Origin of the sequence: Pseudomonas sp. 8AS (assembly GCF_902506505.1) — a bacterium.
In the GTDB taxonomy this organism is placed as follows: Bacteria; Pseudomonadota; Gammaproteobacteria; order Pseudomonadales; family Pseudomonadaceae; genus Aquipseudomonas.
Genome location: NZ_LR733406.1, coordinates 3,067,211 through 3,117,665, shown reverse-complemented (window position 1 = coordinate 3,117,665; position 50,455 = coordinate 3,067,211). Strand labels below are relative to the sequence as shown.

Sequence of the window (50,455 nt, the reverse complement as noted above, 5' to 3'; positions counted from 1 at the left end):
CAGTACCACGTTGTTGCCGTTGATGGCGTAGTAGCCGGCGTCATTGCTGCCGGGCGTGAAGTCGACCGCAGGAACACCGTCTTCTTCGTCGGTGGCGGTGAAGGTGGCCACGGTATTGCCTTCGGCCGCGCTGTTTTCCTGGAGCGCCGGAGCGGCGGTGACGACGATGACCGGCGCATCGTTCTGCGGATTTACCGTGCCGTTAATAGCGGCTGTGCTGCTCAATACGCCATCGCTGATGGTGTAGGAAAAACTAACTGGGCCGTTGTAATTGGCGTCGGGGGTGAATACCAATTGGCCGTTGGTCAGTGTGATGCTGCCATTAGTGATGGTGACGGAGTTGCCTTCGCTAATGGCTTGCCCGTTGACTTGGGTGATGCTCAGGCTGTCACCGTCGAGGTCGCTGTCGTTACCTAATACGTTGATGCTAATGCTGTCATCTTCATTAACGGTGAACTCGTCTGCGAGTGCTGTTGGAGCCCTGTTAGCTTGCTGGTCAACTATGCCTGTGATGGTGTCGCCATCATCTGCCCCACCTAGCTCCTCATCCAGACCCTCGCCTACAAACCCAAGGCCTGCAGTTTCAAACCCAACAGTCGCCTCAAGTTGCTGGCCGGTGGCGTCGAGGATGACGAAGCTGTGCCCGCCACCAGCCGCGCCGCCCGTGCCGCCGCCGGCTGCCGCGCCCGCTGCGGTTTCTTCCAGTCCGGTGGTCGGGTCGAAGCCTTCGGCCAGGGCCTGCTCCAGCTCGGAGACGGGTTCGTCGTCATTGCCTGCCTCTGCCTCCGCCTGCGGATTGCCGGCCTGCCAGGCGGCGCTTGCCCCCAGCTGGACGACCTCGCCGCTGGCCAGTTGCATGGTGGCACTGCCTCCGGCATCGGTGAGGAGCTGCTCCCCCGCGAACAGCTGATCGCCTTCGAATACCTGGCGCTTCAAGCCATCGATCGAAACGGCAAAAACCTGACCGATGATGCTTTTGATAACGGCGACGATGCTGCTCATGGATCCGCTCCTGCTAAAGCGCACTGGGAAGGTTGTGCACGCAGATGAATTGAAGTTGTAGGCGTTGGAGTAGCGTGGCAATGGTCAAAGTATTGGCGACAATAAGTTGTCTTATGTCTATTTGGAATTGATGCGCGACAAAGTATTGACCCTCTTTCGGCGATCATAAACAATTGGCTATCGTGATGTCACTTTGATATCGATAAGATTAATCTGTGAGCCGCGTCACTTTAATGCAGTGACTTAATCGACGTCGTTGATCCGGCGTTTTCAGCGATCCAGCGTTGTGCAGATCCGCCTTGCCCTGTTCAAAGGATTTCCCCTCCCCATGCGCTTCTCCGTCGTTCTGCCGTTCCTCTTCACCTGCTCGGTTTCCGCCCAGGCACAGACCCTCAGCGAGGCGCTGCAGAGCGCGCTCGACCATCATCCGGAAGTCCAGGCAGGGGTGAATGCCCGCCTGTCCGTGGAAGAACAGATGAAGGCGGCCAAGGGCGGCTATCTGCCGCGGGTCGACCTGCTGGCCGGCTACGGGCGCGAGGGCACCGACGATCCGGGCGTGCGCAATAGCAGCGGCGAGCACGACTATGAAACCCTGACCCGCGGCGAATCCAGCGTGCGTCTGCAGCAGATGCTGTTCGACGGTTTCGCCACCCGCAGCGAAGTGGCCCGCCAGCGCGCTACCGTGAATGCGCGGGCCTATGAACTGATGGGCACCTCCGAACGTACCGGCCTGGACGTGGTGCGTGCCTATCTCGATGTGCTCAGCCGCCAGGAGATGGTGCGCCTGGCCCAGGACAACCTGCGCAGCCATGAGCGCATCTACGACCAGATCACCCTGCGCAGCGAGCGCGGGGTAGGGCGCATGGCCGATCTCGATCAGGCGGAAGCGCGCCTGGCCCAGGCCCGCAACAACCTGATCACCGAGCAGACCAACCTGGCCGATGCGCGGGTCAACTACTTCAGCGTGGTGGGCAGCGACCCCGCCGAACTGAGCCGCCCGGCCGGCCTGGCCGGCCAGCTGCCGGCGGACTTGCCGGCGGCGCGGGTGGAGATGCTGGCGAGCAACCCGCTGCTGCGCTCGGCCGAGGCCGATGTGCAGGCCACCGAGCAGCAGTACGAGGCGGCCAAGTCGCCCTTCTACCCGCGCTTCGATGCCGAGCTGGAGCACGGCGCCAACAACAACCTGGACGGCACCGAGGGCCATGTCAACGAGTGGCAGGCCATGGTGCGCATGCGCTACAACCTGTTCGCCGGCGGCAGCAACAAGGCCGACCTGCAATCCAAGGCGCACCTGACCAATCAGGCGATGGACGTGCGCAACAACGCGCTGCGGGTGCTCAACGAGGAGCTGGGCCTGGCCTGGAACGCGCTGGAAAACGCGCGTCAGCAGGTGCCGATCGCCGAGCAGTATGTCGACTACAGCAGCCGCGTGCGCGACTCCTATCAGAAGCAGTTCACCCTCGGCGACCGCACCCTGCTCGACCTGCTGGACAGCGAGAACGAACTGTTCACCGCCTCCCGGCGACTCGAGGAAGTGCGCTTTCTGGAGCTGTTTACTCAGTACCGGATCAAGGCCACCATGGGCGCGCTGCTCAAGAGCCAGGGGGTGGTCGCACCGATGGCCTCCGCGCCGCTGGACGAAGTCCAGAGCGAAGCCCAGCTGCCCGGCCTGAACTGAACCCCGGGCCGCTCGACCCGCGGCGAGGCGGGTCGGCTGCAGGGCACGCCACGGCGTGACTGCCCGGCAATAGTGCGATGACCGTGCCTGGCGATGAGTCGGCTTTCTTCGGCGCAAGAGTGACCCCGAGTGGCAGTAGATATCAGTCAGACCCAGACCCGTAGCGATCCGCGTGATCGCCATGACGATCCGCTGTTGGACAGCCTGCTGTCGCTGTGCCTTCTGCATCAGAAGTCGGTCAGCCGCGCCATGCTGACGGCGGGGCTGCCCCTGCCGGAACAGCGGCTGAGCGCCGAGCTGCTGCCACGCGCCGCGGCGCGGGCCGGCTTGCAGGGGCGCTGGTTGCGTCGCGAGCTGCAGCAGATCCCGGCCATCGCCATGCCGGCGCTGCTGTTGTTGCGCGACGGGCGCAGTGCCCTGCTGCTGGGCTGGGATGAGCAGCAGCGCGCGCGCGTCATGCCGTGCGAAAGCGAGGGCGGCGAGGTGCTGGTCGACCTCGAGGTCCTGCGCGAGGACTACAGCGGCCAGGCGTTCTTCGCCCAGCCCCTGCACAAGTTCGACTTCAACCGGGGCGAGCTGATCCCGCGGGCCACATCCTGGTTCCGCGACACCCTCAAGCGTTCCCGCTGGCTGTATGTCGATGCCATTGCCGCCAGCCTGCTGATCAACCTGATCGGCCTGGCCACGCCGCTGTTCGTGATGAACGTGTACGACCGGGTGGTGCCCAACCAGGCCGAGGCCACCCTGTGGGTGCTGGCCATCGGCATCACCGGGGTGTTCTTCTTCGACCTGCTGCTCAAGACCCTGCGCGGCTTGTGCCTGGACCTGGCCGGCAAGAAGACCGACCTGATCATCTCGGCCACCCTGTTCGAGCGCATCGTCGGCATGGCCATGAAGTTCCGCCCCGCGCGGGTCGGCAGCTTTGCGCAGAACATCCACGAGTTCCAGAGCCTGCGCGATTTCCTCGCCTCGCTGACCCTGGCCAGCGTCATCGACCTGCCGTTCACCCTGCTGATCCTGGCGGTGATCGCCATGATCGGCGGGCATCTGGTGTGGATTCCAATACTCGCCTTCCCCCTGGTGGCGCTGATCGGCTGGGCCCTGCAGCGGCCCCTGGCCGAGACCATGCAGCGCACCATGGCCCTGGCCGCCGAGCGCCAGTCCAGCCTGATCGAGAGCCTGGCCGGGCTGGACGCGGTCAAGGTCAACAATGCCGAGAGCGAGCGGCAATACATCTGGGAGCAGACCATCGGCACGCTCAGCCGCCTGGAGCTGCGCGCGCGCATGCTGTCCAGCCTGGCGATGAACTCGACCATGCTGCTGCAGCAGATGGCCGGCGTGGTGGTGGTGGTGCTGGGGGTCTACCAGATCATCGCCGGCAACCTGAGCATGGGCGGGCTGATCGCCTGCTACATGCTCAGCGGCCGCGCCCTGGGCCCGCTGACGCAGATGTCCGGCCTGCTGACCCGTTACCAGCAGGCCAGGGTGACCCTGGACTCGGTCAACCAGATGATGGAATTGCCGCAGGAGCGCCAGGACAACGAGCGCCCGCTCAAGCGCCAGTCGCTGCAGGGCGCGGTGGAGTTCCGCCAGGTCGACTTCCACTATCCGGAACAGCAGCAGGCGGCCTTGCACAAGATCAACCTGGTGATCCGTCCGGGGGAGAAGATCGGCATCATCGGCCGCAGCGGCTCGGGCAAGAGTTCCCTGGCCAAGCTGATCGTCGGCCTGTACCAGGCCGATAGCGGCAACCTGCTGGTCGACGGCATCGATGTGCGCCAGCTGGACGTCAGCGACCTGCGCTACAACATCGGCTACGTGCCCCAGGACATCCAGCTGTTTTCCGGCAGCCTGCGCGACAACCTGGTGGCCGGCGCGCGTTACGTGGAGGACGAACTGGTGCTGCAGGCCGCCGAACTGGCCGGCGTGCACGAGTTCGCCCGCCTGCACCCGAAGGGCTACGAGCTGCAGGTCGGCGAGCGCGGGCAGAACCTCTCCGGCGGCCAGCGGCAGAACGTCGCCCTGGCCCGCGCGCTGTTGCTCGATCCGCCGATCCTGCTGCTGGACGAACCGACCAGCGCCATGGACAACACCGGCGAGGAGCGCCTCAAGCAGCGCCTGGCGGCGATGATCGCCAACAAGACCCTGCTGCTGGTCACCCACCGCGCCTCGATGCTCAGCCTGGTGGATCGCCTGGTGATCGTCGACCGTGGCCAGATCATTGCCGACGGGCCCAAGGGGAGTGTGATGGAAGCGCTGAAGAAGGGGCAGGTCAGTGTCAGCTAAAGCAACCGGCAAGCGTCTGCGCCAGGCCCTGGGCGCCTATTTCGGCGGCCGCGACGCGATGGGCAGCGAGCCCCTGCCCGAGGTCAGCAAGGCGCTGATCGAGGATGCGCCGCGGGTGATCCGCCTGACCATCTGGGCGCTGGTGGCCTTTGTCGCCTTCTGCCTGCTGTGGGCCAATTTCGCCGTGGTCGATGAAGTGACCCGTGGCGACGGCAAGGCCATCCCTTCCTCGCGCCTGCAGAAGATCCAGAACCTGGAGGGCGGCATAGTCGCCGAGCTGTTCGTGCGCGAAGGGCAGATAGTCGAGATCGGCGATCCCCTGCTGCGCCTGGACGACACCCGTTTCGCCTCCAACGTCGGCGAGACCGAAGCCGACCGCCTGGCCCTGCTGCTGCGCGTGGAGCGCCTGAGTGCCGAGGTGCAGGATCGTGAGCTGGTGGTGGCGGCGGAAGTGCGGGAGAAGGCCCCGGGCCTGGCCGACAACGAGATCGAACTGTTCAACAGCCGCAAGCAGCAGTTGCTCGACGAGGTGGCCGGCCTGGAAGAGCAGCTGACTCAGCGTCGCCAGGAGCTGCGCGAGTACGCCTCCAAGCAGGGGCAGTCGCGCAACAGCCTCAACCTGCTGCGCCAGGAAATCCAGATGTCCGAGCCGCTGGTCGCCGAAGGCGCGATCTCCCAGGTGGAAGTGCTGCGCCTCAAGCGTGCCGAGGTGGAGGCGCGCGGTCAGCTGGAAGCCACCACCCTGGCCATCCCGCGGGCCGAGGCGGCGATCAAGGAAGTGGAGCGCAAGATCGACGAGACCCGCGGGCGCTTTCGCAGCGAGGCCCTGACCCAGCTGAACGAGGCGCGCACCGAACTGAGCAAGATCCAGTCGACCGGCAAGGCCCTGGAAGACCGGGTCAACCGTACCCTGGTCACTTCGCCGGTGCGCGGCATCGTCAAGCAGCTGCTGGTCAACACCATCGGCGGAGTGATCCAGCCGGGCAGCGATATCGTCGAGATCGTGCCGCTGGGCGAGAGCCTGCTGGTGGAGGCGCGCATCCGTCCGCAGGACATCGCCTTCCTCCATCCGGGGCAGGAGGCCATGGTCAAGTTCAGCGCCTACGACTACACCATCTACGGCGGGCTGCGCGCCGAGCTGGAGCAGATCGGCGCCGACACCGTCACCGACGAGGAAGGCAACAGCTTCTACCTGATCCAGTTGCGCACCGACAAGAGCCACCTGGGCAGCGCGGCCAAGCCGCTGCTGATCATTCCCGGCATGGTCGCCTCGGTGGACATCATCACCGGCAAGAAGAGCGTGCTGAGCTACCTGCTCAAGCCGATCATCCGCGCCCGGGCCGAGGCGTTGCGCGAGCGCTGACAGGCTCCGCCCGCCAAGCAAAACGCCGCATTCACTGCGGCGTTTTGGTTTTTCAGGGATCACTCAGCAGTGAGGCCACCCGCGCGTAGGCTGCGCCGTGCGCACCAGCGGTTCGAGGCGTCTGGTGCGTTGCCGGCGCCGGGCCGTCACTCGACGAACAGCTTCTGCACCGCCGAGAAGTCCAGCTTGCCGTCACCCCGCTTGAGCAGCAGGCGATACAGCTGCAGGGCCAGGGCGCCCATCGGCGTGCTGCTGGCCGTGGCCTGCGCCGCCTCTTGGGCCAGGCCCAGGTCCTTGGCCATCAGCTCGGCCATAAAGCCGCCGCTATAGCCTTTGCTGGCCGGCACGTTTTCCATCACCCCCGGCCAGGGGTTGTACTTCTCCAGGCTCCAGTTGCCGCCCGAGCTCTGGCGCATGATCTCGGCCAGCACGGCCGGGTCCAGGCCGCTGGCCACGCCCAGGGCCATGGCCTCGGCGGTGCCGATCATGTGCACGGCGAGCAGCTGGTTGTTGCACACCTTGGCCACCTGGCCGGCGCCGTCGGGGCCGGCGTGGAAGATGTTCTTGCCCATGGCGGCGAGGATCGGCCGGGCCTTTTCCAGCGCCTCGGCATCACCGCCGACCATGAAGGTCAGGGTGCCGGCCGCGGCGCCGGCGGTGCCGCCGGACACCGGCGCATCAAGCATGGCGAGGCCGCGGGCGGCGGCCGCCGCGTGCACCTTGCGCGCCGAGTCCGGGGCGATGGTCGAGCATTCCAGCACCAGGCCGCCTGCGGCGATCCGCGTCAGCAGGCCGGCATCGCCCAGGTACAGGCTTTCCACATGGCGGCTGGCCGGCAGCATGCTGATCACCACCGTGGCGCCGCGGACCGCATCGGCGGCGCTGGCCGCGGCCTTGCCGCCGTCGCCGACCAGGCTGGCGACAGCTTCCGGGACCAGGTCGAAGGCGGTCACGGCGAAGCCGGCCTTGAGCAGGTTGCGGGCCATGGGCAGGCCCATGTGGCCGAGGCCGATAAAGGCAATCTGGGTCATTGTTATTGTTCTCCTCGCTGACGGTGTTCAGGGTTGTGGCGTGAACAGGGCGTTGATCCGGGCAAACGGCTCCGCCTGTTCGGCGAAGGTGAAGCTGCCCTGCGTGCGGACTTCCTCGGCGGCGCGCAGGAAGGCGCCGAAGGCCGCGCGGGCCAGCGACGAGCCGAGGCTGATGCGCTTGACGCCCAGCTCGGCCAGTTCGCTGACGGTGAAGCTGGCCGCGCCCAGCCCCATCACCACGTTGAGCGGTTTCGGCGCCACGGCGCGCACCACCGCGGCGATCTCTTCGCGGCTGCGCAGGCCCGGCGCGTAGAGCACGTCGGCCCCGGCCTCGGCATAGGCCTGCAGGCGGCGAATGGTGTCGGCCAGGTCGGGGCGCCCGTGCAGAAAATTCTCCGCCCGGGCGCAGAGGGTGAACGGAAAGGGCAGGGCACGGGCCGCGGCGACTGCCGCCTGGATGCGCTCCACGGCCAGTTCTAAGGGGTAGATAGGCAGATCGGCCCGGCCGCTGGCGTCCTCGATGGAGCCGCCGACCAGGCCGGCCCGGGCTGCCAGCTGGATGGTCTGTGCGCACGCCTGCGGGCTAGTGCCGAAACCGTTCTCCAGGTCGGCGGCGACGGGTAGCCCGGTCGCGTCGACGATCGCCCGCGCGTTGACCAGGGTTTCCTCGCGGCTGATCAAGCCTGCGCCATCGGCGCGGCCCAGGCTGAAGGCCAGGCCGGCGCTGGTAGTGGCCAGCGCCTCGAAACCGAGGGCGGCCAGTGCCTTGGCCGAGCCGGCATCCCAGGGGTTGGGGATGACGAAGCAGCCGGGGCGTTGGTGCAGGGCCTGGAAGGCCAGGGCCCGCTGCATCTGGCTGGGCACTGGCGGGCTCGCGCTCACAGATCCGCCAGCGGATGCGCGCCTTCCCATACCGGGGCGAAGTGCGCTTCGATCACCGCCGGTGGGATGGCCGCCACGTCCGGCCAGTGCCACTTCGGCGCCTGGTCCTTGTCGAGCAGGCGGGCGCGCACGCCTTCGGGGAATTCCGGGTGGCGGCAGCAGTTCAGGCTCATGGCGTATTCCATGCGGAACACTTCGGCCAGCGACAGGTGACGGGCGCGCTGGATCTGCTGCCAGACCAGGTGGGCGGTGAGCGGGCAGCCCTCGCTCAGGGTCTTGGCGGCGCGGGCCAGGAGCAGGTCGCTGTCGCCCTGCAGGGTGCTGAGGGCGCGCCAGGCGGCGGGCAGGTCGGCCACGTCGAGCAGGGTGTCGAGGCGTTCGCGGCGCGGCAGCCACTGGGCCTGCGGCAGTGCACTGCGGGCCTCGTGCTCCAGGGCGCGCAGCAGGCTGTTGAGCTGCTGGGCGGCCTGCTCCTGCCAGTTGAGCTGGCTCAGGCCGTGGAGCAGGGCGTCCTGCTGGTCGTCACGCAGGAAACGGTCGGCCAGGTTCAGGTCCAGGGCGTCGCGGGCGTTGATGCCGCTGGCGGTGAGGCCGAGAAACAGGCCGAGCCTGCCCGGCAGGCGGGCGAGGAACCAGCTACCGCCGACATCCGGGTACAGGCCGATGTTGATCTCCGGCATCCCTAAGCGGCTGCTCGGGGTGACGATGCGGATCGCCGCGCCCTGCATCAGGCCCATGCCGCCGCCCAGCACATGGCCGTGGGCCCAGCACAGCAGCGGTTTGGGGTAGGTGTGAATGCGGTGGTCGAGGCGGTATTCGTCGGCGAAGAAGCGCCGCGCCAGGGGCGGCACCTCGCCGGGGTGCTCGCGGCACTGCTGCACCAGCTGCACCACGTCGCCGCCGGCGCAGAAGGCCTTGGGCCCGTTGCCGCGTAGCAGCACGCAGGCGATGGCCGGGTCGTCCGCCCACTGCTTGAGCCGGGCATCCAGCGCCTCGATCATCGGCAGGGTCAGGGCATTCAGGCTCTTCTCCGCATCCAGGCTGGCGATGCCGATGCGGTAGCCGTGCTGGGCATGGCGTTCTTCGAAATGCACGTTCATCTTCGGGGTTCCTGGTGCGCGCGGCGCACCCTGTGGGCGAGTGGGCGCCGATTATTTATTGCGCCACTGCGCGTCGCGTTTCTCGAGGAAGGCGTTGACCCCTTCGCGGGTGTCGTCGGCGTCGAACAGGTCGACGAAACGCTCGCGCTCCTCGGGCAGCCAGGTATTGGCTCCGCGTTCGCGCGCGCCCTGGATCAGCGGCTTGATGGTGCGCACCGCCACCGGGCTCTGCCGCGCGACCTTGGCCGCCAGCAGCAGGGCATGGCCGCGGGCCTCGCCGCTGTCCACCACCTGCTCGACCAGGCCGATGCGCAGGGCGGTCTCGGCGTCGATGCGCTCGCCGCAGAGGATCATGCGCTTAGCCCAGCCTTCGCCGACCAGCCAGGGCAGTGCCTGGGTGCCGCCGGCGCAGGGCAGCAGTCCGACGCTGGCTTCCGGCAGGGCCAGTTGCGCCTGGCGTTCGGCGATGCGGATGTCGCAGGCCAGGGCGCATTCCAGGCCGCCGCCCATGGCGTAGCCGTTGATCGCCGCGATCGACACGCCGCGGAAGTCGCGCAGCGCCTCGAAGGCCTCGCCGAAGCGCCGCGCCATCTCGCGGGCGCGGGCCTTGTCGCCGTCGGCGAACAGGTTGAGGTCGGCCCCGGCGCTGAAGAACTTGCCGCCCTGGCCGGTCACCACCAGGGCGTAGATGTCGTCGTCGCGGTTGAGGTGCTCGACCAGCTGCTTGAGGCCGATCAGCGAGTCGCGGTCCCAGGTGTTGGCCGGCGGGTGGTTGAGGGTGATCAGCGCGGTGTGGCCGTGTTTCTCCACGGTGATCTTGTGGGTCAGGTCGAAGAGCCCGGGCTTGTAGGCTTCGATGGCGTTGCTCATAAGTGTCCTCGTCAGTTCCGATGGTGCCCACGCTCTGCGTGGGCACCTGGCCTGGGACGCTCTGCGTCCCGCTTGTCTCGTGCCCGGACGCGGAGCGTCCGGGGCGGCGTTCCCACGCGGAGCGTGGGAACGATCAACCAAGGCTACAACAGGCGATCGAGCATGCCGCCCTGGTCCAGCAGGCGCCGGGCGATGATCACCCGCATGATCTCGTTGGTGCCCTCCAGGATCTGGTGCACGCGGCTGTCACGCACCCAGCGCTCCAGCGGGTAGTCGTTGAGGTAACCATAGCCGCCGTGCAGCTGCAGGGCCTCGTTGCACAGGCTGAAGCAGTGGTCGGTGGCGAAGCGCTTGGCCATGGCGCAGTACAGGCTGGCCTCGCCGTGGCCGTTGTCCAGCTTGTGCGCGGCCAGGCGCACCATCTGCCGGCTGGCGGTGAGGTCGGTGAGCATGTCGGCCAGCTTGAACTGCAGGGCCTGGAATTCGCTGAGCGCCTTGCCGAACTGCTTGCGCTCCTCGACGTAGCGCAGGCTCTGCTCCAGCGCCGCCTGGGCCGCGCCCAGCGAGCAGCTGGCGATGTTGATGCGGCCGCCGTCCAGGCCCTTCATGGCATAGACGAAGCCCTGGCCTTCCGGGCCGATGCGGTTGCCGGCGGGAATGCGCACGCCCTCGAAGCTGATCGAGCGGGTCGGCTGGGCGCGCCAGCCCATCTTCAGTTCGTTGCGCCCGTACTTCACCCCCGGCGCGTCGCCCGGCACCAGGAAGCAGGACACGCCCTTGGCGCCGTCCTCGCCGGTGCGCGCCATGACGATCAATACATCCGTACTGCCGGCGCCGGAGATAAAGCACTTGCTGCCGTCGATCACGTAGTCGTCGCCGTCGCGCCTGGCGCGGGTGCGCAGGCGGGCGGCGTCGGAACCGGCATCCGGCTCGGTCAGGCAATAGGAGGCCAGCAGCTCGCCGCTGGTCAGGCGCGGCAGCCAGGCGTCCTTCAACGCCTGGTCGGCGAAGCTGGCGAGCATCCAGCTGGCCATGTTGTGGATGGTGAGGAACGCCGTGGTGGCGATACAGCCGGCGGACAACTGCTCGAAGATCAACGAACTGGACAGGCGCGACAGCCCCAGGCCGCCGTCTTCCTCCTTGATGTACAGGGCCAGGTAGCCCTGCTCGGCGGCGCGCTTGATCACCTCGACCGGGAAATGGTGGTCGCGGTCCCAGTCTGCTGCATACGGGGCCAGTTCCCGCGCGGCGAAGGCGCGGGCGCTATGTACCAGCAGGCGTTGTTCATCGCTCAGTTCAAAGTCCATGGGCTCTCACTGCAAGGTCGGGGGTTGTTTGGCGGCCTGCCGCTCGGCCTGCCATTCGGCCAGGCTGGGCGCGGCCTGCTCGCCGTCCAGTTGATGCACGATCTCGAAATAATCCTGCTTGAAGCGGTCCTTCATCACCTCGGCGCGCGGCTTGACCCGCACGGCATACACCGTCTGCACGTTCTGGTGGTCGAAGGCGCGCCACTGCTGCTGGCCCTTGAGCAGGCTGTAGCTGTGGCCTTCCAGGGCCTGGATCAGCGCCTCGCTGTCGAGGCTCTTGGCCCGCTTGGCGGCGTCGGCCCACTGCTGGACGATGCTGTAGGCCGAGGCGGCGGAGCTGGACGGGTAGACCTCGTAGCGCTCGCTGAACGCCTTGACGAAGGCCATGCCGCGTTCCGAGCCTTCGCGCTTGGGCACCTGCCAGGTCCAGGGCTCGGTGCCGAGCACGCCTTCCATCAGGCTCGGGCCGGCCTGCTCGACGATGCTCTGGGTCAGGTTGGGCGCGACGATCTGCATGCGCTTGTTCAGGCCGAGGTCTTCGACGATGCGCATGGCGCGCACCAGGTCTTCGCCGAACAGCACCAGCACCAGCACCTCGCTGCTGCTGGCCGCGGCCTGGGTCAGGGCGTTCTGGTAGTCGGCGATGCGCGCGCCGGGGAAGGGCACCTTGAGGCCCGGGTTCTGCCCGGCGTCCTGGGTGCCGGTGGTCTCGCGCAGCGAGCTTTCCGTGGTGTTGCCCCAGGTGTAGTCGGCGGTCACGTAGAAATAGCGCTTGCCCGGCAGGGTCTTGGCCAGGTGCTGGCCGAGCACGCGGGCGCTCATCCAGGCGTTGTTGCACTCGCGGAACAGGTAGCGCTGGCCATCCTTGCCGGTGGTGTCGTTGGAGTAGGTGAGGGTGCCGAAGTACAGCAGGCCGCGTTCGCGGGCGCGCTTGCCGGCGGCGATGGCCACCGCGCTGGAGGCACCGCCGAAGAGCATGGCCGCGCCTTCGTCGGCCAGCTTGTCGACGTTCTTCACCGCCTTTTCCGGGCGCGAGGCGCTGTCCTTGCTGGACAGGCGCAAGGGCCGGCCGAGTACGCCGCCCTGGGCGTTCAGCTCGTCGATGGCCAGCAGGGCGCCGCGCATCTGTGCCAATCCTTCTTCCTTATAGGGGCCGGTGCGCGGGTAGTTGAGACCGAGGGTGATCGGCTCGGCAGCCTGCGCGCAGGCGGTGATCCCGGCCCAGAGGGCCAGGGTGGCAGTCAGTCGTTTCATTGCATCCTCCATGTTCTTGTTGTGCCGGGGCCGACTGTGAGGCCCCGGCGAGCAGGGAGGCATTCTCTTTTGGTCGTATGTGCAGCGTATTGCAGTGGGTCAATGTTCACTTCAGTTGGATGGTCATGTTCGGCCCGCTGACGGGCGTGTCATCGAACCAGCGGCTGGTGACGGTCTTGGTCTCGGTGTAGAAACGCACCGCCTGCTTGCCGTAGGCGTGCAGGTCGCCATAGAAGGAACCCTTCCAGCCGGTGAAGGAGAAGAACGGCAGCGGCACCGGAATCGGCACGTTGATGCCCACCTGGCCGACTTCCACCGCATGCTGGTAGTGCCGCGCGGCGCCGCCGGAGCGGGTGAAGATCGAGGTGCCGTTGCCGAACGGGCTGGCGTTGACCAGCTCGATGGCCTGCTCCAGGGTGTCGACCTCCATGCACACCAGCACCGGGCCGAAGATCTCCTCGCGGTACAGGCCCATCTTCGTCGTCACCCCGCGGAACAGGGTCGGGCCCAGCCAGTTGCCATCGGGGTAGCCCGGCACCGTGCAGTGCGAGCCGTCGACCAGGCACTCGGCGCCCTCGGCCTTGCCCTCGGCGATCAGGCGCTGCACGCGCTGCTTGGCCTGCTGGCTGATCAGCGGGCCGTAGGCGGCGCTCGGGTCGTTCCAGTAGCCGGGTTTCAACTCGGCGATTTGCGCCGCCAGCTCGTCGATCCAGGCCTTCGACTCGCCGACGAACACCGCCACGCTGATCGCCATGCAGCGCTGGCCGGCGGCGCCGCAGCTGGCGCCGAGCAGGTTGCTGATGACCTGGTCCTTGGGCGCGTCGGGCATGATCACCATGTGGTTCTTCGCCCCGGCGAAGGCCTGCACGCGCTTCAGGTGCTGGGTGCCGGTGCGGTAGATGTGCTGGCCCACCGGCACCGAGCCGACGAAGGAGATGGCGCGCACGTCCTCGTGCACCAGCAGGGCGTCGACCACTTCGCGGCCGCCATGCAGCACCTGCAGCACGCCTTTCGGCGCGCCGGCCTGGATGAACAGTTCCGCGAGGCGGTTGGGGGTCAGCGGGTCCTGCTCGGACGGCTTGAGAATGAAGGTGTTGCCGCAGGCAATGGCCAGCGGAAACATCCACAGCGGGATCATCGCCGGGAAGTTGAACGGGGTGATGCCGACGCACACGCCGAGCGGCTGGATATAGCTGGCGGTGTCGATCTCGCGGGCGACGTTTTCTACCGTCTCGCCCATCATCAGGCTGCAGATGTTGGCCGCGTGCTCGGCCACCTCGATGCCGCGCCAGACATCGCCCTTGGCGTCGGCGAAGGTCTTGCCGGTTTCGCCGGCGAGGATCTCGGCCAGCTCGTCGTGGTGTTCCTTGAGCAGGTGCTGGTAGCGCAGCATCAGCCGCGCCCGCTCCGGCACCGGCACTTCGCGCCAGGTGAGGAAGGTGCTCTTGGCGCTGGCGATGGCCGCCTCGATTTCTTCAGAGGTGGCCTTCGGTGCCAGGGCCAGGACTTCCTGGGTGGCCGGGTCGGTCACTTCGATCAGTTCACGGGAGTGGCTTGCTTGCCACTCGCCTGCGATCAGCTGGGGGATCACACGGGCCATCAGGTTGCTCCTGAGCTTATTTTTGGATTCTGTTCACGATCTGCTGCGCGTCGGCCATACCGCGTTAAAACTGACCTCGGGATGCTCATTTACAACCCGTAAACTCCGCTCCCTCGGCCAGCTTTGCCTTGTCTGGCTCTAGCTCGCGAGACCGTGAGCAGAATCATGTGCCCCTGTTATAGCCACTGCGTGAAGGCTTGTGGATTGACGATCTTGTTGGATGGATGGACTATCTTGGGATTCGAAACCGGTGAGTCAGCATGGCCGCATCTGTCGAAACCTCCAACTGGCCGTTGCCGCCCGGTGGCCTGCGCTTCATCACCCCGCCCAGGCTGCGCCGCCTGCTGGCGCGCCAGCCGCTGGCCGCCGGCTGTTTTCCGCTGGCCCTGGGCTTCTACCCGGAGGCGGCCGGGCACCGCATGCAGCGCATGCAGCCGGACGATCATCTGCTGATCTACTGCCGGGCCGGGCGCGGCTGGCTGGACAGCGCGGATGGACGATTAGAAGTTGGCGGCGGCGACCTGCTGCTGCTGCCCAAGGGCCAGGCGCATGCCTACGGCGCCGATGCCGAACGGCCCTGGACCCTGTATTGGGTGCACTTTGACGGCAGCCTGTGCGAGGACTTCCTGCGCCTGCTCGGGCCGGTGCGGCTGCGCCGCATCGGCGTGCAGCCGCGCCTGCTGGCCGAGTTCGACGCGCTGCTCGGCCTGCACCGCCAGGGCCTCAACCTGGCGCATTTCATCCATGCCGCGCACCAGCTGCAGGCGCTGCTCAGCTCCCTGGCGGTATTGCCGGCGCGGGCCAAGCTCAAGTCCGGGCGGGTGCTGGACGTGGACGCGGTGCAGGCGGTGATGCGCGCCCACCTGCACGGCAGCCTCAACCTCGACGAGCTGGCGGCGCAGTTCAAGCTGTCGCGCTTCCACTTCGCCAAGACCTACCGCGCGCTGACCGGCCATGCGCCGATCCAGGACTTCATCAACCTGAAGATGGCCCACGCCTGCCGCCTGCTCGACCAGGGTGGCCTGGAGGTGCGGCAGGTTGGCGAGCAGCTGGGCTACGACGACCCCTATTACTTCTCGCGGCTGTTCCGCAAGGTGGTGGGCATGGCGCCCAGCCATTACCGGGCGCTGCACCGCGGCTAGATTTGCCTGATGTCTGAGCTCGAGTTCACGGCGCGCTGGAGATGGAGGCAGATGTCAGTGCCGGCCAGAGGAGGTCGTCCGGAGAGGGCCATTTCTGCTTCCGAACCACTCTGGAATCCCTGACTCCAGAGACGATTCACCCCCGGGGCTCACGGGTGTATGCCTTTGCCGGGTGCGATTCATCTCCCCCATTGCGTGGAAAAGTTACGTTTTTTTTACGCACCGCTGCTTATCCAAACATCGAACTTTTACGGCCATCTTTCAGAGAATGTTTCCACGTGCTACCCAACCGCAATGTGGAGCGAAGCAAGCATGAGCATTCTCGACGGGCTGTCTTTGGCCATGGCCATAGGGCTTTTCATCTATCTGCTGGTCGCGCTGCTGCGCGCCGGGCGTAGCTAGGAGGCATCATGCAAGTCCAAGACTACTGGCTGATCCTGGCCTTCTTCGTGCTGGTGCTGGTGCCGGCGCCCTATCTCGGGCGCTACCTGTTCCGCGCGATGGAGGGGCAGAAGACCCTGCTGAGCCCGCTGCTCCAGCCCTTCGAGCGCCTTTGCTACCGCGTGGCCGGCGTCGACAGCCAGGCCGAGCAGGACTGGAAGACCTACAGCCTGGCGCTGCTGGCCTTCACCCTGGCCAGCCTGTTGACGCTGTTCGCCATCCTCATGCTGCAAGGTTCTCTGCCGCTCAACCCGCAGGGCTTTGCCGGTCTGGAATGGACCCTGGCGTTCAACACCGGGGTGAGCTTCGTCACCAACACCAACTGGCAGGCCTACAGCGGCGAGGCGGCGCTCAGCTACTTCAGCCAGATGGTCGGCCTGGGCGTGCAGAACTTCGTCAGCCCGGCCGTCGGCCTGGCCATCCTGGTGGCCTTCGCCCGCGGCATTGCGCGCAAGTCGAGCAACGGTATCGGCAACTTCTGGGTCGATGTGACCCGCGCCGTGCTCTACGTGCTGCTGCCGCTGTGCGTGCCGCTGGCCATCTTCCTGGTCTGGCAGGGCGTGCCGCAGAGCTTCATGGACTATGTGCAGGCCAAGACCCTGCTGGGCGCCGACCAGAGCATCCCGCTGGGCCCGGCCGCCAGCCAGATCGCCATCAAGCAGCTGGGCACCAACGGCGGCGGCTTCTTCGGGGTCAACTCGGCGCATCCCTTTGAGAACCCGACTGCCTGGAGCAACCTGTTCGAGATGGCCTCGATCATCCTGATCCCGGCCGCCCTGGTGTTCAGCTTCGGCCACTACGTCAAGGACCTGCGCCAGAGCCGCGCCATCCTGGCCAGCATGCTGATTCTGTTCGTCGCCGGCCTGGCTCTGACCTTGTGGGCCGAGTACCAGCCCAACCCGGCCCTGGTCAGCCTGCCGATCGAGCAGAGCGGCTCGCTGGAGGGCAAGGAGGCACGCTTCGGTACTGCCGCCTCGGCGCTCTGGGCGGTGACCACCACGGCTGCCTCCAACGGCTCGGTCAACGCCATGCACGACAGCTTCAGCGCCATCGGCGGGCTGCTGCCGATGTTCAACATGATGCTTGGCGAGGTGATCTTCGGCGGCGTCGGCGCCGGCCTCTACGGCATGCTGCTGTTCGTGCTGATCGCGGTGTTCCTCGCCGGCCTGATGATCGGCCGAACCCCGGAATACCTGGGCAAGAAGCTGGAGGCCCGCGAGGTGCGCCTGCTGGTCGTCACCCTCTTGGTGATGCCGCTCGGCGTGCTGGTGCTGACCGCCCTGGCGGTGAGCCTGGAGGGACCGGCGGCCTCCATCAGCAACCCGGGCGCCCACGGCTTCAGCCAGGCGCTGTACGCCTATACCTCGGGCACCGCCAACAACGGCTCGGCCTTCGCCGGCTTCGGCGCGGGCACCCCCTACCACAACCTGCTGCTCGGCCTGGCCATGCTGCTCGGGCGCTTCGGCTACATCCTGCCGATCCTGGCGATTGCCGGCAGCCTGGCGGCGAAGAAGCGTGCGCCGGTCGACGGCAACAGCTTCCCCACCCACGGCCCGCTGTTCGTCACCCTGCTGTGCCTGACCATTCTGCTGGTGGGCGGCCTGACTTTCCTGCCGGCGCTGGCCCTGGGCCCGATCGCCGAGCACCTGACACTGTTCCAGGGCTTCTAAGGGAGAATCATGATGAATGCCCGCACTCAACCCGAGAGCAAGGTGCTGAAAAGCGCCAAGCACAAGCAACAGCCGAAAACCTCCTTCGCCGTGCTGTGGAAACCCGCACTGCGCCAGGCGTTCGTCAAGCTCGACCCGCACCAGCTGCTGCGTTCGCCGGTGATGCTGGTGGTGGAGATCACCGCCATCCTCACCACGCTGCTGTGCTTCGTTCCGGCGCAAGGGGTCAGCACCGGCCTGGCCGTGCAGATCGCCCTGTGGCTGTGGTTCACCGTGCTGTTCGCCAACTTCGCCGAGGCCCTGGCCGAGGGCCGCGGCAAGGCCCGCGCCGACAGCCTCAAGGCCGGCACCCAGGGGCTCAATGCGCGCCGGCAGAGGGGCCCGCAGTTCGAAACCGTACTGGCCAGCAGCCTGCGCCGTGGCGACATCGTGCGCGTCGAGGCCGGCGAGCTGATCCCCGGCGACGGCGAGGTGATCGAAGGCATCGCCGCGGTCAACGAGGCGGCCATCACCGGAGAATCGGCCCCGGTGATCCGCGAGTCCGGCGGCGACCGCTCGGCGGTGACCGGCAACACCCGGGTGGTCTCCGACTGGCTGCTGGTGCGGATCACCGCCAACCCGGGCGAGTCGACCCTGGACCGCATGATCGCCCTGGTCGAAGGCGCCAAGCGGCAGAAGACGCCCAACGAGGTGGCGCTGGATATCCTGCTGATCGGCCTCTCCCTGATCTTCCTGCTGGTGGTGGCCACCCTGCAGCCGTTCGCCCGCTACGCCGGCGGCGACCTGCCGCTGGTTTACCTGGCCGCGCTGCTGGTGACCCTGATCCCGACCACCATAGGCGGGTTGCTGTCGGCCATCGGCATCGCCGGCATGGACCGCCTGGTGCGCCTCAACGTGATCGCCAAATCCGGCCGTGCCGTGGAAGCGGCGGGGGACGTGCATGTGCTGCTGCTCGACAAGACCGGCACCATTACCTTCGGCAACCGCCGCTGCAGCGCGGTGATCAAGGCCCCGGGGGTGAGCGGCAAGGAGTTGTCCGAGGCGGCGCTGCTGGCCTCGCTGGCCGACGACACGCCGGAAGGCAAGTCCATCGTCGAATACCTGCGGGCGCTGAGCCCGATGCAGGAGCCGTCGCGCAGCGAGGTCAAGGCCATCGCCTTCAGCGCCGAGACCCGCCTGTCCGGCGTCGACTGGAACGGCCACAGCTACCGCAAGGGCGCGGTGGACGCCGTGCTGCTGTACCTGGGCATGGCGCGCGACGCCGTGCCGGCAGCGCTGGCGCGCGAGGTGGAGAAGATCGCCCAGAGCGGCGGCACCCCGCTGCTGGTGGCCGGCGATGGCCAGCTGCTCGGCGCCATCCACCTCAAGGACGTGGTCAAGCCGGGCATCCGCGAGCGCTTCGCCGAGCTGCGCAGCCTGGGCATCCGCACTGTGATGGTGACCGGCGACAACCCGCTGACCGCCGCCGCCATTGCCGCCGAGGCCGGGGTCGACGACATCATCGCCGAGGCCACGCCGGAGAAGAAGCTGGCGCGCATCCGCGCCGAGCAGGGCGAAGGCAAGATGGTCGCCATGTGTGGCGACGGCGCCAACGACGCCCCGGCGCTGGCCCAGGCCGACGTCGGCCTGGCGATGAACGACGGCACCCAGGCCGCCCGCGAGGCCGCCAACCTGGTAGACCTGGACTCGGACCCGACCAAGCTGCTGGACGTGGTGCAGGTGGGCAAGGAGCTCTTGGTGACCCGCGGCGCGCTGACCACCTTCTCGGTGGCCAACGACGTGGCCAAGTACTTCGCCATCCTCCCAGCGCTGTTCGCCGGCATCTACCCGCAGCTCGGCGCGCTCAACCTGATGCAACTGCACAGCCCGCAGAGCGCCATTCTCTCGGCCATCGTGTTCAACGCGCTGATCATCGTCGCGCTTATCCCCCTGGCCCTGCGCGGGGTGCGGGTCAAGGCCCTGGACGCGGCCAGCCTGCTGCGGCGCAACCTGCTGATCTACGGCCTGGGCGGCATCCTCGCGCCCTTCGCCGGGATCAAGGCGATCGACCTGCTGCTGGTGACCCTGGGGCTGGTGTGAGGCTTGTCCCCCTCTTCCAGCGGGAGAGGGGGCGTCAACGAATCTGGAGAAACATCATGCTCAAACAACTTCGCCCGGCCATCGCCCTGCTGGGCCTGATGACCCTGATCACCGGCGTGGCCTACCCGCTGGCGCTCACCGGCATCGCCCAGCTGGCCTTCCCCGAACAAGCCAATGGCAGCCTGGTGCGCGACGCCCAGGGCCAGGTGATCGGCAGCACGCTGCTGGCGCAGAACTTCGAGGGAGCCCAGTGGTTCCAGGCGCGCCCGTCCGCCGCCGGCTTCGCCACCGTGGCCAGCGGCGCCAGCAACCTGGCGCCGAGCAACCCGGCACTGGCCGCACGCATCGCCACGCAGGCCGCGCGCCTGGCGGGCGAGGGCGCCGCGCCGGTGCCGCTGCAACTGGTTACCACCTCCGGCAGCGGCCTCGACCCGCATCTGTCGCCGGCGGCCGCGCGCTGGCAGATCGCGCGCATCGCCGCGGCGCGTGGTGTCCCGGTCGAGCGCCTGGAACGTCTGATCAAGCAGCATACCGAGGCCCCCGTGGTCGGCCCGGCGGTGGTCAACGTGCTGGCGCTGAACCTGGCACTGGCCGACAATCGTGCCATTGCTGTCCATGAGACGACTCCATGAGTGACACGCTGCGCGCCGATGCCCTGCTGGCCGAAATGCCTCGCGAGGACCGTGGCCGGCTGAAAGTATTTCTCGGTGCGGCACCCGGCGTGGGCAAGACCTTCGCCATGCTGCAGGCGGCGCAGGCGCAGCTGCGCCAGGGCGTCGACCTGCGCGCCGGCGTGGTCGAGACCCACGGCCGCGCGGAGACCGAAGCGCTGCTCGCCGGCCTGCCGCAGCAGCCGTTGCAGCGCCTGGACTATCGCGGCATGACGCTGAGCGAGATGGACCTCGACGGCATCCTGGCCAAGCCGCCCAAGCTGGTGCTGGTCGACGAACTGGCCCACAGCAATGCGCCGGGCAGCCGCCATGCCAAGCGCTGGCAGGATGTGCAGGAGCTGCTTGCCGCCGGCATCGACGTCTACACCACGGTCAACGTCCAGCATCTGGAGAGCCTCAACGATCAGGTGCGCGACATCACCGGCGTGCAGGTGCGCGAAACCCTGCCGGACTGGGTGCTGCAGGAGGCCGACGAGATCCTGCTGATCGACCTGCCGCCGCGCGAGCTGCTGGAGCGCCTGCGCGAAGGCAAGGTGTATGTGCCGGAGCAGGCGCGTGCGGCCATCGATGCCTTCTTCAGCCAGACCAACCTCACCGCGCTGCGCGAGCTGGCCATGCAGACCGCCGCCGCCCGGGTCGACGCCGACCTCAACCGGCGCTATCGCCAGCAGGGCCAGGAGGCGCCGACCGTGCGTGGCCGCCTGCTGCTCGGCATCGACGGCGATGCCCAGGCCGAACGGCTGGTGCGGCATGCCTGCCGGGTCGCCGAACGCCGCCATTTGCCCTGGTCGGTGGTGCATGTGGACACCGGCGAGGAACGTAACGAGCAGCGCCTGGGCTATCTGCAGGCCGCGCAGCAACTGGCCGAGCGCCTGGGCGGTGAGGTGATCGGCCTGCGCGGCAGCGAGGTGGCGCGAACCCTGCTCGAACATGCCCGGGAACGCCGAGCCAGCCTGATTCTGGTGGGCCGCAGCCGCCAGCGCCTGCGCCGTCGCTGGTTCGGCCTGGGCCTGGCTGAGCGCCTGCTCAGACAAGGCCTGGGCCTGGAAATCAGCGTGCTGGATACCGAGGTCGACCTGGTGCCGCCGCTGCCGCGTACCCGCCGGCCGCTGGTCTGGCGCGATTATCTGCGGGCGTTGCTGGCGACGCTGCTGGCGGCTGCGGTGGCGCTCGGCCTGTCGCGGTTTCTCGAATTGCCGAATATCTCGCTGATTTTCCTGGCCGCGGTGCTGGTGGTGGCGGTGCGCAGTAGCCTGGCTCCGGCCCTGGTGTGTGCCGGGCTGTCGTTCCTGGCCTACAACTTCCTGTTCATTCCGCCGACTCTGACCCTGACCATCGAGCGCCAGGAGGACGTGCTGACCCTGCTGTTCTTCCTGCTGATGGCGGCCCTCACCGGCAACCTGGCGACCCGCCAGCGCCGCCAGCTGCAGGCCCTGCGCGAGACCCAGGCGGAAACCACGGCGCTGCTGGAGCTGTCGCGCAGGCTGACCGCCGCCACCGACCGCCAGGCGGTGCTGGCGGCGGCGATGCAGCAGTTCGCCCTGTGGCCGGAGCTGGATGTCAGCCTGCTGGCGCGCAGCACGGACGGCGTATGGAAGGTCGAGGCCGGCGTGCAGCGCCTGCTGGCCGAACAGGAACGTGCCGCCGCCGACTGGTCCTGGCTGCATGGCCAGCCGGCCGGTCTGGGCACCGGTACCTTGCCGGGCGGACGCTGGTGGTGGTGGCCGCTGTCCGGCGAGGAGGGGCCGCTGGCCCTGCTCGGCGTCAGTCCCAAAGACGGTACGCCGCTGCCGCCCGAACAGCGCCGGCTGATCGCCGCCCTCGGCCAGCCGCTGACCCAGGCCCTGGCACGCGCGCAATTGGCCGAAGACCTGGAAGCGGCGCGCCTGCACGGGCAGACCGAGGAGCTGCGCAGCGCGCTGCTGGCCTCGGTGTCCCATGACCTGCGCACGCCGCTGACCGCCATGCGCGGCTCGATCGACAGCCTGCTGACCCTGGGCGAGCAGATTCCCCAGGCCGATCGGCGCGAACTGCTGGAAGGTACCCGCAACGAGGCCGAGCGTCTCGATCGCTATATCCAGAACCTGCTGGACATGACCCGCCTGGGCCACGGCGGCCTCAAGCTGGCGCGCGACTGGGTGGCACCGGCCGACATAGTCGCCAGCGCCGTGCAGCGGCTGCGTCCGGTGCTGGACGCCTTGCAGCTCGAAATCCTGATTCCCGGCGAGCTGCCGCTGCTCTATGTGCATGCGGCGCTGATCGAGCAGGCCCTAGTCAACGTGCTGGAAAATGCCGCGCGCTTCTCGCCGAGCCAGGGGCGCCTGCGCGTGGTGGTGGAGGCCGATCGCGACGAGCTGCGCTTTGCCGTCAGCGATCAGGGGCCGGGGATTCCCGAGCACGAGCGGGAAAAGATCTTCGACATGTTCTATACGGCGGCGCGTGGTGATCGCGGCGGCCAGGGCACCGGCCTGGGCCTGGCGATCTGCCAGGGCATGCTCGGCGCCCACGGTGGCCGGGTCACGGTGGGCGACGGCCTGGAGGGCCGCGGCGCCACCCTGACCCTGCACCTACCCTTGCACCCGCAGCCGTTGATGGAAGAAGAGCCCGCATGAACGGCCATCCCGCGACCATCCTGGTGGTCGACGACGAGGCGCAGATCCGCAAGTTCCTGCGCATCAGCCTCAACGCCCAGGGCTACAAGGTTCTGGAGGCCGGCAATGGCACCGAGGGCCTGGCCCAGGCGGTGCTGGGCAAGCCGGACCTGCTGGTGCTCGACCTCGGCCTGCCGGACATGGACGGTCAGCAGGTATTGCGCGAACTGCGTGAGTGGTCGCAGGTGCCGGTGCTGGTGCTTTCGGTGCGTGCCAGCGAAGGCGAGAAGGTACTGGCCCTGGATGGCGGCGCCAACGACTACGTGAGCAAGCCCTTCGGCATCCAGGAGTTCCTCGCCCGGGTGCGCGTGCTGCTGCGCCAGGCTGGCAACGGTGAACCGCAGGAGGCGGTGGTCAGCAGCGGGGGGCTGAAGGTCGATTTCGCCTATCGGCGGGTGAGCCTGGACGGTACCGAGGTCAGCCTGACCCGCAAGGAGTACGCGGTACTGGCCCAGCTTGCCCGTCACCTGGGGCGGGTGGTGACCCAGCAGCAACTGCTCAAGGATATCTGGGGCCCCAGTCATGTCGAGGACAGCCATTACCTACGCGTGGTGGTTGGCCACTTGCGGCAGAAGCTTGGCGATGATCCGACCGCGCCGCGCTTTATCGTGACCGAGGCCGGGGTTGGTTATCGTCTGCTGGCTATCTGAAAGTCAGCGCAATACTAGCCGTTCGAACATCCCCCCGGGGCGGCAGCAATCAGCCCGCAACATGCGCACCTGGATCAGATGCACGAGTTCACACCCGGGCTATGGTTGCCAGCCCCGTCGCTAGCAACTTCTCCTGAGCATCCTGGGTCGCGAACACATCAGTGCTGTGCTGCCGCGTCCAGCCTTGACTTGCCCCGGTGCCTTCCTTAGCGTGCCGTTTCCGTTTTTTGCCGTGCAGGAATAGCCATGAGCGTCGACGACCGAATCAAACTCGAACCGGGCTGGAAGGAGGCCCTGCGCGAGGAGTTCGACAAGCCCTACATGGCACAGCTCAGTGAATTCCTGCGCAGCGAGAAGAACAACGGCAAGGTGATCTACCCGCCGGGACCGCTGATCTTCAATGCGCTCAATTCCACGCCGCTGGACCGGGTCAAGGTGGTGATCATCGGCCAGGACCCCTACCACGGCCCTGGTCAGGCCCACGGCCTGTGCTTCTCGGTGCAGCCGGGGGTGCCGGCGCCGCCCTCGCTGCAGAACATCTTCAAGGAATTGAAGCGCGACCTGAACATCGACATCCCCACCCACGGCTGCCTGCAGAGCTGGGCCGAGCAGGGCGTGCTGCTGCTCAACACCTCGCTGACGGTGGAGCAGGCCAATGCCGGCTCGCACGCCGACAAGGGCTGGCAGCCGTTCACCGACAAGGTGATCGAGGCGGTCAACGCGCGCCCGGGCCACCTGGTGTTCCTGCTTTGGGGTGCCCATGCGCAGGGCAAGCAGAAGCTGATCGATACCACCCGCCACCTGGTGCTGAAGTCGGCGCACCCGTCGCCGCTGTCGGCCTACCGCGGCTTCCTCGGCAACGGCCATTTCAGCCGGGCCAACAAGTACCTGGAGCAGTGCGGCCTCACTCCGATCGATTGGCGACTGCCGCCTCTGCCGGCGTAGTGCAGGCCAGGCCGTCGAGGTCCTGGCGCAGCGCCGCGAGGCGTTGCTGCACGCGTTGGCGCTGGCCGGCGTCGGCGCCGTTGAACAGGTCGGCGAGCAGCTCGGCCAGGGCCACTTGCGAGCGCTCGAACTGCTCGCGGTAGGCCGGGGTCCAGGAGGCCGTGCGCTGCTGCACCAGGTGCTGCAGGCGGGGGGCGAAATCGGGGCTGCGGCGGGTGTCGAGGAGGGCGCGGAATTGCCCCTGCCAGTGCACGCGGTTGTCCAGCCATAGCCGGTTCTGTTCGCCCAGTTGCCGCGACCAGGCCGCGACACGCTCCTGCTGTTGCCGGTTGAGCTCGCCGAACCAGGGCTGCAGGCGCTCGCCCATGCGTTCGGCGCGGCTGGCGATCTGCTCCTGCAGCGAGGGCTGCAGGTATTCCCGGCGCAGTTGCTCGTTCTCTTCGCTCAGTGCCCGGTCCAGTTCCGCCACTTGCCGGGGGCTGAGGCCGCGCAGCAGTTCGATGCCGGTGGGGGTGATCTGCGTGGTGATGGCGTCGACTGCCTGGCGGAATTCGGCGAAGGGCGCCTGGAACTGCTGCGCGTGCAGCGGCGTCTGGGCGACCAGGGCCGCGCTGCGTTGCAGCCAGGCCGAGTAGGCCGGCAGCTGGGTGCTGCAGTGCCAGTCCAGGTGCTCGCGCAGGCGCGGCTTGAGCCAGGCCTGCTGGGCGCCGTCGAGCTGCAGGTAGTCGTCCAGCGACCAGCCGATCAGCCAGTCGAGGTTGCGATAGGCCAGATCCAGGCGGCTGCAGGCGCCCAGCAGCAGGGTGGCGCAGAGCAGGGCAATGGCACAGCGACGCAGGCGCATGGCAAGACTCCCACCAAGGCGGTAAACACAAGGATAGAGCAGCCGGGCATGGTGGGGCGGTGGCTGTGTGGGGTGCGCCGGGTGTTCCCTACGGCGCGGGCAAAAAAAGACCCGCACGGGGCGGGCCAAGCGTGGCTCGAGGAAAGCCGGATCAGGTCTGGCGGCGGCGCTGCCACAGGCGAAACAGCGGCTCGGCGAGGAACAGCACGCAGAGCAGGCGCAGCACCTGCAGCCCGGTGATCAGCGGTACCGACAGGGCCAGGGCCTCGGCGGTCAGGCTCAGCTCGGCGATGCCGCCGGGCATCATGCCCAGCAGCAGCGCGCGGTGATCCAGCGCGCCCAGCCAGCTCAGCGCCGCGGCGCCCAGGGCGGCGGCAAGCATGGCCAGCAGGGTGGCGAGCAGCACCAGGGCGACGAAGCGCGGCGCGCGGCGGAAGAATTCACGGCTGAAGTGGCAGCCCAGGGCGCTGCCGATCAGCCACTGGCCGACCTGGCTGGTACCGGCCGGCAGGCTCAGGTTGCGCTGAAGCAGAATCACCCCCAGTGCACTGACCAGGATCGGCCCGAGCAGCCAGGGGTTGGGTTGGCGCAGGCGCTGGCCGAGCAGGGCCAGGCCGGCGCCGCCGGCCAGCAGCAGGGCGAGCAAGGGTGCATCCACAGCGCCTTCGCCAGGCGCCAGGGCCGGCGCCGCGCCCAGCCAGAACTGGAACAGCGCCGGCACGCAGAGCACCACCAGCAGCAGGCGCAGGCTCTGTGCGGCGGCCACCTCGCCGGCCTGGGCACCGTTGCGCTGGCCGAGGTTGACCATCTCGCTGGCGCCGCCGGGCATGCTGGCGAAGAAGGCGGTGGCGCGGTCGTGCCCGGCCGCGCGCAGCAGGCCGATGCCGATCAGGCAGGTCAGGCTGGTGAGCAGGGCGCCGGCCAGCAGCAGGCCGCCGTGGGCCAGCACCTGCTCCAGTACCGCCGGGCTGAAGTGCAGGCCGATGCCGGTGCCGACCAGCCACTGCCCGCCCTTGCGTGCGCCGGGTACTTCGCGCAGATCCAGCCCCGCCAGGCAGCGCAGCAGGATCACCGCCAGCAGGGAGCCGACCATCCACGGCAAAGGCCAGCCGATCAGGCTGGCCAAAGCGCCGCCGGCCGCGCCGGCCAGCGGCGTGAGCCACCCCTTAGGCATGCGCGGCGCGCAGCTTGCGGCGGCTGCGCAGCCAGCGCAGGCCGGGCAGGGCCAGCATCAGCAGGGCCAGGGCCCAGAGCGCGACGGTGATCGGGCTGGACCAGAGGATCGCCAGGTCGCCGTTGCTGATCGACAGGGCGCGGCGCAGGTTGGACTCCATCAGCTCGCCGAGGACGAAGCCGAGGATCAGCGCCGACAGCGGGAAGTCCATCTTGCGCAGCAGGTAGCCGAACACGCCGAGACCGATCATCAGCACCAGGTCGAAGGTGGTGCTGTGCACCGCGTACACGCCGACCAGGCTGACGATGGTGATGGCCGGCACCAGGATCCAGCTCGGCACGCTGAGCATGCGGGCGAACAGGCCGACCAGCGGGATGTTCATCGCCAGCAGGATGATGTTGCCGATGAACAGCGAGGCGATCAGGCCCCAGACCACGTCCGGCTGCTGCTCGAACAACAGCGGGCCGGGGGTGATGTTGTACAGGCTCAGGGCGCCGATCATCACCGCGGTGGTGCCCGAGCCCGGCACGCCGAGGGTCAGCATGGGGATCAGCGAGCCGCAGGCCGAGGCGTTGTTGGCCGCCTCCGGGGCCGCCACACCGCGCAGGTCGCCGTCGCCGAAGCGGCTGGAGTTGCCGGCCAGGCGCTTCTCGCTCATGTAGGTGATGGCGCTGGCGATGGTCGCCCCGGCCCCCGGCAGCACGCCGATGACGAAGCCGGCCAGGGAGCTGCGCAGGGTGGTCCACCAGACACTGGCGAACTCGCGGGCGTTGAACAGCATGCGTCCGCTGGCCTTGACCGCCTTCTGCCCCTTGGTGGTGTGTTCGAGCATCAGCAGCACCTCGCTGACGCTGAACAGGCCGATCACCACGATGACGAACTGGATGCCGTCGGACAGGCCGATGCTGTCGAAGGTGAAACGGTACACCCCGGTGGTGGCGTCCACCCCGACGGTGGCCAGGCCCAGGCCGATCAGCGCGGCGAGCAGGGTCTTGACCGGCTTGTCGCCGACCATGCCGCCCAGGCAGGCGATGGCGAACACCATCAGCATGAAGTACTCGGCCGGGCCGAAGGCCACCGCCCAGTTGGCCAGGATCGGCGCGAACAATACGACGCCTATGGTGGCGATGGTGCTGCCGATGAACGAGCTCATGGCCGACAGCGACAGGGCGATGCCCCCCTTGCCCTGGCGTGCCAGCGGGTAGCCGTCGAGGGTGGTCATGATCGCCGCGGCGTCGCCCGGCACGTTGAGCAGGATGGCCGAGATGCGCCCGCCGTATTCGCAGCCCAGGTACACGGCGGCCAGCAGGATCAGCGCGGTCTCCGGCGGCAGGCCGAGGGCGAAGGCCAGCGGCAGCAGGATCGCCACGCCGTTGATCGGCCCCAGGCCCGGCAGCAGGCCGACCACGGTGCCGACGAAGGCGCCGAACAGCGCCACCAGCAGGTTGGTCGGGCGGGTGGCGACATCGAAGCCCTGCATCAAGAAATTCAGCGTTTCCATTTCAGCTCTCCACGAAGGCGGTGAACAGGCCGAGCGGCAGCGGCACGTCCAGCAGGTAGTCGAACAGGCCGTACAGCAGGGTGCCCATCAGCAGGCCGCTGAGGGCGCTGGGCAGCAGACGGCCACCGAACAGCAGGCCGAGGCTGAAACCGGCCAGGGTGGTGCTGAGGACGAAGCCCAGCGGCTCGAACAGCAGGGAGTAGGCCAGCAGGGCGCCGACGCACAGGCCGACCTTGCGCGCCAGGGCCCAGGAAATTGGCAGGGTCGGCTCGCCGCTCGGCTTGCACAGCAGCCACAGGGCGGCCACGGCCATCAGCGTCAGCAACAGTAGGGGGTAGGCACGCGGGCCGACCGGGTCATAGGAAAAGGGCGCCTGGAAGCCCCAGGCGACCACGGCGAGAAAGGCGCAGACGAGCAGCCACACCGCAGCGAACAGGCGGACGTACATGAGGAGTTCCTCGTGATGGGGGCGGGATGCGTCGCGAGCGACGCATCGTAGGCTGGGTATCGCGCAGCGATACCCAGCGGTCCGGTCGTGGGCGGTGCAGCCCCGCGACCTGGGCCGCATGGGTTACGCCGCTGCGCGGCTAACCCATCCTACGAATGGTTTACTGCACCAGGCCGAACTCGCCGGCCAGCGCCTTATAGTCCTGCACCTGCTTGAACACGTAGGCCTTCAGCTCGTCGCCGGTCATGCTCAGGGGGAACAGGTCACGTTGTTCGCGCAGCTTGGCGAACTCGGAGCTGGCCAGCAGGGTGTCGAACTGGCCTTTCCACCAGGCGAAGTCCGCGTCGCTGACCTCCGGGCCCATGTAGAAGCCGCGGATCACCGGCCAGCTGATGTCGTAGCCCTGCTCCTTGGCGGTCGGCAGGTTGGCCAGCTTGCCCGGCAGGCGCTGGTCGGAAAGCACGGCGATGACGCGGATCTTGTTCGCCGCCAGTTGCGGGGTGACTTCGCCGAGGCCGCTGGAGGTGACCTGGACGTGGCCGCCGAGCATGGCGGTGAGCGTCTCGCCGCCGCCCTCGAAGGCCACGTAGCGCAGCTTCTGCGGGTCGATGCCGGCGGCACGGGCGATCAGCGCGGTCTGCATCCAGTCCTGGCCGCCGATGGTGGCGCCGGCGCCGAAGACGATGCTGCCCGGGTCCTTCTTCAGCGCCTGCACCAGGTCGTCGAGGGTCTGGTAGGGCGAGTCGGCGCGCACGCTGATGGCACCGTAGTCGGTGCCGATGCCGGCCAGCCAGCGCACGGCGTTCTCGTCGTAGCGGCCGAACTTGCCCTGGGCCAGGTTGAGTAGGGAGCCGGAGGAGAATGCGGTGATGGTCCCGGCGTCCTTCGGTCGCTGCGCGACCACGGCGTTGTAGGCCACCGCGCCGACGCCGCCGGGCATGTAGGTGACGCGCATCGGCGCCTGGAGCAGGCCGTTGTCTTTCAGGCCGCTCTGGGCCAGCTTGCAGGTCAGGTCGAAACCGCCGCCGGGCTTGGCCGGGGCGATGCATTCGGGGCGCTTGGGTTCGGCCAGCAGCTGGCCGGACAGGGCCAGGGTGGCGAAGGCCAGGGCAATGCGGGACAGGGCAGTTTTCATCATCTATCTCCTGTGGAGTTTTATTGTGGCTTACCAGATCGGCAGGGAGTAGCCGACGATCACGCGGTTCTCGTCCGCATCGCGGGCGAAACTGGAACGGAAGCTGGCGTTGCGCAGGCGCACGTAGAGGTCCTTGAGCGGGCCGTTCTGCACCACGTACTTGAGTTCGATGTCGCGCTCCCACTCGCGGCCTTCTTCGTCACTGCCGCTGACCTGGGCGTTGTCGCCCTTGATGTAGCGGGTCATGAAGCTCAGGCCGGGCACGCCGAGGCGGGCGAAATCGTAGTCGTAGCGGGCCTGCCAGGAACGCTCGTCGGCGTTGGCGAAGTCGTTGATCTGCACGAAGTTGACCAGGAACGGGTCGCTGCCATCGAGGTAGGCGAAGCCGGTGTCGCCGGACAGGTGCTGGTAGCCGAGGCCGAGCTTGTGGCCGCTGTGGGCATAGGACACCAGGCCGTTCCAGGCGGTGTTGTCGACGGTGCCGGCCTGGGCCTGCCCGCTGTCGTCGCTGATCGAGACGCGCAGGTCGGCGCTCAGGCTGCCGCCGCCGAGCGCCTGGCTGGCCAGCAGGCCGAGGAAGTGCTGGCGGTAGATGTCCTCGACGTCGGCGTAGTAGTAGCGCCCGGTCAGGCCCTTGGCGAAGCTGTAATCGAAGCCGGCCAGGTCCATGTGCTCGGCCGTCACGCCGCTGGCGAAGCGCTTGTTCTTGCTGTTGAGGATCAGGTCCTCGGAGTTGGTCGAGGCGCGGTCGATCACCTTGTCCAGGCGTCCGCCGGTAAAATTCAGGTTTTCCAGCTCGCTGGAGGTCAGCAGGCCGCCTTCGAATACCTGCGGCAGCAGGCGGCTGTCGCTGGCCTTGACCACCGGCAGCTCGGGGATGTGCGAGCCGTAGCGAAACTCGCTGGCGGAGACTTTCACCTTGGCGGTCAGGCCCAGGCGGCCGAAGGTGTCCGGGGTGCCGCCGTCGTCCTGTACCGGCAGCAGGTCGGTGCCGGTGCGGCCGCCACCGGAGTCCAGCTTGACGCCGAGCATGCCGAGGGCGTCGAGGCCGAAGCCAACGGTGCCTTCGCTGTAGCCGGACTGGATGTCGAGCAGGAAGCCCTGGCCCCATTCCTCGCGCTTGTTCTGGCCATCGCCTTCACGGAAGTCGCGGTTCAGGTAGATGTTGGTGGTGGTCAGGCTGGCGCTGCTGTCTTCGATGAAGGCGGCGTGCGCGGCGGGCGCCAGGGCGCAGGCGAGCAGGGTGAGGCTGAAGCGACGAACAGGCGCCGAGGCCTGCCGATGGGCAGATCGCATATGTGGTCTCCGAATATTGTTTTTGTCACGCCGACGCAACCACGCAGCCGGCGTTCTGCGGGTGGTTCTAGCCACCCTGGTCGCGATCCTAGGGGGCGAAACTTTCGCCAGGCTTTCAGCGTGAAAGAAATTCGCCACGGCCTTCACAGCGCCCGCGTGCTGGTTAAACTCGGCTGCATAACTACAAGGTCGTGGAGTGTGCTGCCGTGCGAATCCTGCTGGTCGAAGACCATCTGCCCCTGGCCGAAAGCGTGGCCCAGGCCTTGCGTGGCGCCGGGTTGACCGTCGATGTGCTGCACGACGGGGTGGCCGCCGAGCATGCCCTGGCCAGCGAGGACTATGCCCTGGCGGTACTGGATGTCGGCCTGCCGCGGCTCGACGGTTTCGAGGTGCTGGCGCGCCTGCGCGGGCGCGGCAAGACCCTGCCGGTGCTGATGCTGACCGCGCGCGGCGAGGTCAAGGACCGCGTGCACGGCCTCAATCTGGGCGCCGACGACTACCTGGCCAAGCCCTTCGAGCTGACCGAGCTGGAGGCGCGGGTCAAGGCCCTGCTGCGGCGCAGCGTGCTCGGCGGCGAGCAGCAGCAGCGCTGCGGGGCGCTGGTCTATGACCTGGGCACCCGGCGCTTCAGTCTGCACGAGCAGCTGCTCAACCTGACCTCGCGCGAGCAGGCCGTGCTGGAGGCGCTGATCGCCCGGCCCGGACGGGTGATGAGCAAGGAGCAGCTGGCCGACCAGGTGTTCGGCCTGGACGAGGAGGCCAGCGCCGACGCCATCGAGATCTACGTGCACCGCCTGCGCAAGAAGCTGGAAGACGACAGCGTGCGCATCGTCACCTTCCGTGGCCTGGGTTATCTGCTGGAGGCCGTGGGTGAGTGAGCAGGCCGCCGGCAGCCTGCGTGGTCGGCTGCTGCGGCGCCTCGCCGCGCTGCTGGCCATTCCGCTGCTGATTGGCAGCCTGAGCGCCTACTGGAACGGCCGCGAGGCAGCGGACGCGGCCTACGACCGTACCCTGCTGGCCTCGGCGCGGGCCATCGCCGACGGCCTGTACACCGAAGAGGGGCTGCTGCGCGCCGATGTGCCCTACGTGGCCCTGGATGTGTTCGCCTACGACAGCGAAGGGCGCATCTTCTACCAGGTCAGCGACCTGCAGGGGCGCCTGGTCTCGGGCTACGACAAGCTGCCGGCGCCGCCCCCGGGAACCCGGCGCACCGACGATTACCCGGCCCTGGCGCGCTTCTACGACGGCGAGTTCCAGGGCGTCGGCGTGCGCGTGGTCAGCCTGCTGCAGCCGGTCAGCGAGCCGCAGATGAACGGCATGGCGGAAATCCGCGTGGCCGAGACCGAAGGGGCGCGCGAGCGCATGGCCCGCGGCCTGCTGCTCGATACCCTGTGGCGCATGGGCCTGCTGGCGCTGGTCAGCCTGGCCCTGGTGTGGCTGGCGGTGAGCGCCGCGCTGCGCCCGCTGGAGCGCCTGCGCGCGGCGGTCGAGGAGCGCCAGCCGGATGACCTGCGGCCGCTGCCGCTGGTCGAGGCGCAGGATGAGTTGCGCCCGCTGGTGGCCGCCCTCAACCACTTCACCGAGCGCCTGCGCGTGCAGTTCGAGCGCCAGGCGCAGTTCATCGCCGATGCCTCCCACGAGCTGCGCACGCCGCTGGCGGCGCTCAAGGCGCGCATCGAACTGGGCCTGCGCGAGCGCGAGCCGGCGCTGTGGCACAGCACCCTGGAGAAGGCCGCGCAGAGCACCGACCGCCTGACCCATCTGGCCAACCAGCTGCTGTCGCTGGCGCGCATCGAGCGCGGCGCGCGGGCCGTCGCCGAGGGCGGCGCCGAGCGCGTCGAACTGAGCCTGCTGGTGCGCGAGCTGGCCATGGCCCTGGCGCCGCTGGCGCATCAGCGCGGCATCGCCCTGGCCCTGGAGGCCGAGGAGGGCGTATGCATCCAGGGCGAGCCGACCCTGCTCAACGAGCTGGTCTACAACCTGGTGGACAACGCCCTGGCCCACACCCCGGCGGGCGGCAATGTGATCCTGCGGGTGCTGGCGCCGGCGCTGCTGGAGGTCGAGGACGACGGGCCGGGCATTCCGCCGCAGGAGCGGGAGAAAGTCTTCGAGCGCTTCTATCGGCGCAACCCGCAGGTCGGCGGTGCCGGGCTGGGGCTGGCGATAGTCGGCGAGATCTGTCGCGCCCATCTGGCGCAGATCAGCCTGGATGAGGGAGGTGGCGGCGGTTTGTTGGTGCGGGTGAGTTTCCCGGCGGCGCCGCTCTGATCAGTGGCTCAGGCTCAGCGGTTGCTGGATTTCCAGCAGGTACTGGCTGACCTTGCCGCTGGCGCGCAGCTGCTGCAGGCCCTGGTTGAAACGTTGCAGCATGGCCTCGTTGCCGGGTACCTGCTTGGACAGCAGCAGATGCAGGCTGTCGCTGCGCAGCGGCAACGGGTGGAAGCTCAGCTGGCGCCGTTCGGCGGCGCTGAACTGGCGGTGCAGCAGGTCGAAGGCCACCACCTTGTCCATCGGGAAGACATCCAGGCGCCCGGCCAGCAGCATGCGCAGCCCCTGTTCCTCGCTGCTCAGGCGCTGCACCTGCAGCCGGCCGCTGTTTTCCGCCTGCTGGAAGGCCTGGCCGTAGTCGTAGTCGATGGCGCCGCCGATCCGCTTGCCGCGCAGGTCGTCGACCTGTTGCCAGTCGAAGGGCTGATCCTTGCGGTGGAACAGGTAGTAGCTGCTGTCCACCACCGGGTCGCTGATGTAGAAGGCCTGTTCGCGCTCGGGGCTGCGCAGCCAGACGGCGGCGCCATCGCTCTTGCCGTGTTCGGCGCTGCGCAGGGCGCGGGCCCAGGGATAGAACTCCCAGCGCACCTGGACGCCTTCGAGGGCGAAGGCTTCCTCAACTATGCGCGAGGCGACTCCGTGGTGGGGCAGGTTCTTGCCCAAGTAGGGGCTCCATTCGCCATTGGTCAGGCGAATGCTGTCGGCCAGGGCGGAGCCGGCCAGGGTCAGGGCGAGCAGCAGGGCAAGCAGACGCATCGGGTGCTTCCTTCTCCCAGATTGAACAGGGGCAAGGTCAATCCGTTAGACCTCGGCGGCTTGGCGCCGCGGCTCCGCTGCTGGCAGCGGCGGAGCTAGTTCATAGCGTAGAAGCAGATGGCGAATACGTCTGCAGCGAATTACTGCAGCATGCTGGTGGCGGCTTCCATGGCCGCGGAGAGGTCTTCGTCGGCCTGCATGTCGACGTTCGGGTCGAGGCCGAGCTTGGCGAAGGCCGGGATCTGGCTCCAGTCCAGCTGGGTGTAGGGGTGCTCGCTGCCCAGGTAGCTCTGCAGGGTGGCGACCTGGACGATGTCGACGTAGTCGACCTTGGCCGAGTTGCGGGTGAAGTCCAGGTGCTGGCCCGGCACCATGGCGATCGGCTCGGGGAACTCCCAGGCACGCAGAATCTTGTCGCCGATAATCGGGTGGATCTTCTCGATCACGTGGTTGAGGCTGATGGAGTCGGCCAGCAGCTCGTTGTGCTCTTCGGCGTAGGTCAGGATCGGCAGGATGCCGATCTGGTGGACCAGGCCGGCGAGGGTCGCCTGGTCGGGCAGCAGGCGGGTGTAGTGCTTGCACAGAACGTGGCAGATACCGGCGATTTCCGTGCTTTTGTTCCACACTTCACGCATCTTGCGGTCGACCACGTCGGAGGTGGCCTGGAACATCTGTTCCATGGCCAGGCCGGTGGCCAGGTTGCAGGTGTAGTTGATGCCGAGGCGGCTGACGGCCATCTGCAGGTCGGTGATTTCCTTGCTGGTGCGCAGCAGCGGGCTGTTGACCACCTTGATGATGCGCGCGGTCAGCGCGGCATCGTTGCCGATCACCTTGCTCAGGGCCTGGATGCTGATGTTCGGGTCTTCGGCGGCCTCGCGAACCTTCAGCGCGACCTCGGGCAGGGTCGGCAGTACCAGCTCATCGTTTTCGATGGCCTGGATCAGTTCCTGTTGGACTTTTTCGGCAAGCTTGCTCATCTCGGCTCTCGGATCACGCGACCGCCTCAGTGTAGGACGGCCGGGTCATGGGTCAGGGTTACGCCGGGTTGTACCTTGTTTGCCCCGGCTTATGCATGCGTTTTCTAATCAGCGCTGGATCTCGCGGTCGCCATCCAGCTCGTAGGGCAGGCTGAGCACCTGCAGCGGCGCGCCTTCGAGGCTGTCGAGGCGGATGCGGCCATCCTGGGCGGCATCTTCCTGGAGCACGGCCAGCAGCTCGCTGCCAGTGCCGTTGTGCGCGGCCAGGACGACTTCGCCGACGCTGGAGCCATGCACCGGCGAGAACAGTTCGGCGCCGATGGGCGGCAGCGGACCCGCATCCAGGCTGAGGCGATAGAGACGCCGCTTGAGCTTGCCGAGATACTGCATGCGCGCGACGATTTCCTGGCCGGTGTAGCAGCCTTTCTTGAAACTCACGCCGCCCAGGGCCTGCAGGTTGATCATCTGCGGGATCAGCTGCTCGCGGGTGGCGCCGAATACCTGGCCGATGCCGGCGCGCACCTGGCCGAGCAGCCAGTCGTTGAGCGGGGCTTCGCGCAGTTGCGCGGCCAGGCGCTTGTGCAGGACCTCGGCTTCGGTGGCCGGGGCCCAGAGTTCGGCACGGCCATCGCTCAGGCGCAGGGCCAGCAGGCCATTGTGGCGCACCACGCTATCGGCGCCGTGCGGCAGGTCGAGGCCCAGGCTGACCAGCGCGCCATCGCCGCCGCTGAGGCCGAAGCGTACCCAGGCGGCGGATTCGTCGCTCAGGGTCGATTTGGAGAACACCGCATACTTCTTCAGCTCAGCCAGTTGCGCCTCGAGCAGCTCGCCGGCCATGGCCAGCAGGTAGCCGTCGCCTTCGCCGAGGATGCGGAAGCTCGACAGCATGCGCCCCTTGGGCGTGCAGCGGGCGCCGAGGCTGCTGGTCTGCGCGTCGAGGTAGTTGAGGTTGCAGGTGACCTGGCCCTGGAGGAATTTACTGGCGTCGGTGCCGCGCACGGCGAGCAGGGCTTCGTGGGTCAGGGGGCAGAAAAAAGCGGAGTCGGCCATTGGCTGTCGCAGGTAGGGAGGACTGGGGCCTCATCATAGAGCCGACCCGCGCGCTTGTCAGCGGGTGCCGAGCGCGCCGCCGCTCGCTATACTGCGCACCTTCCCACAGGAGCCGTTGTATGGCCGACGCAACCGAACTGAATCGACTCTTCTGGCACAGCCGTCGCGGCATGCTGGAGCTGGACGTGCTGCTGGTACCCTTCGTCAAGGAGGTCTACCCCAACCTGGATGCCGAGGATCAGGCGCGCTATCGCAAGCTGCTGGAATGCGAGGATCAGGACATGTTCGGCTGGTTCATGCAGCGCGAAGAGCCGGAAGATGCCGATCTCAAGCGCATGGTGCGCATGATCCTGGATCGTGTCCAACCCAAGTAACGGCTTCGAGTGCCACTGGCAGGCCTCGCGCCTGCTGCTGGCGAGCTACCTGCTGGCGCTGTTCCTGGCGCTGGCTGCCCTGTTTCTTGTCGACATCCCCCTCTGGGCCAGTGCTCTGGGGGCTTTGTGCTGCCTGTTGCATGGGGGCTGGGTTCTGCCGCGTCAGGTGCTGCTCGCTCATCCGCGCGCCTTCACCGGGTTGCGTCGGGATGAGGATGGCTGGCAGCTGTACAGTCGGGCCAATGGCTGGCAGGCGGTGCAGTTGCGCCCGGACAGCCTGGCCTTGCCGCTGCTCGTGGTGTTGCGGTTTCGCTTGGTCGGCGAGTGGCGCGTGCGCGGCTTGTGCATCCCGCGCGATGCCTTGTCGCGGGAGCAGCACCGACGTCTGCGGGTGCGCCTGAAGTTCAGTCGCCGTAGGTGGGCGGCAGCAGAATAGTGTCCCTGGCTTGCGGCAACTGCTCCGGGTAATCCAGGGTGTAGTGCAGGCCGCGGCTCTCGTGGCGCAGCATGGCCGAGCGGATCATCAGCTCGGCGACCAGGGCCAGGTTGCGCAGCTCGATCAGGTCGCGGCTGACCTTGTAGTTGCTGTAGAACTCGTCGATCTCGCTGAGCAGCAGGCGCACGCGGTGCTGGGCGCGCTGCAGGCGCTTGTTGGTGCGCACGATGCCCACGTAGTCCCACATGAATCGCCGCAGTTCGTCCCAGTTGTGCGCGATGATCACGTCCTCGTCCGAGTCGGTCACCTGGCTGGCATCCCAGGTCGGCAGCTCGCCCGGCATGTTCACGCTGTCCAGTTGCGCAACGATATCGGCGGCGGCCGAGCGGGCATAGACGAAGCATTCCAGCAGCGAATTACTGGCCAGGCGGTTGGCGCCATGCAGGCCGGTGAAGCTGGTTTCGCCGATCGCGTACAGGCCGGGCACGTCGGTGCGCCCGCTGCTGTCGACCAGCACGCCGCCGCAGGTGTAGTGCGCCGCCGGCACCACCGGGATGGGCTGGCGGGTGATGTCGATGCCGAACTGCAGGCAGCGTTCGTAGACGGTGGGGAAGTGCGCCTTGATGAACTCGGCGGGCTTGTGACTGATGTCCAGGTAGACGCAGTCGATGCCCAGGCGCTTCATTTCATGGTCGATGGCGCGGGCCACGATGTCGCGCGGGGCTAGCTCTGCGCGCGCATCGAAGCGCGGCATGAAGCGTTCGCCATTGGGTAGCTTGAGCAGGGCGCCTTCGCCGCGCAGGGCCTCGGTGATCAGGAAGTTTTTGGCCTGCGGGTGATACAGGCAGGTCGGGTGGAACTGGTTGAATTCCAGGTTGCCGACCCGGCAGCCGGCGCGCCAGGCCATGGCGATGCCGTCGCCGCAGGCGCCGTCGGCATTGCTGGTGTACAGGTAGACCTTGGCCGCGCCGCCGGTGGCGAGGATGACAAAGCGCGCGTGGCAGGTGTCGACTTCGCCGCTCTGGCGGTTCAGTACGTAGGCGCCGAGGCAGCGCTGGCCGGGGCGGCCGAGCTTGCGTTCGGTGATCAGGTCGACCGCCACGCGCTGCTCCAGCAGCTCGATGTTGGGCCGCTGGCGTGCCTGCTGCAGCAGGGTGTTGAAGATGGCGGCGCCGGTGGCGTCGGCGGCATGGATGATGCGCCGATGGCTGTGGCCGCCCTCGCGGGTCAGGTGGAATTCGAAGCCGCCATCCTCGCGCTCGTGTTCATCGCCGCGGGTGAAGGGCACGCCTTGGGCGATCAGCCACTGGATGGCTTCGCGGCTGTGCTCGACGGTGAAGCGCACGGCATCTTCGCGGCACAGGCCGCCACCGGCGTTGAGGGTGTCGGTGACGTGGGATTCGACCGTGTCGGTGTCATCCAGCACGGCGGCAACGCCGCCCTGGGCCCAGTAGGTCGAGCCGTTGGCCAGTTCGCCCTTGCTCAGCACGGCGATGCGCAGGTGCTGCGGCAGGGTCAGGGCCAGGGTCAGGCCGGCTGCGCCGCTGCCAATGATGAGTACGTCGTGCTGATGGTGTTGGCTCATCTACTGCTGATTCCGCGAAAGGGCGCCGCCTAGTATATAGAGGGGGTGGCCGGCACAATAGCGGCCTTATGACAGACTAAAATGATCGGGAACTTCTTTATACGTTCAGGTTCCATAGACTGTCACCCGTCACCATGGGTGCCGATCGAGCCCGCCAGAGAGGCGGCGTCGAACCGGTAAAAAGATTATCCGGCAGCAGGGCCGCAGGCCCTGTTGCGTTGTTTCGTGCAGGCGTCTCAGGCGCTGCAGAAAGGCTGTTCGGAGGGGGAGAACTTTTGCGCAACGTCCGAGTCTATCTTGGCAGAACGACTTGCTGGCAGACGCAGAACTCCTTCGAACCCCACGAGGAGTATTCATGCTAACCCAGGAAGACGATCAGCAACTGGTCGAGCGGGTGCAGCGCGGCGACAAGCGGGCTTTCGATCTGCTGGTGCTCAAGTACCAGCACAAGATTCTGGGGCTGGTCGTGCGCTTCGTGCACGACAGCCACGAGGCTCAGGATGTCGCGCAGGAGGCCTTTATCAAGGCCTATCGCGCGCTCGGTAATTTTCGCGGCGACAGTGCGTTCTATACCTGGCTGTACCGGATCGCCATCAATACGGCGAAGAATTACCTGGTTTCGCGCGGCCGCCGGCCGCCGGACAGTGATGTGAGTGCCGAGGATGCGGAGTTCTATGAGGGGGATCATGCCCTCAAGGACATCGAATCGCCGGAGCGGCTGTTGCTGCGTGATGAGGTCGAGGCCACCGTGCATCGCACCATCCAGCAGTTGCCCGAGGATTTGCGCACGGCACTGACTCTGCGTGAGTTTGATGGGTTGAGTTACGAGGACATTGCCAATGTCATGCAATGTCCAGTGGGTACCGTGCGCTCGCGGATTTTCCGGGCTCGCGAGGCCATCGATAAGTCCCTGCAACCCCTGTTGCAGGAAGCCTGAGACAGCGGCGACAGCCGAGAGAGGAACCGCCATGAGTCGTGAAGCCCTGCAGGAATCGCTGTCCGCGGTGATGGATAACGAAGCGGATGAACTGGAACTGCGCCGGGTGCTGGCCGCCAGCGACGAGCCCGAGCTGCGCGCCACCTGGGCGCGTTATCAGGTCGCTCGTGCGGTGATGCACAAGGAACTGCGGGAGCCGCGCCTGGATATCGCTGCCGCCGTCTCCGCCGCCCTGGCCGACGAGGCGCAGCCGGCCAAGGTTTCCCGTGCCCCGTGGCGCGGCCTGGGGCGCCTGGCAGTTGCCGCATCGGTGACGGTTGCCGTGCTGGCGGGCGTACGTTTCTACAATCAGGACGAGCTGGCTGGTGCGCAGCTGGCCCAGCAGGGCGCGCAGCCCGCTCTGATGATGCCGCAAGCGCAGGGCCCGGCAGTATTGGCGGGCTATACGACGAGCAGCGAGCCGCTGGTGCAGGGCGCGCCGAAGACGCAGCAGCCGGTTTCCGGCTGGCATGAGCAGCGTCTGCCCGCCTACCTGCGTCAGCATGCGCAGCAGGCGGCCGCCAATGGCGCTGACTCGGCTCTGCCGTATGCGCGTGCCGCCAGCCTGGAAAGCCGCTGAGGAGGACCATGCGCGCCTTCCCGTTTCTCGTATTGTTCGGTGGCTGGCTGGCGCTACCGGTCCAGGCTGCCGATGCCCAGGACTGGCTGAGTCGTTTGGCCAAGGCTGAAGAGCAAAGCTTTCACGGTACCTTCGTTTACGAGCGCAACGGCAGCTTTTCCACCCATGCCATCTGGCATCGGGTCGAGGCGGGTGGCGTGGTGCGCGAGCGCCTGCTGCAGCTCGATGGCCCGGCGCAGGAAGTGCTGCGCGTCGATGGCCGCCCGCAGTGCGTGAGTGGTGCCTTGACCGACCAGCTCAGCGATGTGCAGTGGCCGGCCCGTGCGCTGGTTCCGGAACAGCTGGCCAAACGTTACGAATTGCGTGTGCTGGGGCGTTCCCGGGTGGCCGGGCGCGCCGCAGTAGTGCTGGCGCTGAAGCCGCGCGATCAGCACCGTTACGCGGTCGAACTGCATCTGGATGAAGAAACGGCCGTGCCGCTCAGGTCGTTGCTGCTGAGCGAGAAGGGGCAGCTGCTCGAGCGCTTCCAGTTCATCGAGCTGGATACCCGGGCCTCGGTGGCCGACGAGCAGCTGCAGCCCAGTGCCGCCTGCAAGGCGGTGAGTTTCGGCAAGGCCGACGAGCTTTCCGCGCAGGTCTGGCGTGCCGCCTGGCTGCCGCCGGGATTCGAGCTGCAGCAGGCCTTGCGGCGCCGCAGCCCGGCTTCTGCGGAGCCGGTGGCTTGCCTGATGTATGACGATGGTCTGGCGCGCTTCTCGGTCTTTCTCGAGCCGCTGCGCGGTGCGGCGGTGGAGGATGCGCGCAGCCAGTTGGGGCCGACTGCCGTGGTGTCCCGGCGCATGGCGACGGCGGACGGCGATGTGATGGTGACGGTGGTTGGCGAGATCCCGCTGGGTACCGCCGAGCGGGTGGCCCTGTCCATGCAGGCGCTGCAACCCTCTGCGGCAGGTGCGGTGGCGCAATGATCGAGGAGCGCGGACGGGTCGTGGCGCTCGAGTCGGGCGCGGTCTGGGTCGAGACCTTGCGCAAGAGCACCTGCTCCAGTTGCTCGGCCAATGCCGGTTGTGGCCAGGGCTTGATGGACAAGCTGGGCGTTGGCCGCAGTCGGGGCCTGGTGCGCGCCCTCTGCGATCTGCAGGTGCAGCTGGGTGATACCGTGGTGATCGGTGTGCGCGAGGATCTGCTGGTGCGTGGCGCCTTGCTGGTCTATCTGCTGCCGCTGGTGTGCCTGTTTGCCGCCGCCCTGTTGGCGCAGGCGCTGGGCTTGGCCGAGCCGCTGGTGATCGTGCTGGGCTTGGCCGGATTGTTCGTGGGTTGGCTCGTTGTGCGTTGGCGCAGTCGTCAAACGGCGGCCGACCCGGCGCTGCAGCCGGTGGTGCTGCGTGCCATGCTGGCCAGTGCGTGCTGAATACTCATTTCTGTGGATGGGAGCTGTCGTCGATGCTTAGCCTGAAATCCTCCGTGTCCGGTCTGTTTGCCCTGCTGTTGTTGGGCCAGGTGGCTGTGGCACAGGCACAATTGCCAGAGTTCACCGAGTTGGTCGAAGCGGCCTCGCCGGCCGTGGTCAACATCAGCACGCGGCAGAACGTGCCGCAGCGCAATGCCGCGATCCAGGGGCAGATGCCCGATCTGGAAGGCCTGCCCCCGGAGTTTCGCCAGTTCTTCGAGCGCAATCTGCCGCAGGTGCCGCGCAATCCGAACGGTCGCCAGCGCGAGGCGCAATCGCTGGGCTCCGGTTTCATCATCTCGGACGATGGCTATGTGCTGACCAATAACCATGTGGTGGCCGATGCCGACGAGATCATCGTGCGTCTGTCCGATCGCAGTGAACTGGAAGCCAAGCTGGTCGGGGCCGATCCGCGCACCGACGTGGCGTTGCTCAAGGTCGAGGGCAAGGGGTTGCCGACCGTCAAGCTGGGCAAATCCGACGACCTGAAAGTCGGGGCCTGGGTGCTGGCCATCGGCTCGCCCTTCGGTTTCGATCACTCCGTCACCGCGGGCATCGTCAGCGCCAAGGGGCGCAGCCTGCCGAACGAGAACTATGTGCCGTTCATCCAGACCGACGTGGCGATCAATCCGGGCAACTCGGGTGGTCCGCTATTCAACCTGGATGGCGAAGTGGTCGGCATCAACTCGCAGATATTCACCCGCTCCGGTGGTTTCATGGGCCTTTCCTTTGCGATTCCGATCGATGTGGCGATGGCCGTGGCCGATCAGCTGAAGGCTGAAGGCAAGGTCAGTCGTGGCTGGCTGGGGGTGGTGATCCAGGAAGTGAACAAGGACCTGGCGGAGTCCTTCGGGCTGGAGAAGCCGGCCGGGGCGCTGGTGGCCCAGGTGTTGGAAGGTGGGCCGGCCGCCAAGGGTGGGCTGCAGGTGGGCGATGTCATCCTCGGCATGAACGATCAGCCGATCATCATGTCTGCCGACCTGCCGCATCTGGTCGGCGGCCTCAAGCCTGGCAGCACGATTGAGCTGGACGTGGTGCGCGAGGGTGAGCGCAAGCGCCTGTCGATGAGTGTCGGAGCCTTGCCGGAAGAGGGTGACGAGGTGGCGATCAATGCCGAGGCCGGTGTCGAGCGCAGCAGCAATCGCCTGGGGGTTTCCGTGGTCGAGCTGACCGATGAGCAGAAGAAGGCGCTCGATCTGCGTGGTGGCGTGGTGATCAAGGAAGTGCAGAATGGCCCGGCGGCACTGATCGGTCTGCGTCCCGGTGACGTGATCACCCATCTGAATAATCAGGCCATCGACTCGGCCAAGGCCTTCGCCCAGATCGCCAAGGCGCTGCCGGTCAATCGTTCGGTGTCCATGCGCGTGCTGCGCCAGGGGCGTGCCAGCTTCATCACCTTCAAGTTGGCCGAATAGCGCGGTTTGCCTCACCGGAAGGGCGGTTTCCACCGCCCTTTTTTGTGCGCGTGGCCTACTGCCCAGGCGTGACGCCATGGCTGGCAGTCGGGTAGAATGCTCGGCTATTTTCGGCGGGCAGCCTGCCTGCGGCTTTTTCGAGTGTTGATCCGTGAGTGACCTGAGTCATATCCGCAATTTCTCCATCATCGCCCACATCGACCATGGCAAGTCGACCCTGGCCGACCGCTTCATTCAGATGTGTGGTGGCCTGTCCGAGCGCGAAATGGAAGCCCAGGTGCTGGATTCCATGGACTTGGAGCGCGAGCGCGGCATCACCATCAAGGCGCACAGCGTGACCCTGCACTACAAGGCGCGGGATGGTAAGACCTACCAGCTGAACTTCATCGATACCCCGGGGCACGTCGACTTCACTTACGAAGTCAGCCGCTCGCTGGCGGCCTGCGAAGGCGCGCTGCTGGTGGTGGATGCCGGCCAGGGGGTGGAAGCCCAGTCGGTTGCCAACTGCTACACGGCCATCGAGCAGGGTCTCGAGGTCATGCCGGTGCTGAACAAGATGGATCTGCCGCAGGCCGATCCGGACAAGGTCAAGGAAGAGATCGAACACATCATCGGCATCGACGCCACCGATGCCGTGGCCTGCAGTGCCAAGAGCGGCATGGGCGTGGACGAGGTGCTGGAGCGTCTGGTCGCGGTGATTCCGCCGCCGACCGGCGACATCGAGGCGCCGTTGCAGGCCCTGATCATCGATTCCTGGTTCGACAACTACCTGGGGGTGGTCTCGCTGGTACGTGTGCGCCACGGCCGCATCAAGAAAGGCGACAAGGTGCTGGTCAAGTCCACCGGCAAGGTCCACCAGGTCGACAGCGTCGGGGTGTTCACGCCCAAGCATACGGCCACCGAGGATCTCAAGGCGGGCGAAGTGGGCTTCATCATCGCCGGCATCAAGGATATTCACGGCGCGCCGGTGGGTGACACCCTGACCCTGTCGAACACTCCCGATGTCGACATGCTGCCGGGCTTCAAGCGGGTCAAGCCGCAGGTCTACGCCGGCCTGTTCCCGGTCAGTTCGGACGATTTCGAAGATTTCCGCGAAGCGCTGCAGAAGCTGACGCTGAACGACGCTGCGCTGCAGTACGAGCCGGAAAGTTCCGAGGCTCTGGGCTTCGGCTTCCGCATCGGCTTCCTCGGCATGCTGCACATGGAGATCATCCAGGAGCGCCTGGAGCGTGAATACGATCTGGACCTGATCACCACCGCGCCGACCGTGGTATTCGAGCTGCTGCTGAAGAACGGCGAGACGATCTACGTCGATAACCCGTCGAAATTGCCGGACCTGTCGGCGATTGAGGATATGCGCGAGCCGATCGTACGGGCCAACATCCTGGTGCCGCAGGAGCATCTGGGCAACGTCATCACCCTGTGCATCGAGAAGCGTGGTGTGCAGCGCGACATGCAGTTCCTCAGCAGCCAGGTGCAGGTCTGCTATGACCTGCCGATGAACGAGGTGGTGCTGGACTTCTTCGACCGCCTGAAGTCGGTCAGCCGCGGTTATGCCTCGCTGGACTACAGCTTCGATCGTTTCGAGAGCGCTAATCTGGTCAAGCTGGATGTGCTGATCAACGGCGAGAAGGTCGATGCCCTGGCGCTCATCGTGCATCGCGACAAGGCCCACTACAAAGGCCGTGCGCTGACCGAGAAGATGAAAGAGCTGATTCCCCGGCAGATGTTCGACGTCGCCATTCAGGCTGCCATTGGTGGCCAGATCGTCGCGCGGACAACCGTCAAGGCGCTCAGGAAGAACGTGCTGGCCAAGTGCTACGGTGGCGACGTCAGCCGTAAGAAAAAACTGCTGGAGAAGCAGAAGGCCGGTAAGAAACGCATGAAGCAGGTCGGCAGCGTGGAGATTCCCCAGGAAGCCTTCCTTGCCGTGCTCAAAGTGGATAGCTGATAGCCATGTCGTTCAATTTCCCTCTGATTCTGGTGATTGCCGTTGCGGTTTGCGGTGCCCTGGCCTTGCTCGATCTGCTGCTGCTGGCTCCGCGCCGGCGGTCGGCGATTGCCACCTACGAGGGACAGGTCGACAAGGTGGACGAACGGGTGCTGCAAAGCCTGAGCCGCGAGCCGTTGCTGGTGGAGTACGGCAAGTCGTTCTTCCCGGTGCTGGCCATCGTGCTGGTGCTGCGCTCCTTCCTGCTGGAGCCGTTCCAGATTCCGTCTGGCTCGATGAAGCCGACCCTGGATATCGGCGACTTCATTCTGGTCAACAAGTTTGCCTACGGCATCCGCCTGCCGGTGGTCGATACCAAGGTCATCGAGGTGGGTGATCCGCAGCGTGGCGACGTGATGGTGTTCCGCTACCCGAGCGAGCCGAACATCAACTACATCAAGCGCGTGGTCGGCTTGCCCGGCGACCGGATCAGCTACACCACGGCCAAGCGTCTGCTAGTCAATGGCCAGCCGGTCGCCGAGACCTTTCTCGGTGAGGAACCGGGCAGCCTGGGCAGTGCTGCGTTGTATCGGGAGAAGCTGGGCGAGGTGGAACACCAGATTCGCAAGGAGCTGCGCCGCAACCTGCACGTCCCGGGTGACGAGTGGGTCGTGCCGCAAGGACACTACTTCATGATGGGCGACAACCGCGACAACTCCAATGACAGCCGCTACTGGAACGACAAGCGTATTCCCAAGGAGCTGCTGGGCATGGTTCCGGATCGCAATATCGTCGGCAAGGCCTTCGCCGTGTGGATGAGCTGGCCGGATCCGAAGTTGCGCAGCCTGCCGAATTTCTCCCGGGTGGGCCTGATCCACTGATCAATCGGCATGTGTGTGGCGCATTGTGCAATGGGTTTGCGCCAGCTTATATATAGTTATGCTCTGGGCCTGCGGGCATCACGATAAAAGGGATAAGAGAGGGTGGTCATGAAGTTTGCGCATTCGCAGAAAGGCTTGTCGATGCTGAGCTGGCTGGTGGTGCTGGCCGTGGTGGCATTCTTCGCCAGCATGACCTTCAAGATGCTGCCGCATTACATGGATTACATGTCGCTGGAGAAGATCATCATCTCGGTAGAGAAAGATGCTTCGCAAGATGTGCGTACAGTTGCTGATTTTTATGATCATGTAAGCAAGGGTATGGAGATTAACGGCATCCGTAATCTTGATATTGAAGAGGCTTTGGTTATCAAGCAGGAGAGCAATGAGTTTCGTGCGCATCTCAAATATGAGCGACGTGAATCGTTGATTGAAAATCTCGATCTAGTCGCCCGGTTCGACAAAGAATTTCGCGTACGCATGCCGTGAGTGCCTCTCTAGCCCGTCTTGAGCGTCAGCTCGGTTATACCTTCCAGAACCAGGATCTGCTGATCCTGGCTCTTACCCACCGCAGCTTCGCCGGGCGCAACAATGAGCGCCTGGAGTTTCTCGGCGATGCCATCCTCAACTTCGTTGCTGGCGAGGCGCTGTTCGAGCGTTTCCCCCAGGCTCGCGAAGGCCAGTTGTCGCGTTTGCGCGCGCGCCTGGTCAAAGGCGAGACACTGGCAGTGCTGGCGCGTGGCTTCGATCTGGGTGAATACCTGCGACTGGGCTCCGGCGAGCTGAAGAGTGGCGGCTTTCGCCGCGAATCGATTCTGGCCGATGCCCTCGAGGCGCTGATCGGTGGCATCTACCTGGATGCCGGCATGGATATGGCACGCCAGCGTGTGCTGGCCTGGCTCAGCAACGAGCTGGAAAGCCTGACCCTGGTCGACACCAACAAGGACCCGAAAACCCGTCTGCAGGAGTTCCTGCAGTCGCGCGGTACTGACCTGCCGCGCTATGACGTGGTGGATATTCAGGGCGAGCCGCATTGCCGAACCTTCTTCGTGCAGTGCGAAGTGGCCCTGTTGAATGAAAATACCCAGGGGCAGGGCGCCAGTCGGCGCATTGCCGAGCAGGTCGCCGCCGCCGCCGCCCTCGTGGCGCTGGGCGTGGAGAATGGCAATGACTGATGCACCCGTAACCCGCTGTGGCTATGTCGCCATCGTCGGCCGCCCCAACGTGGGCAAATCGACCCTGCTCAACCATATCCTCGGGCAGAAGCTGGCGATCACTTCGCGCAAGCCGCAGACCACCCGCCACAACATGCTCGGGATCAAGACCGAGGGCGAAGTGCAGGCGATCTATGTCGATACGCCCGGCCTGCACAAGAACAGCGACAAGGCCCTCAATCGCTACATGAACAAGACTGCCTCGGCGGCGTTGAAGGACGTCGACGTGGTGATCTTCGTGGTCGACCGCACACGCTGGACCGACGAGGACCAGATGGTTCTCGAGCGCATCCAGTACGTGCAGGGGCCGGTGATCCTGGCGATCAACAAGACCGATCGCATCGAGGACAAGATCGAGCTGATGCCGCATCTGGAGTGGCTCCAGCAGCAGCTGCCGAAGGCCGAGATCGTGCCGATTTCCGCGCAGCAGGGGCACAACCTCGATGCCCTGGAAAAACTGGTGGCCGACTTCCTGCCGGAGGGCGAGCACTTCTTCCCGGAAGACCAGATCACCGACCGTTCCAGTCGCTTCCTTGCCGCCGAACTGGTGCGCGAGAAGATCATGCGCCAGCTCGGCGCCGAACTGCCGTACCAGATCACCGTGGAGATCGAGGAGTTCAAGCAGGAGGGGCGCATTCTGCATATCCATGCGCTGATCCTGGTCGAGCGCGACGGGCAGAAGAAGATCATCATCGGCGACAAGGGCGAGCGGATCAAACGCATCGGCCAGGAAGCGCGCAAGGACATGGAGGTGCTGTTCGACTCCAAGGTCATGCTCAACCTCTGGGTCAAGGTCAAGGGTGGCTGGTCCGATGACGAGCGGGCCCTGCGTTCGCTGGGCTACAACGACATCTAAGCCATGCAGGCCAGTGTGTATCCGGCCTACGTTCTGCACAGCCGTGCCTACCGCGAGAGCAGTGCGCTGCTCGACATCCTGACGCCGCAAGGTCGCTTTCGCGCGGTCTTGCGCGGTGCGCGGGGCAAGGCCGGTACCCTGGCACGGCCCTTCGTGCCGCTGGATGCAGAGTTCCGCGGCCGCGGCGAACTGAAGAACGTCGCTCGCCTGGAAGCCGCCGGCATCCCCAATCTGCTGAGCGGCGCCGCCCTGTTCAGCGGCCTGTACCTCAACGAACTGCTGATTCGCCTGCTGCCCGCGGAAGATCCGCTGCCCTCCCTGTTCGAACACTACGCCTTGACGCTCCAGGCGCTGGCCGCGAATCCGCCGCTGGAGCCTCTGTTGCGCGCCTTCGAGTGGCGCCTGCTGGACGAGCTGGGCTATGGTTTCGCCCTGGACAGCGATCTGGCTGGCCAGCCGATTGCCGCTAACGGGCTGTACCGCCTGCAGCCGGATGCCGGCCTGGAGGCGGTGGTGCAGCTGCAGCCCGGCCTGTTCTGCGGCGCCGATCTATTGGCCATGGCCGAGGCGGACTGGTCGTCGCCCGCTGTGCTGGCTGCGGCCAAGCGCCTGATGCGCCAGGCCCTGGCGCCCCATCTGGGCGGTCGACCGCTGGTCAGCCGCGAACTCTTCATGAATCTCAAGGAACCTGTCCGTGACTGAAGCCAATCGCATCCTCCTCGGCGTGAATATCGACCATGTTGCCACCCTGCGTCAGGCCCGTGGCACCCGTTACCCCGACCCGGTCAAGGCGGCGCTGGATGCCGAGGAGGCCGGTGCCGATGGCATCACCGTGCATCTGCGCGAGGATCGTCGGCATATCCAGGAGCGTGACGTGCGCCTGCTCAAGGAGGTGCTGCAGACGCGGATGAACTTCGAGATGGGGGTCACCGACTTCATGCTCGACTTTGCCGAGAGCATCCGCCCCGAGCACGTCTGCCTGGTTCCGGAAACGCGCCAGGAGCTGACTACCGAAGGTGGTCTGGAAGTGGCAGGTCAGGAAGCGCGCATTCGTGCCGCGGTGGAGCGCTTGAGCAAGCTCGGTTGCGAGGTGTCTCTGTTCATCGATGCCGACGAGCAGCAGATCGAGGCGGCGCGGCGTGTCGGTGCCCCGGCCATCGAGCTGCACACAGGCCGCTATGCCGATGCCCAGACTCCGGCGCAGGCGGCCCGCGAGCTGGCGCGGATCCGCGACGGAGTGGCCTGCGGCCTGGCGCATGGCCTGATCGTCAATGCCGGCCATGGTCTGCATTACCACAATGCCGAACCGGTGGCAGCGATTGCCGGCGTGCACGAGCTGAACATTGGCCATGCGATTGTCGCGCATGCCCTGTTCGTCGGCTTCAAGGCCGCGGTGGCGGAGATGAAGCAGCTGATCGTCACCGCGGCGGCGCGCGGCTAAGCGCGCGCCGCCGGCTGGCCCGAGCGCGCCGTGCAGGTGCGGCGCGCTCGCTTCCCGCTCAGAGCATGCGGCGGAACTGATGCCAGCGGCGCTGCACGCTGACCGCCCAGTCCGGCGTCGCTTCCCCGGTGCCGGCCAGTTCCAGGCGCGGATGGTGGGCGATGACCTGATTGAGGATCGGCTCCTGCCCGGGCTTCACGTCGACGAAGAACAGGTGCTTGCCTTCGTGCAGGCTGTCGGCAAAGCGGCGGAACGCGCTGTTGGGTTGCTGCATGCCGAACAGGCTGCCTTCCCAGACACAGAAGCCGACCAGCACCACCGCCAGGAATACGAAGGGTGTCCAGCCGGCAGGGCTCTCGGCCCAGCCGTTGAGCCAGGCCAGTAGGATCACCAGAACCGCCAGGGCGAGGCCGATCAGGCTGGCAACCTGGCCGGAGTGGACCAGGTCCTGTTTCATGAGCGATGGCACATCGTGCAGCTGGTGCTGCTCGACTGCGGCGTCCTGCTCGCTCAGGACGTGGATCTGTTCGGTGCTGATGCCGCTGGCTTCCAGCTCGTTCTCGAGCTTTTCCAGCTCGTCCAGGTTATCGCTGATGTAGTAATGCCGATGCATGGCACACCTCCTATCTCGCAGTGGTGGGCCCCCAGTCAGTGCGGGTGACCGCGATGGGTCTATCGACAGTGTAGTTGTGTGCTCAGGGCAGCGGTTGCGGGCCGCCGAGCGGCTGCGGCGCCTCGATGATGCAGCGGTCGCGGCCGGCGCTCTTGGCCTGGTACAGGCACTGGTCGGTGCGTTGCAGCCAGCTGCTCCAGCTTTCGTCGCGGCGCAGGGTGGTGCCGCCGATGGAGACCGTCACCGCTCCGCCGGGCCCGCGCAAGGATTGTCGCACCCGTTGCAGTAGATGATTGGCGGCGGCTTGCAGGCCTTCGGTTGTGCTGTCTGGCAGGAGCAGGAGGAATTCTTCGCCGCCGAAGCGGAACAGGCGGTCCTCCTGGCGCGAGCAGGATTTGATCAGCTCGACGAAGTCGATCAGCACCTGGTCGCCGGCCGGGTGGCCGAACTGGTCGTTGATCTGCTTGAAGTGATCCAGGTCCATCGCCAGTGCGCCGTAGTCCTTGCCGTGGCGGCGTTTGCTGGATACCGCGATCTTCATTTCCTCATCCATCGCCCGCCGGTTGCGGGCGCCGGTGAGCGGGTCGCTGATGGCCAGGCTCTGCAGCTGCTCGCGCTGGCTGCTGGTGCGATAGGCGA

47 protein-coding genes (1 of these 47 only partly in view) are annotated in these 50,455 nt (G+C 66.7%); 27 read left to right on the top strand and 20 right to left on the bottom strand.

All coding sequences use genetic code 11. The features are described 5' to 3' along the window. On the bottom strand, nt 1-1,002 hold a 1,002-nt coding region (locus GV001_RS14520), incomplete at its 3' end, for a retention module-containing protein (RefSeq protein ID WP_160081040.1). Nucleotides 1,003-1,330: 328 nt separating this feature from the next. On the opposite strand from GV001_RS14520, the gene GV001_RS14515 reads away from it, so the two are divergent. The 3 genes from GV001_RS14515 to GV001_RS14505 all read left to right on the top strand — a co-directional run bounded on the left by GV001_RS14515 (nt 1,331) and on the right by GV001_RS14505 (nt 6,329). Then, the gene (locus GV001_RS14515) at nt 1,331-2,680 is read left to right on the top strand and encodes a TolC family outer membrane protein (RefSeq protein ID WP_160081031.1); all 1,350 of its coding nucleotides are present in this window, start codon (nt 1,331-1,333) and stop codon (nt 2,678-2,680) included. A gap of 129 nt (nt 2,681-2,809) precedes the next feature. Further along, nucleotides 2,810-4,966, top strand: a complete 2,157-nt coding sequence (locus GV001_RS14510; RefSeq protein ID WP_160081029.1) for a type I secretion system permease/ATPase — start codon at nt 2,810-2,812, stop codon at nt 4,964-4,966. 58 nt (nt 4,967-5,024) lie between these two features. Next, nucleotides 5,025-6,329 carry an HlyD family type I secretion periplasmic adaptor subunit gene (locus GV001_RS14505; RefSeq protein WP_160083389.1) on the top strand — a complete coding sequence of 435 codons (1,305 nt, stop codon included), beginning with the start codon at nt 5,025-5,027 and terminating at the stop codon, nt 6,327-6,329. Nucleotides 6,330-6,475: 146 nt separating this feature from the next. On the opposite strand, the gene mmsB is transcribed toward GV001_RS14505, so the two are convergent. The 7 genes from mmsB to GV001_RS14470 all read right to left on the bottom strand — a co-directional run bounded on the left by mmsB (nt 6,476) and on the right by GV001_RS14470 (nt 14,373). Further along, nucleotides 6,476-7,360 carry a 3-hydroxyisobutyrate dehydrogenase gene (gene mmsB, locus GV001_RS14500; RefSeq protein ID WP_160081027.1) on the bottom strand — a complete coding sequence of 295 codons (885 nt, stop codon included), beginning with the start codon at nt 7,358-7,360 and terminating at the stop codon, nt 6,476-6,478. Between the two features lie 27 nt (nt 7,361-7,387). Continuing rightward, complete coding sequence (locus GV001_RS14495; protein ID WP_372238542.1) at nt 7,388-8,272, bottom strand: oxaloacetate decarboxylase; 885 nt, start codon at nt 8,270-8,272, stop codon at nt 7,388-7,390. After that, complete coding sequence (locus tag GV001_RS14490; RefSeq protein ID WP_160081025.1) at nt 8,239-9,342, bottom strand: enoyl-CoA hydratase/isomerase family protein; 1,104 nt, start codon at nt 9,340-9,342, stop codon at nt 8,239-8,241. The genes GV001_RS14495 and GV001_RS14490 overlap by 34 nt, the downstream gene beginning before the upstream one ends. A gap of 51 nt (nt 9,343-9,393) precedes the next feature. Continuing rightward, nucleotides 9,394-10,212, bottom strand: coding sequence for an enoyl-CoA hydratase (locus GV001_RS14485; protein ID WP_160081023.1), 819 nt, complete (start codon nt 10,210-10,212; stop codon nt 9,394-9,396). Between the two features lie 143 nt (nt 10,213-10,355). Beyond that, complete coding sequence (locus GV001_RS14480) at nt 10,356-11,519, bottom strand: acyl-CoA dehydrogenase family protein (protein WP_160081021.1); 1,164 nt, start codon at nt 11,517-11,519, stop codon at nt 10,356-10,358. 6 nt (nt 11,520-11,525) lie between these two features. Then, nucleotides 11,526-12,773 (bottom strand): ABC transporter substrate-binding protein, encoded by a 1,248-nt coding sequence (locus GV001_RS14475; RefSeq protein WP_160081019.1) that lies wholly within the window; start codon nt 12,771-12,773, stop codon nt 11,526-11,528. Nucleotides 12,774-12,879: 106 nt separating this feature from the next. After that, entirely contained in the window at nt 12,880-14,373 is a 1,494-nt protein-coding gene (locus GV001_RS14470; RefSeq protein WP_160081017.1) for a CoA-acylating methylmalonate-semialdehyde dehydrogenase, read from the bottom strand. A 260-nt stretch (nt 14,374-14,633) separates the two neighbouring features. Here GV001_RS14470 and GV001_RS14465 point away from each other — a divergent pair, with 260 nt between their 5' ends. The 8 genes from GV001_RS14465 (at nt 14,634) to ung (ending at nt 24,622) form a co-directional block, all read left to right on the top strand. Then, on the top strand, nt 14,634-15,515 hold the full coding sequence (locus GV001_RS14465; protein ID WP_160081015.1) for an AraC family transcriptional regulator: 882 nt from the start codon (nt 14,634-14,636) through the stop codon (nt 15,513-15,515). 312 nt (nt 15,516-15,827) lie between these two features. Next, the gene (kdpF, locus tag GV001_RS14460) at nt 15,828-15,917 is read left to right on the top strand and encodes a K(+)-transporting ATPase subunit F (RefSeq protein WP_160081013.1); all 90 of its coding nucleotides are present in this window, start codon (nt 15,828-15,830) and stop codon (nt 15,915-15,917) included. An 8-nt stretch (nt 15,918-15,925) separates the two neighbouring features. Continuing rightward, entirely contained in the window at nt 15,926-17,626 is a 1,701-nt protein-coding gene (gene kdpA / locus GV001_RS14455) for a potassium-transporting ATPase subunit KdpA (protein WP_160081011.1), read from the top strand. A gap of 12 nt (nt 17,627-17,638) precedes the next feature. Next, entirely contained in the window at nt 17,639-19,705 is a 2,067-nt protein-coding gene (gene kdpB / locus GV001_RS14450) for a potassium-transporting ATPase subunit KdpB (protein WP_160081009.1), read from the top strand. A gap of 56 nt (nt 19,706-19,761) precedes the next feature. Next, complete coding sequence (kdpC, locus tag GV001_RS14445; protein WP_160081007.1) at nt 19,762-20,337, top strand: potassium-transporting ATPase subunit KdpC; 576 nt, start codon at nt 19,762-19,764, stop codon at nt 20,335-20,337. Further along, nucleotides 20,334-22,988 carry a sensor histidine kinase KdpD gene (locus GV001_RS14440; protein WP_160081005.1) on the top strand — a complete coding sequence of 885 codons (2,655 nt, stop codon included), beginning with the start codon at nt 20,334-20,336 and terminating at the stop codon, nt 22,986-22,988. Before kdpC ends, GV001_RS14440 begins: the two co-directional genes overlap by 4 nt. Beyond that, the gene (locus GV001_RS14435; RefSeq protein WP_160081003.1) at nt 22,985-23,677 is read left to right on the top strand and encodes a response regulator; all 693 of its coding nucleotides are present in this window, start codon (nt 22,985-22,987) and stop codon (nt 23,675-23,677) included. The genes GV001_RS14440 and GV001_RS14435 overlap by 4 nt, the downstream gene beginning before the upstream one ends. Before the next feature lie 246 nt (nt 23,678-23,923). Then, nucleotides 23,924-24,622: a uracil-DNA glycosylase gene (gene ung, locus GV001_RS14430; protein ID WP_160081001.1), complete on the top strand. Its 699-nt coding sequence runs from the start codon at nt 23,924-23,926 to the stop codon at nt 24,620-24,622. On the opposite strand, the gene GV001_RS14425 is transcribed toward ung, so the two are convergent. From GV001_RS14425 to GV001_RS14400, 6 genes are all read right to left on the bottom strand, one after another. Further along, entirely contained in the window at nt 24,582-25,466 is an 885-nt protein-coding gene (locus GV001_RS14425) for a DUF6279 family lipoprotein (protein ID WP_256664928.1), read from the bottom strand. The genes ung and GV001_RS14425 overlap by 41 nt on opposite strands. A 151-nt stretch (nt 25,467-25,617) precedes the next feature. Next, on the bottom strand, nt 25,618-26,640 hold the full coding sequence (locus GV001_RS14420) for an AbrB family transcriptional regulator (RefSeq protein ID WP_160080999.1): 1,023 nt from the start codon (nt 26,638-26,640) through the stop codon (nt 25,618-25,620). Continuing rightward, entirely contained in the window at nt 26,633-28,141 is a 1,509-nt protein-coding gene (locus GV001_RS14415; protein ID WP_160080997.1) for a tripartite tricarboxylate transporter permease, read from the bottom strand. Before GV001_RS14415 ends, GV001_RS14420 begins: the two co-directional genes overlap by 8 nt. Before the next feature lies 1 nt (nt 28,142). Continuing rightward, a complete protein-coding gene (locus GV001_RS14410; protein WP_160080995.1) occupies nt 28,143-28,589 on the bottom strand; it encodes a tripartite tricarboxylate transporter TctB family protein in 447 nt (148 codons plus the stop codon). A gap of 160 nt (nt 28,590-28,749) precedes the next feature. Beyond that, entirely contained in the window at nt 28,750-29,724 is a 975-nt protein-coding gene (locus GV001_RS14405; RefSeq protein ID WP_160080993.1) for a tripartite tricarboxylate transporter substrate binding protein, read from the bottom strand. Between the two features lie 30 nt (nt 29,725-29,754). Next, complete coding sequence (locus tag GV001_RS14400) at nt 29,755-31,020, bottom strand: OprD family porin (protein ID WP_160080991.1); 1,266 nt, start codon at nt 31,018-31,020, stop codon at nt 29,755-29,757. Between the two features lie 206 nt (nt 31,021-31,226). On the opposite strand from GV001_RS14400, the gene GV001_RS14395 reads away from it, so the two are divergent. Next, nucleotides 31,227-31,898, top strand: a complete 672-nt coding sequence (locus GV001_RS14395) for a response regulator (protein ID WP_160080989.1) — start codon at nt 31,227-31,229, stop codon at nt 31,896-31,898. Continuing rightward, the gene (locus GV001_RS14390) at nt 31,891-33,288 is read left to right on the top strand and encodes a sensor histidine kinase (RefSeq protein ID WP_160080987.1); all 1,398 of its coding nucleotides are present in this window, start codon (nt 31,891-31,893) and stop codon (nt 33,286-33,288) included. Before GV001_RS14395 ends, GV001_RS14390 begins: the two co-directional genes overlap by 8 nt. On the opposite strand, the gene GV001_RS14385 is transcribed toward GV001_RS14390, so the two are convergent. From GV001_RS14385 to GV001_RS14375, 3 genes are all read right to left on the bottom strand, one after another. Beyond that, nucleotides 33,289-34,044: an ABC transporter substrate-binding protein gene (locus GV001_RS14385; RefSeq protein ID WP_160080985.1), complete on the bottom strand. Its 756-nt coding sequence runs from the start codon at nt 34,042-34,044 to the stop codon at nt 33,289-33,291. Nucleotides 34,045-34,184: 140 nt separating this feature from the next. After that, nucleotides 34,185-35,021: an HDOD domain-containing protein gene (locus tag GV001_RS14380; RefSeq protein ID WP_160080983.1), complete on the bottom strand. Its 837-nt coding sequence runs from the start codon at nt 35,019-35,021 to the stop codon at nt 34,185-34,187. A gap of 108 nt (nt 35,022-35,129) precedes the next feature. Further along, complete coding sequence (locus tag GV001_RS14375) at nt 35,130-36,071, bottom strand: folate-binding protein YgfZ (RefSeq protein WP_160080981.1); 942 nt, start codon at nt 36,069-36,071, stop codon at nt 35,130-35,132. Nucleotides 36,072-36,190: 119 nt separating this feature from the next. On the opposite strand from GV001_RS14375, the gene GV001_RS14370 reads away from it, so the two are divergent. Beyond that, nucleotides 36,191-36,445, top strand: coding sequence for a succinate dehydrogenase assembly factor 2 (locus GV001_RS14370; RefSeq protein ID WP_160080979.1), 255 nt, complete (start codon nt 36,191-36,193; stop codon nt 36,443-36,445). After that, entirely contained in the window at nt 36,429-36,881 is a 453-nt protein-coding gene (locus tag GV001_RS14365; RefSeq protein ID WP_160080977.1) for a protein YgfX, read from the top strand. The genes GV001_RS14370 and GV001_RS14365 overlap by 17 nt, the downstream gene beginning before the upstream one ends. Here GV001_RS14365 and nadB read toward each other — a convergent pair. Next, a complete protein-coding gene (gene nadB / locus GV001_RS14360; RefSeq protein ID WP_160080975.1) occupies nt 36,850-38,466 on the bottom strand; it encodes an L-aspartate oxidase in 1,617 nt (538 codons plus the stop codon). The two genes, GV001_RS14365 and nadB, sit on opposite strands and share 32 nt — an antisense overlap. Nucleotides 38,467-38,821: 355 nt before the next feature. Here nadB and rpoE point away from each other — a divergent pair, with 355 nt between their 5' ends. The 12 genes from rpoE to pdxJ all read left to right on the top strand — a co-directional run bounded on the left by rpoE (nt 38,822) and on the right by pdxJ (nt 49,203). Further along, nucleotides 38,822-39,403 carry an RNA polymerase sigma factor RpoE gene (rpoE, locus tag GV001_RS14355; protein WP_160080973.1) on the top strand — a complete coding sequence of 194 codons (582 nt, stop codon included), beginning with the start codon at nt 38,822-38,824 and terminating at the stop codon, nt 39,401-39,403. A gap of 31 nt (nt 39,404-39,434) precedes the next feature. Next, nucleotides 39,435-40,022 carry a sigma-E factor negative regulatory protein gene (locus tag GV001_RS14350; RefSeq protein ID WP_160080971.1) on the top strand — a complete coding sequence of 196 codons (588 nt, stop codon included), beginning with the start codon at nt 39,435-39,437 and terminating at the stop codon, nt 40,020-40,022. Nucleotides 40,023-40,030: 8 nt separating this feature from the next. Beyond that, nucleotides 40,031-40,987, top strand: a complete 957-nt coding sequence (locus tag GV001_RS14345) for a MucB/RseB C-terminal domain-containing protein (protein ID WP_160080969.1) — start codon at nt 40,031-40,033, stop codon at nt 40,985-40,987. Further along, entirely contained in the window at nt 40,984-41,430 is a 447-nt protein-coding gene (locus tag GV001_RS14340; RefSeq protein WP_160080967.1) for a SoxR reducing system RseC family protein, read from the top strand. The genes GV001_RS14345 and GV001_RS14340 overlap by 4 nt, the downstream gene beginning before the upstream one ends. A 32-nt stretch (nt 41,431-41,462) precedes the next feature. After that, the gene (locus GV001_RS14335) at nt 41,463-42,884 is read left to right on the top strand and encodes a DegQ family serine endoprotease (RefSeq protein WP_160080965.1); all 1,422 of its coding nucleotides are present in this window, start codon (nt 41,463-41,465) and stop codon (nt 42,882-42,884) included. 151 nt (nt 42,885-43,035) lie between these two features. After that, the gene (lepA, locus tag GV001_RS14330; protein ID WP_160080963.1) at nt 43,036-44,835 is read left to right on the top strand and encodes a translation elongation factor 4; all 1,800 of its coding nucleotides are present in this window, start codon (nt 43,036-43,038) and stop codon (nt 44,833-44,835) included. 5 nt (nt 44,836-44,840) lie between these two features. Further along, nucleotides 44,841-45,695 (top strand): signal peptidase I, encoded by an 855-nt coding sequence (gene lepB / locus GV001_RS14325; RefSeq protein ID WP_160080961.1) that lies wholly within the window; start codon nt 44,841-44,843, stop codon nt 45,693-45,695. Between the two features lie 108 nt (nt 45,696-45,803). Then, complete coding sequence (locus GV001_RS14320; RefSeq protein ID WP_160080959.1) at nt 45,804-46,181, top strand: DUF4845 domain-containing protein; 378 nt, start codon at nt 45,804-45,806, stop codon at nt 46,179-46,181. After that, nucleotides 46,178-46,867 carry a ribonuclease III gene (gene rnc, locus GV001_RS14315; protein ID WP_160080957.1) on the top strand — a complete coding sequence of 230 codons (690 nt, stop codon included), beginning with the start codon at nt 46,178-46,180 and terminating at the stop codon, nt 46,865-46,867. Before GV001_RS14320 ends, rnc begins: the two co-directional genes overlap by 4 nt. Continuing rightward, nucleotides 46,860-47,762 (top strand): GTPase Era, encoded by a 903-nt coding sequence (gene era / locus GV001_RS14310; protein WP_160080955.1) that lies wholly within the window; start codon nt 46,860-46,862, stop codon nt 47,760-47,762. The genes rnc and era overlap by 8 nt, the downstream gene beginning before the upstream one ends. A gap of 3 nt (nt 47,763-47,765) precedes the next feature. Continuing rightward, nucleotides 47,766-48,464 (top strand): DNA repair protein RecO, encoded by a 699-nt coding sequence (gene recO / locus GV001_RS14305; protein WP_160080953.1) that lies wholly within the window; start codon nt 47,766-47,768, stop codon nt 48,462-48,464. Further along, nucleotides 48,457-49,203 (top strand): pyridoxine 5'-phosphate synthase, encoded by a 747-nt coding sequence (pdxJ, locus tag GV001_RS14300; RefSeq protein ID WP_160080951.1) that lies wholly within the window; start codon nt 48,457-48,459, stop codon nt 49,201-49,203. The genes recO and pdxJ overlap by 8 nt, the downstream gene beginning before the upstream one ends. Before the next feature lie 58 nt (nt 49,204-49,261). On the opposite strand, the gene GV001_RS14295 is transcribed toward pdxJ, so the two are convergent. After that, complete coding sequence (locus GV001_RS14295; RefSeq protein ID WP_160080949.1) at nt 49,262-49,816, bottom strand: magnesium transporter; 555 nt, start codon at nt 49,814-49,816, stop codon at nt 49,262-49,264. A gap of 82 nt (nt 49,817-49,898) precedes the next feature. Next, nucleotides 49,899-50,455: the 3' portion of a GGDEF domain-containing protein gene (locus GV001_RS14290; protein ID WP_160080947.1), read on the bottom strand. The gene runs 466 nt beyond the window's last position; only the last 557 of its 1,023 coding nucleotides appear in the window; the start codon falls outside the window, past its right edge; the stop codon is at nt 49,899-49,901.

Coding starts and splice junctions, on each gene's coding strand:
- kdpF (WP_160081013.1), top strand. CDS start 15,828: ATGAGCATTCTCGACGGGCTGTCTTTGGCCATGGCCATAGGGCTTTTC.
- rpoE (WP_160080973.1), top strand. CDS start 38,822: ATGCTAACCCAGGAAGACGATCAGCAACTGGTCGAGCGGGTGCAGCGC.
- GV001_RS14415 (WP_160080997.1), bottom strand. CDS start 28,141: ATGGAAACGCTGAATTTCTTGATGCAGGGCTTCGATGTCGCCACCCGC.
- kdpC (WP_160081007.1), top strand. CDS start 19,762: ATGCTCAAACAACTTCGCCCGGCCATCGCCCTGCTGGGCCTGATGACC.
- era (WP_160080955.1), top strand. CDS start 46,860: ATGACTGATGCACCCGTAACCCGCTGTGGCTATGTCGCCATCGTCGGC.
- lepB (WP_160080961.1), top strand. CDS start 44,841: ATGTCGTTCAATTTCCCTCTGATTCTGGTGATTGCCGTTGCGGTTTGC.
- GV001_RS14485 (WP_160081023.1), bottom strand. CDS start 10,212: ATGAGCAACGCCATCGAAGCCTACAAGCCCGGGCTCTTCGACCTGACC.
- GV001_RS14375 (WP_160080981.1), bottom strand. CDS start 36,071: ATGGCCGACTCCGCTTTTTTCTGCCCCCTGACCCACGAAGCCCTGCTC.
- mmsB (WP_160081027.1), bottom strand. CDS start 7,360: ATGACCCAGATTGCCTTTATCGGCCTCGGCCACATGGGCCTGCCCATG.
- GV001_RS14470 (WP_160081017.1), bottom strand. CDS start 14,373: ATGGCCCGTGTGATCCCCCAGCTGATCGCAGGCGAGTGGCAAGCAAGC.
- GV001_RS14340 (WP_160080967.1), top strand. CDS start 40,984: ATGATCGAGGAGCGCGGACGGGTCGTGGCGCTCGAGTCGGGCGCGGTC.
- GV001_RS14480 (WP_160081021.1), bottom strand. CDS start 11,519: ATGGACTTTGAACTGAGCGATGAACAACGCCTGCTGGTACATAGCGCC.
- GV001_RS14420 (WP_160080999.1), bottom strand. CDS start 26,640: ATGCCTAAGGGGTGGCTCACGCCGCTGGCCGGCGCGGCCGGCGGCGCT.
- GV001_RS14495 (WP_372238542.1), bottom strand. CDS start 8,272: ATGGGAAGGCGCGCATCCGCTGGCGGATCTGTGAGCGCGAGCCCGCCA.
- GV001_RS14425 (WP_256664928.1), bottom strand. CDS start 25,466: ATGCGCCTGCGTCGCTGTGCCATTGCCCTGCTCTGCGCCACCCTGCTG.
- nadB (WP_160080975.1), bottom strand. CDS start 38,466: ATGAGCCAACACCATCAGCACGACGTACTCATCATTGGCAGCGGCGCA.
- GV001_RS14410 (WP_160080995.1), bottom strand. CDS start 28,589: ATGTACGTCCGCCTGTTCGCTGCGGTGTGGCTGCTCGTCTGCGCCTTT.
- GV001_RS14435 (WP_160081003.1), top strand. CDS start 22,985: ATGAACGGCCATCCCGCGACCATCCTGGTGGTCGACGACGAGGCGCAG.
- GV001_RS14475 (WP_160081019.1), bottom strand. CDS start 12,773: ATGAAACGACTGACTGCCACCCTGGCCCTCTGGGCCGGGATCACCGCC.
- GV001_RS14335 (WP_160080965.1), top strand. CDS start 41,463: ATGCTTAGCCTGAAATCCTCCGTGTCCGGTCTGTTTGCCCTGCTGTTG.
- GV001_RS14405 (WP_160080993.1), bottom strand. CDS start 29,724: ATGAAAACTGCCCTGTCCCGCATTGCCCTGGCCTTCGCCACCCTGGCC.
- GV001_RS14295 (WP_160080949.1), bottom strand. CDS start 49,816: ATGCATCGGCATTACTACATCAGCGATAACCTGGACGAGCTGGAAAAG.
- ung (WP_160081001.1), top strand. CDS start 23,924: ATGAGCGTCGACGACCGAATCAAACTCGAACCGGGCTGGAAGGAGGCC.
- GV001_RS14380 (WP_160080983.1), bottom strand. CDS start 35,021: ATGAGCAAGCTTGCCGAAAAAGTCCAACAGGAACTGATCCAGGCCATC.
- GV001_RS14350 (WP_160080971.1), top strand. CDS start 39,435: ATGAGTCGTGAAGCCCTGCAGGAATCGCTGTCCGCGGTGATGGATAAC.
- kdpB (WP_160081009.1), top strand. CDS start 17,639: ATGAATGCCCGCACTCAACCCGAGAGCAAGGTGCTGAAAAGCGCCAAG.
- GV001_RS14370 (WP_160080979.1), top strand. CDS start 36,191: ATGGCCGACGCAACCGAACTGAATCGACTCTTCTGGCACAGCCGTCGC.
- GV001_RS14345 (WP_160080969.1), top strand. CDS start 40,031: ATGCGCGCCTTCCCGTTTCTCGTATTGTTCGGTGGCTGGCTGGCGCTA.
- GV001_RS14440 (WP_160081005.1), top strand. CDS start 20,334: ATGAGTGACACGCTGCGCGCCGATGCCCTGCTGGCCGAAATGCCTCGC.
- recO (WP_160080953.1), top strand. CDS start 47,766: ATGCAGGCCAGTGTGTATCCGGCCTACGTTCTGCACAGCCGTGCCTAC.
- GV001_RS14515 (WP_160081031.1), top strand. CDS start 1,331: ATGCGCTTCTCCGTCGTTCTGCCGTTCCTCTTCACCTGCTCGGTTTCC.
- GV001_RS14385 (WP_160080985.1), bottom strand. CDS start 34,044: ATGCGTCTGCTTGCCCTGCTGCTCGCCCTGACCCTGGCCGGCTCCGCC.
- kdpA (WP_160081011.1), top strand. CDS start 15,926: ATGCAAGTCCAAGACTACTGGCTGATCCTGGCCTTCTTCGTGCTGGTG.
- GV001_RS14490 (WP_160081025.1), bottom strand. CDS start 9,342: ATGAACGTGCATTTCGAAGAACGCCATGCCCAGCACGGCTACCGCATC.
- GV001_RS14320 (WP_160080959.1), top strand. CDS start 45,804: ATGAAGTTTGCGCATTCGCAGAAAGGCTTGTCGATGCTGAGCTGGCTG.
- GV001_RS14505 (WP_160083389.1), top strand. CDS start 5,025: ATGGGCAGCGAGCCCCTGCCCGAGGTCAGCAAGGCGCTGATCGAGGAT.
- GV001_RS14465 (WP_160081015.1), top strand. CDS start 14,634: ATGGCCGCATCTGTCGAAACCTCCAACTGGCCGTTGCCGCCCGGTGGC.
- GV001_RS14400 (WP_160080991.1), bottom strand. CDS start 31,020: ATGCGATCTGCCCATCGGCAGGCCTCGGCGCCTGTTCGTCGCTTCAGC.